The organism is Streptomyces sp. NPDC104307 (genome assembly GCF_055584045.1).
On record NZ_JBVJMU010000015.1, the window covers coordinates 111,385 to 166,740 of the forward strand.

The following is a 55,356-nucleotide window of genomic DNA, read 5'->3' on the forward strand; positions in this document are numbered from 1 at the left end:
ACGGCGGGCGTTGAGCGCCTGCGGCTGACACCTGTCCGGGGCGGGGGCGTGGAATGCTCCGGCCCCGGTCGCCGTGGTGCGTCCTGCGGCGCTCGGCGTCCTCGTCGCGGTCGAGGAGCAGAACCGCGACGTCGTCGGTGAGTTCGCCGCCGTTCAGCTCGCGGACGCGGGTGACGGCGGCCTCCAGCAGGGCCTCACCGGTCAGGCCCTCCGCCAGCTGACGGTTGATCATCGAGACCATCCCGTCCTGCCCGAGGCGCTGGGTGCCGGTGCCGATCCGGCCCTCGATCAGACCGTCCGTGTACATCATCAGGCTCCAGGAGCCGCCCAGTTCCACCTGCCGGCGCGGCCACCGGGCGCGTGGCAGCAGACCGAGTGCCGGGCCGCCGTCCTGGTACGGAAGCAGATGCGCCGCCCGGCCCTGGCGGGCGATCAGCGGCGCGGGGTGGCCGGCCAGGCAGAGGCCCGCCCGGCGGCCGTCGGGGGCGATGTCCACCGTGCAGAGCGTCGCGAAGATCTCCTCGCTCTCCCGTTCGTGCTCCAGCACCTGCTGGAGCGTGGAGAGCAGCTCGTCGCCGCAGAGACCGGCCAGGGTCAGCGCCCGCCACGCGATGCGCAGCTCCACGCCGAGCGCCGCCTCGTCCGGGCCGTGCCCGCAGACGTCGCCGATCATCACGTGGACCGTGCCGTCGGGCGTGCGGACGGTGTCGTAGAAGTCCCCGCCGAGCAGCGCACGGCTGCGGCCGGGGCGGTAGCGGGCGGCGAAGTGCAGATCGGAGCCGTCGAGCAGCGGGGTGGGGAGCAGGCCGCGCTCCAGGCGGGCGTTCTCCTGGGCCCGCAGCCGGGACTCGGTGAGCTGGTGCTGCGCGACGTCGGCGCGCTTGCGCTCGACGGCGTAGCGGATGGCGCGGCTGAGGAGCCTGCCGTCGAGCTCGTCGCGGAAGAGGTAGTCCTGCGCCCCCACCCGTACCGCCTCTGCGGCCAGCTCGGCGTCCTCCTGGGCGGTGAGCGCGATGACGGCGTGCCGGGGCGCGATCCGCAGCACGTGCTTGAGGGTGGCCAGGTTGTCCGCCTCCTCGCCCTGGGCGGTGCGCGCCTCGCTGCCGGCCGGCAGGGCCAGGTCCAGCAGGATGCAGTCCACGTCGTCGGTGAGGAGCCGGCCCGCCTCCGTGAGGTTGCGGGCGCTGCGGATACGGACCCGGGTGCCGGCCGTTGCGGGCAGTTCCGGGACGGTGAGCGTGCCCGCCGGGTCGTCCTCGATCACCAGGAGGGTGAGGGCGGCGCCATAGCTGGTCTCCGCAGCGGGAACGGAACGCTGCTGCGGTACTGGTACGGGCATCGAATCGGGTTTCCTTCCCTCCCCCCGAGGGCGCGGCGGAGCGACGATCGACGACCCGCCAGACGGGGACGATAGCGGTACGGGATGTGGGAACGGAATGGCGCCCGAAGCGTGTCGGCCCTTCCGGGAACGGCCTTAAGCCGCGGAAGGCCGCAGATCCGGCGGGCTGCGGCGGGGGCACGGCGGTTTCCGGCGCATGACAAAGGTCACGTGGAGCGGGGGGCGCCGGGTGGCGCGGGTCACGACTGCGGGGCGGCAGCCGGATCCGCGCCCGGCGGCGGCGACGAAATCCGTTCCGCTTCGGGGTTCCGGGGGCTTCCGGAGGGCCTTAAGAGTGCCTTGAGGCTCTCTTAAGGTTGCCAGGCTGCCGACTCGCGTACGGGCAGGGAGCCGGTACGTACCCAGGTCAGACAGGTCAGACTGTGGGGAGCCCGGCCGGTGCCGTTCGCGGCCCGGCCCGCGGCTGTTACTTGTCCGGCCCGTGCCGTTCGCGGCCCGGCCCGCGGCCGTTACTTGTCCGGCCGTACGACTCCGAGGATCTCCATCGACCCCGCCCCCGTGATCGTGACGTCGCGGCCGGGGCGCGGGGCGTGCACGATCGCGCCGTCGCCTATGTACATCCCGACGTGCGTGGCGTCGCTGAAGTAGATGACCAGGTCGCCGGGGCGCATGTCCTTGACGGCGATGTGCGGCAACTGCCGCCACTGCTCCTGCGAGGTGCGCGGGATCGGGTGACCGGCCGCCGCCCACGCCTGCGACGTCAGCCCCGAGCAGTCGTACGACGCGGGGCCCACGGCGCCCCACTTGTACGGCTTGCCGATCTGTGAGGTCGCGAAGGCCACCGCCTTCTTGCCGCTCGCGCTCGCTCCCCGGTTGATCTCCTTCAGCGCGCCGGAACTCAGCCAGGCCGTCTGCGACTTGTACTCCGCCTGCTGTTCGAGCTGGAGGAGCCGGGCCCGCTCCTTCTTCTCCAGCTGGGATTCCAGCTTCTTGGCCGCCGCGATCTGCTCGTTGATCTTCTTCTTGGCCTTGGCCTGCTTGACGCGATTGGCTTCGAGCTTGGTCCAGTTGGTGCTCGCGTCCTGGGTGTACGTCTCCAGGTCCTCCTGGGTCCTGTTCAGTTCACCGAGAACGCCCTTGGCGGCCTGCTGGCCCTGGTGGGCCCGGCTGATCCCGTCGAGGAAGAGCTGCGGGTCGCCGCTGAGCATCAGCTGGGCGCCGGGCGGCAGTCCGGCGTTGCGGTACTGCTCGCGCGCCTGGGCGCCGGCTCTGCTCTTGAGCTCGGCGATCTTCGCCTGGCCCTCGACTATGGCCTGCGCCAGCTTGACGATCTCGCCCGACTGCTTCTTGGACCGTTCCTCCGCGAGGTTGTACGCGTCCGTCGCCGCCCCCGCCTGGCGGTAGAGGGCGTCGATCTTCGCCCGCACCTCTTCGAGGCTCTTCTTGCCAGAGGTCCCGGAGGTCCCGGAGGTCCCGGAGGTCCCGGAGGTCCCGGGGTCCTCGGCGTTCCCGGACTTCGGCGGCTGTTCCGGCGCGGGGGGCGTGGGCGCGGCGAAGGCCTGGACCGGTGCGGCCAGTACGGCCAGCGCGCAGACCAGTGTGATCGCCGCGGCGGCACTGTGGCGTCGGTTCACGAGCTCCCCCTCCGGACAGATCCGCACGGATCTGATTTACCGTCAGTAACTTATGGCACCGACGAGATCGTGCCATGCCGTACCGAAAAGCAACAGAGGCTCACACATCTCCGGCCCATTCCGGTCCGGTTGTCCCCGGCCCGGTCCGGTCGCCGGTGCCGCAGCCGTGCTCCCCCTACCGCTCCCCTATCTGGGACGAACGGTGTCCGGCCGATGTTCCCGGTGGACGGGGAGTTCCCCCGATCCGGGCGGGACCCGCTACCGCCGGGGCTACTGTTCGGGCCTCAGTGCCGCCCAGCCCACCGTGACTTCGCCCTGCCGCCACCGTCGTACCCCGTCCGTCAGCGGCCAGTCCCCTGACAGTGCCCGCACCGCCGTGATCCAGCGCTGCCGCGCGCCCAGTGAGGCGTACGGTGCCGCCCCGGCCCAGGCCCGGTCGAAGTCGCGCAGGAACGCGTGGACGGGCTCGCCCGGCACATTGCGGTGGATGAGCGCCTTGGGCAGCCGTTCCGCGAGGTCGGAGGGCCGGTCGAGGGAGCCGAGCCGGGTCGCGAACGTCACCGTGCGCGGGCCCTCCGGACCGAGCGCCACCCACACGTGCCGGCGCCCGATCTCGTCGCAGGTGCCCTCCACCAGCAGCCCGCCCGGCGCGAGCCGCGCGCACAGCCGCTCCCAGACCGCGGCGACCTCGCCCTCGTCGTACTGGCGCAGCACGTTCGCCGCCCGGATCAGCGCCGGCCGCTCGGGCAGCGGGATCTCGAAGCCGCCGTGCCGGAAGGTGAGGCCCTCGCGCTCGTACGGCTTCGCCGCGGCCACCCGTTCCGGGGAGATCTCGATGCCGACCACCGCGGTGCGCGGTTCGGCGCCGCGCAGCCGCTCCAGCAGCTCGACCGCGGTCCAGGGCGCGGCGCCGTACCCCAGGTCGACCGCGACGGGGGTATCGGCGCGGCGCAGGGCGGGGCCGTGGGTGGCGGCGATCCAGCGGTCCATGCGGCGCAGCCGGTTCGGGTTGGTGGTCCCGCGGGTCGCGGTGCCGATGGGGCGCATGACACAGAGCGTAACGAGCGGCGTGGAGCGGATGGCCCAGTGGAGTCGCGGCGACGCGCCGGACACGTAGCGTAATGATTTGGCAAAGCGGAAATGAAAGGAGGGATTCCACTGTTCCAGCCCTTCGAAGGGACCGTGTGTCCCTTCGGTGCCATGCCTTGAACGAGGTACCAGTGCCCTGAACGAGGAGGACCGGACGACGTGAGCCAGTACGTCTCTCGGCTCGGCAGCAGCCGCGTCGCACCGCGTCTCAGGTTCCCCGCGGGTCTCTCCGGCTCCTTCCCGGGCGGCCACCGCAAGCCCCGCCGGATCGCGATGCTCTCCGTGCACACCTCCCCGCTGCACCAGCCGGGGACGGGTGACGCGGGCGGCATGAACGTCTACATCGTGGAGCTGGCGGAGCGCCTCGCCGCGATCAACATCGAGGTCGAGATCTTCACCCGCTCCACCACCGGCGCGCTGCCGCCCTCGGTCGAGCTGTCGCCCGGTGTGCTGGTCCGCCACGTCGACGCGGGGCCCTACGAGGGCCTGGCCAAGGAGGAGCTGCCCGCCCAGCTCTGCGCCTTCACGCACGGTGTGATGCAGGCGTGGGCCGGTCAGCGCCCCGGCTACTACGACCTGGTGCACTCCCACTACTGGCTCTCCGGCCATGTCGGCTGGCTCGCCGCCCAGCGCTGGGGCGTCCCGCTCGTCCACGCCATGCACACCATGGCGAAGGTCAAGAACGCGTCGCTCGCAGAGGGCGACACCCCCGAGCCCGCCGCCCGGGTCATCGGTGAGACGCAGATCGTCAGCGCGGCCGACCGGCTGATCGCGAACACCGCGGAGGAGGCGGACCAGCTCGTCCGCTTCTACGAGGCCGCCCCAGAGGCGGTCGCCGTCGTGCACCCCGGCGTGAACCTGGATCGCTTCCGCCCGGCCGACGGGCGGGCCGCGGCACGGGCCCGTCTTGGGCTGCCGCAGGACGCCCTGGTCCCGCTCTTCGCGGGCCGCATCCAGCCACTGAAGGCCCCGGACGTGCTGCTGCGCGCGATCGCGGTCCTGCTCGACCGCGACCCCTCGCTGCGCTCGCGCATCGTCGTACCGGTCGTCGGCGGCCCCAGCGGCAGCGGGCTCGCCAAGCCGGAGGGGCTCCAGAAGCTCGCGGCCCGGCTCGGCATCGCGGACGTCGTACGGTTCCAGCCGCCGGTCGGGCAGGACCAGCTCGCCGACTGGTTCCGGGCCGCGTCCGTGCTGGTCATGCCCTCGTACAGCGAGTCCTTCGGCCTGGTCGCCATCGAGGCCCAGGCAGCCGGCACCCCGGTGGTCGCGGCGGCCGTGGGCGGGCTGCCGGTGGCGGTACGGGACGGGGTGAGCGGCTTCCTGATCCCCGGCCACGACCCGGCGGCCTACGCGGAGGCGCTGGCGCGCTTCGCGGACGCGCCGGAGCTGGTCACCCGGATGGGCTCCGCGGCAGCGGAGCACGCCCAGCGGTTCGGCTGGGACACGGCTGCGGCGGCGACGGCGGACGTGTACACGGAGGCGATGCAGGACCACCGCCGACGGGTGCGCTCGCGCTACGTGTGAGGCGCGGGCGCCCCTGAGAGGCGCACGCGTTCGAACCGCTCATCCGATCCGACGTACGCTCGGACCATGGCTGATGCACCCGAGGAAGCAGCGGCGGCGACGAACCAGGCCGGGCAGGCCGGGCAGGCCGGGCAGGTGGCGCAGGTCATCGAGGCGACGCTCGACGACGCCGGGCTCGACTGGGAGAGTCCGGCCCCCGGCAGCTACGTCGTCCAGCTGCCCGGCACCCGCAAGCTCTCCACCACCTGCTCGCTGCTCGTCGGCAAGCACTCGCTGTCCCTCAACGCCTTCGTCATCCGGCACCCCGACGAGAACGAACCGGCGGTCCACCGCTGGCTGCTGGAGCGCAACCTCCGCCTGTTCGGCGTGAGTTACGCCGTCGACTCGCTCGGGGACGTCTACCTCGTCGGCAAGCTGCCGCTCTCGGTGGTCACGGCAGAGGAGCTGGACCGGCTGCTGGGCGTGGTCCTGGAGGCCGCCGACGGCGCCTTCAACCCCCTCCTGGAACTCGGTTTCGCGAGCGCGATCCGCAAGGAGTACGAATGGCGGGTGTCGCGCGGAGAGTCCACCCGGAACCTGGACGCGTTCACACATCTGACTCAGCGCCCCAGCAGCTGACGCGCGCCAACTGAGCCAAGTCACGCCTCAATTCCCCGACGCACGACTCTTTCGCCGCGCCGGGGCCTCGTGGCATGCTCACCGCCGACGCAGACATGAACGTCGTTCACATCCATGAAAGGCGGATCGGGCTCATGGCGACCAGGGCGAACACGGGGAACATCAGCAGGCGGGGACTGCTCGGCAGCGCGGTGGCCGTCGCGGCGGCAGCGGCCACCGGCGCGGCCGGCAGCGGAACGGCGTTCGCGGCGCCAAGCGACGGCACCGCAACCGGCACCGCAACCGGCACCGCCGCCCGCACCGCGACCCGTGCGGGCGGCGGCAGACCGCAGAACACCCCGCTCTGGCGGGAGTTCGCACGGGCGCCCCTCACCCACCCGCAGATCCCGTTCATCGGCCGGTCCGGCTACCGGGGCGGCTCTGACCTGCCCCGCCGCTCCGGGCACGGCTTCACCGCCAACGTCCTGCACTACGGCGCCAGGCCCGACAACTCCACCGACGCCGCCCCCGCGATCAACCGTGCCATCGCCGCTGCCGGGAGGCGCGGCGGTGGCACGGTACTCATCCCCGAAGGCACCTACCGCATCGACGACATCATCCGCATCGGCCACAGCGACGTCGTCGTGCGCGGCGCGGGCAGCGGCCGTACCAAGCTGTACGCGACCCGCAGCCTCACCGAGCTGATCGGTGTCTACGGCAGCCGGTACGGCGGCGACAAGTCCAGCTGGTCCTGGGCGGGCGGTCTCATCTGGCTCTGCCCAGAAAGCCGTTGGACGTCCCTGACCGACGCGATCAAGGCGAAGGACTGGCCCTTCGAGGGCTGGACCGGCAACAAGCGCGACGAGTGGCGCACCCTGACCACCGTCGCCCCCGCCCGCCTCGGCGACCGTACGATCACCGTCGACGACACCCGGAAGCTGAAGCGCGGCGCACTCGTCCTGCTCCGCCTCGCCGACGACTCCGCGCACACCCTCCTGGAGCACATGGCGGGCGGCGGGCCCGGCCCGGAGGCGTACTACTGGGACGACAAGACGAAGCTGACCTCGTACGTCCCCTACGAATGGCCCGTCCGCGTCACCGCCGTGCACGGCCGCAGGGTCACCCTGGAACGCCCCCTCCCGCTCGACATCCGCCCCGAGTGGGACCCCCGCCTGACCACCCTCGCCACCCCGCTCACCGGCTCCGGCGTCGAGGGGCTGACGCTCGAAGCGGTCGAGACCCCGCAGTCGCAGCACCTGCTCGACAAGGGCTACAACGGCGTCGCGTTCCAGTGCGCGTACGACTGCTGGGCCGACGACATCACCGTCCGCCACGTCGACAACGGCTTCGGCCTCATCGGCGCCTCCGCCTGCACCCTGCGGCGTACGAGGGTCGCGGGGCGCGGCTCGCACCACCCGTACTACTGCCGCGAGGGCTCGCACGACAACCTGATCGAGGACTTCACCATCGAGCAGCGCACCGTTCCGGCGCCCGCCGGGACCCAGCTGCACGGCATCAACGTCGAGGGCCTGTCCAGCTACAACGTCTGGTCGCGCGGTGTGATGGAGATGGGCACGTTCGATTCGCACCGGGGGATGCCGTTCGCGAACGTCCGCACCGACATCACGGTGAACAACAACGGGCAGCACGGCGGCGACGCGAGCGCCGGACCGCTGTTCGGCGCCCGCTTCACGCACTGGAACATCAGGGTGACCAACGGCCGGGCCGGTCTGATGCGCATCGACGGCCTCGCCCCCTACAGCGCGAGCGTCGGGATCAGCGAGGTGACGGAGTTCGGCCAGATCGACGTCCCCGACTTCACCGGTGACCTGCACACCCTCCTGGAGGCGTACGGCACCCCGGAAGCTGTCCGCCCGCAGAACCTGCACGACGCCCAACGGGCCCTGGGCCGCTGACGGAAGGGGTCGGCGCCGGAGCGGCCTACCGGTCAGCCCCGCAGCGCCGACTCCACCTCACCCAGGGCCGCTTCCAGCCGGGGCGCCACTTCCCGCCACGTCCAGGCCAGCCGCTCCCCGTCCGCCTTCCGGGGCACCGTCTCCACCAGCATGATCAGGTAGAGGTACGAGCGGTAGAGCGCGAGGCGCAGCCGCAGCGAACCGTCGAACCGCACCGGCCCGCCCGGCGCCGACTCCCCGTACCCGGACAGGAGTTCCTTGTCCTCCTCGATGTTCCCGAAGAGGGCGAGCGAGACGAAGTCGGCGGCCGGATCGCCCCAGAACATCCGCTCCCCGTCGATGATCCCGCCGATCCGCCGCGCCCCCGGCTCCCCTGACACCAGGATGTTGCCCTGCCACAGGTCGAAGTGGACCAGGGCGGGACGCGTGACGTCGTCCAGTACGTACGAGGCGGCGGCGAGCACCCTGCGGATGTCCGGGACCGTACGCGGCAGCCTCGCCGCGTAGGTCAGCGCGTCGTCCAGCACGGCGTCGGTCATCGTGGTGAACGCCTGCCGCCACGTCGGCGCCAACGGGGCGAGCGCGGCCGACGGGTAGCCGAATCCGCCGGGCGCCGGGGCGGTGTGCAGCCTGCCGACGAACCGCCCGAGCTCCGCGCGCAACCGCTGCTCCTCGCCGTCGGCCATCGCCCCGGTGAGCTCGTGCCAGGGCTGCCCGGGGCACGCGGTCATGATCACGTACGCGCCCCCGGGGGCGGTGGCGTCGAGCCCGCCGCGGACGACGCGGGGGACCGGGGTCTCCTCGGGGAGGGCGGCCGCCGCGTTGTAGAAGGTGACCTCGTTGACCAGCAGGTCGCGCTCGTAACCGAGGTGCGCCCCGGCCTTCACGGGCGGCGGCGTCTTCACCACCCACTCCCGGCCGTCGGTGAGCCGGACCCGGGTGACGGTGTTGTAGGTGCCGCCGGTGAGCGGTTCGCACGAGGCGATCAGCTCCGGCGGCACCCCCGCGGAACCAAGTACGGCGGAAAGGGCGGAATCGATCGGCATCAGCGGACCCCCTTCGGGTGGTCACCCGGGTACGTGTCGCGGCCGGCCGGGGCGAAGACCCAGCTCAGAGCGTGCTCGGGGTGATCACGACGTAGTCACGATCAGGGGCCATGCCCGGCCTGACGGATTGCCAAACCACAGCGGACTCATAGAGTTGGCGCACCCCCACGATCTCCCCACGGCCGCGCCGAACCCGGCGACGGCTGCCTTCGTGCGGGCGAAACGACTTGATACAGAAGGATGGGCCATGCGACCCACTGCCATACGCCGTACCGCTGTTGCCGCCACCGTGATGTCCCTGGCCCTGCTCACTGCGGCCTGCGGTTCGGACGCGACGGACAAGGACGGCGGCGACAAGGACAAGGCGGACGGAGCCTCCTCGGCCAAGCCCGCCGCCGCGAAGGCGCTGACCGCCGCCGAGCTGGAGAAGGTCTCGCTCGCCCAGGGCGACGTCAAGGGCCACAAGGTCTCCAAGGCCGGCCCCCAGGACGCCGTTTCCGCCGATGACGTCAACGTGGACAAGGCCGCCTGCGAAGTCTTCGGCGACGCCCTGATGGGCGCCAAGTCCGGTTCCCCCGCCGCGTCCACCCAGCGCAAGGTGATCAGCGAGCCGAAGAAGGGCGCCGACCAGGACAGTGACGACCTCGACGAGGCGTTCAAGGCGGCCTTCGACATCACGACGACGCTCACCACGCTCTCCACCTACGAGGGCAAGGGCGCGGAGGAGTCCCTGGCCAACCTGCGGACGGCGGCGACCGGGTGCGCGTCCGGCTTCACGCTGACGGCGGGCGGGACCAAGCAGAAGATCGTCAAGCTCGCGGAGGAGCAGCTCAAGGGCGGCGAGGACGCCGTCGGCTGGACGGTGACCATCGAGTCGGAGGGTGAGAGCACGACGATGAAGCTCGTGCAGGTCCGGCAGGGCGCCACGGTGGCCTCGTTCACCGCGCTCAACCTGGGCGCGGCCGCCTCCGGCGACGGCTTCGAGATGCCGACCGCCGTGATCGACGCCCAGGTCGCCAAGCTGGCCTGACAGCCGGTCAGAGCCGGTTCCGGCGCCCGACCGTCCTCGGTCAGGGCAGCGGGACGAGCCACCTCTGGTCGGGGCAGCGGGACGAGCCGCACCACGGTCGGGGCAGCGGGACGAGCCGTCCACGGTCAGGGCAGCGGGACGAGCCGCACCACGGTGACGGTCAGCACCGAACCGGAGACGTAATAGAGCACGATCGCCCCGGCGACGGTGGCCTCCCGGCGATCGTGCTCCTCCTTGACGGCGGACGACCCGTGCCCGTACGGCTCGCGCCCCAGGGAACGTGCCATCTGGTCCCGGAAGGTCTCGCCGTCCCGCATCTTGGCCAGGGTGTCATCGGCAGGTGGCGCATAGGAGATCCGGAAGCTCAAGCGACGTTCCGCCTCTCGGCCTCGTCCCGCGCCAGCCGGTCCAGAATCCGCTCGGCCTCCGGATCGGGCACGGCCTCCAGCATCCAGTGCCGCATCACGGCCTGGATCTCATGCACCCCGGCCCCGTTGATGGCACCGTCGAACTCCTCGCGTCTCGCCTCGGGCAGGGCGGCGCGGATGGCCGGAATGCTGTTGGGCACCTCGACCTCGGCACCCCCGACAAAGGTCTTCAGGGGCTCACCCATAGCCGCTCTCCCGATCTCCCCGCATGCGCCACAGGGTACGACGAGGGGTACGAGGCGTCACCTCCGCCTCCGCCCGCTCCACCAGCGCGACTTGGGGACGGGCGGCCCTATCGGCGGCCCTCGCGGCGGCCGGCGGCCCGGCGTACGAAAGAGCTCCCACCGCGCGGACGAGCCGCGGATGGGAGCCTCTTCGGTACGGGAGCCGCTTCGGCTCCGCCGGTTACTTCTTCTTGCCCTGGTTCTTCACGGCCTCGATGGCGGCCTTCGCCGCGTCCGGGTCGAGGTACGTGCCGCCCGGCTTCAAGGGGCGGAAGTCCGCGTCCAGTTCGTAGGCGAGCGGGATGCCGGTCGGGATGTTCAGGCCCGCGATGTCGGCGTCGGAGACGCCGTCGAGGTGCTTGACCAGGGCGCGGAGGCTGTTGCCGTGCGCGGCGACCAGGACCGTGCGGCCGGCCAGGAGGTCCGGGACGATGCCGTCGTACCAGTACGGGAGCATGCGGACGACGACGTCCTTGAGGCACTCGGTGCGCGGGCGCAGCTCCGGCGGGATCGTCGCGTAGCGGGGGTCGCCGCTCTGCGAGTACTCGGCGCCGTCCGCGAGCTCCGGGGGCGGGGTGTCGTAGGAGCGGCGCCAGAGCATGAACTGCTCCTCGCCGAACTCGGCGAGGGTCTGGGCCTTGTCCTTGCCCTGGAGGGCGCCGTAGTGGCGCTCGTTCAGCCGCCAGGAGCGGTGCACGGGGATCCAGTGGCGGTCTGCGGCCTCCAGCGAGAGCTGGGCGGTGCGGATCGCGCGCTTCTGGAGCGAGGTGTGCACGACGTCGGGAAGCAGGCCGGCCTCCGTCAGCAGCTCACCGCCGCGGACCGCCTCCTTCTCGCCCTTCTGGGTCAGGTTGACGTCCACCCAACCGGTGAACTGATTTGTCGCGTTCCATTCACTCTCGCCGTGGCGGAGGAGGATCAGCTTGTACGGTGCGTCGGCCATGCGTCCGAGCGTAATCGAACCCGCGCGGGCCGCGCGCGCCCGGCCACGGAGCGGACAGCCGGACGGACGGGGGACGGACGAGGGGAGCCGGGGCGGCTTCGATTGACGGCAGGCGTCAATTCAGTAGCAGGGCGCGATCCGGGGTTCGTAGTGTTCGGCTCGGTGGCGGCCCGGGGACTGACGGGTCTCCTGCCGCCGTCGAGCCGAATCCTTACGTCCTTGGGGGAGCCCGCATGTCTGTCGCCGCGCTCAGGCGGGCCACCCGCGACACCGTCTCAGGGCTCCCCAGGGAGTTCTGGTGGCTGTGGACCAGCACCCTGGTCAACCGGCTCGGGGCGTTCGTCGCCACGTTCATGGCCCTGTACCTGACCCTGGACCGGGGCTACTCGGCCTCGTACGCCGGGCTGGTCGCCGCCCTGCACGGGCTCGGCGGGGTCGTCTCCTCGCTCGGGGCCGGGGTGATGGCCGACCGGTTCGGGCGGCGGCCCACGATGCTGGTCGCGCAGGTCTCGACGGCCGTCTCGGTGGCCGTGCTCGGCTTCATGGTCCATCCGGTGGCCATCGCCGGTGTCGCCTTCTTCGTCGGGATGTCGAGTAACGCCTCGCGGCCCGCCGTTCAGGCGATGATCGCCGACATCGTCCCGGCGAAGGACCGGGTCCGGGCCTTCTCGCTCAACTACTGGGCGATCAACCTGGGCTTCGCGGTCTCCTCGGCCGGCGCCGGGTTCATCGCGGAGTACAGCTACCTCGCCGGCTTCGTCGGTGAGGCCCTGATGACCCTGTTCTGTGCCGTCGTCGTTTTCATGAAGGTGCCGGAGTCCCGCCCGGAGAAGGCCGCCGCGCGCCCCGGGACCGGTGGCGCACCTGGCGGCCGGGACACCGACGACGTGCGGCTCGGCACCGTGCTGCGCGACGGGCGGTTCATGGGGGTCGTCGGGCTGTCCTTCGTCATCGCCCTGATCTTCCAGCAGGGGTACGTGGGCCTGCCGGTGGCCATGGGGACGGACGGGTTCAGCAGCTCCGACTTCGGTACCGCCGTCGCCGTCAACGGCGTGCTCATCGTGGTGCTCCAGATCCCCGTCACCCGGTTCATCCAGGGCCGCGACCCGCGCCGGCTGCTCATCGTGTCTTCGCTGCTGGCGGGGTACGGATTCGGGCTGACCGCTTTCGCCGGGTCGGTCGCCGTGTACGCGCTGACGATCTGCGTGTGGACGGTCGCCGAGATCGTCAACGCGCCCGTGCAGAACGGACTGGTCGTCCAGCTCTCCCCGGCCCACGGGCGGGGCCGCTACCAGGGCATGTACACGCTCTCCTGGGCCGCCGCCGCGCTGGTCGCCCCGCTGCTGTCCGGGCTGGTCATCGACCATTTCGGGGCCGGGTGGCTCTGGGGGATGTGCGCGGTACTGGGCACGGCCGCGGCCCTCGGGTACCGGCTGCTGATGCGGAACCTGCCGCAGGCGGGCGTGACGGTCGTGACCGTGGAGAGCGGGCAGGGCAGCACCGCTCCCGGGCTGATCGCTCCCGAGCTCATTGCTTCCGAGCCTGCCGCTCCCGGGCTCATCGCTTCCGAGCTCATCGCTCCCGAGCCCGCCGCTCCCGAGCCCACCGCCGAGCGGGCCCTCTGACCCGGACGGCCGAACAGCGGTGGGCGCCCCGCTCCGGGGCGCCCACCGCTGTTCCGCGTCCGTCAGCCCGAGCAGCCGCCGCACTGGCACGGCGCTCCGGACTGGCATCCGCACCCGCAGCCCGAGCCGCATCCGCAGGCACCGAGGACGGCCCCCTGAGCGACGTCGGCGGATGTCTCCTGCTGGGGTTCGGTCGTGGGGGAATCGGCCATGGTTCCTCCTCAAGGCGTACGACAGGGCCGTACGCCCGCACGGGGCCCACGACCGGGGCGTACGGACAAGTCGTGCCGCCCCACCCCATTGCATGCCCACCCGGGCAGGCGCATCAACGGCGCACACGCGCAGGAACGCATGTGCGAGAAAACGCGCCGTCGTACGCCCGTCGCTTCCCGCTACGCGCCCTCGACCGGCGCCGCCTGCTGGATCTCGTCCGCGTGCTCACCCGTCACCAGGTAGACCACGCGCTTGGCGACGGACACGGCATGGTCCGCGAACCGCTCGTAGTAGCGGCCCAGCAGCGTCACGTCGACGGCCGTCTCGATGCCGTGCTTCCAGCGGTCGTCCATCAGGTGCTGGAACAGCGTGCGGTGCAGCAGGTCCATCTCGTCGTCGTCCTGCTCCAGCTGGAGCGCCAGGTCGACGTCCTTGGTGATGATCACCTCGGCGGCCTTGGCCATCAGGCGCTGCGCCAGCTGCCCCATCTCCAGGATGGTGGCGTGCAGGTCGTGCGGCACCGCCGACTGCGGGAAGCGCAGCCGGGCCAGCTTGGCGACGTGCTGGGCGAGGTCGCCCGAGCGCTCCAGGTCCGCGCTCATCCGGAGCGAGGTCACCACGATCCGCAGGTCCGTGGCCACCGGCTGCTGGCGGGCCAGCAGCGCGATGGCCCTGGCCTCCAGGTCGTGCTGGAGGTCGTCGACCTTCTGGTCCGCGGCGATCACCGTCTCCGCGAGCTTGAGATCGGCATCGAGCATGGACGTCGTCGCCCGGCCGATCGCCGACCCGACGAGCCTGGCCATCTCGACCAGCCCCTCGCCGATCGAGTCGAGTTCCTCGTGGTACGCGTCACGCATGGGAAGTCCCTCTCCAGTCCTGAACCGAGGTCGGGGCCTGCTCTGAACCCCACGCTGCCACCGTGACGGCCGTACGCGTCGGGATCCGACCGGCCAAGTGAACCGGTGCTTGCTCCTCGGTGAACTCTGGGCGACGAGTGTTCGAGTAGGCACTCGGATGGCTGGGAGAGTGTCCGCCGGGCCGCATAACCTGGACACATGGACGTGAACGCGGCGGTCGCCGCAGCTGCAGCGATCGCCGGGCTGTGTACCGGTGTGATCGCGATGCTGGCGTTCCGCTGGAGCGAGCGCGACCAGAAGAAGCCGACGCGTACCTCCATGCGGCCCGACAGCAATACCCCCCTGCCCCCCGGGGTCGACACGGTCCTGTCCGTGCTGAGCTCCTCCGCCGTCGTGCTCGACGAGAGCGACAGCGTGGTCAAGGCCAGCTCCGCCGCGTACGCGCTGGGGCTGGTCAGGGGCGGACGGCTGGCCGTCGAACCGATGCTGAACATGGCCAGGGACACCCGCCGCGACGGCGAGATACGCCAGGTCGAACTGGACCTCCCCAGGCGGGGCACCGGCCGGGGCGAGGCCCTCGCGGTCTCCGCCCGGGTCGCCCCGCTCGGCTCCCGGCTGGTGCTGCTGCTGGTCGAGGACCTCACGGAGGCCCGCCGCATCGAGGCGGTCCGGCGCGACTTCGTCGCCAACGTCAGCCACGAGCTCAAGACCCCGACCGGAGCGCTCTCGCTGCTCTCCGAGGCCGTCATGGACGCCTCCGACGACCCGGAGGCGGTGGAGCGGTTCGCGGGCCGGATGCAGATAGAGGCGACCCGGCTCACCAACCTCGTACAGGAGCTCATCGACCTCTCCCGGGTGCAGAACGACGACCCGCTGGAGGACGCCGAACCGGTCCGGGTGGACGAACTGGTGGCGGAGGCCATCGACCGCTGCCGGCAGCAGGCCGGCTCCAAGCAGATCACCATGGCCGCCGGCGGCACCGCCGAGCTCCGCATCTGGGGCAACCGGGGCCAGCTCGCCGCCGCTCTCGGCAACCTCGTCGAGAACGCCGTCAACTACAGCCCCGCCCGCACCCGCGTCGGCATCGCCGTCCGCCGGGTGGCCATGTCCGGCGGGGACGAGATCGAGATAGCCGTGACCGACCAGGGCTTCGGCATCTCGGAGAAGGACCGCGAGCGGGTCTTCGAACGCTTCTACCGCGTCGACCCGGCCCGCTCACGGGCCACCGGTGGCACCGGCCTCGGCCTGGCCATCGTCAAGCACGTGGCCGCCTCGCACGGCGGGGAGGTCACCGTCTGGAGCTCGGAGGGACAGGGCTCCACCTTCACCCTGCGGCTGCCCGAAGCGGGCGCCGTCAGGGAACGGGACCGCACATCAGGCGGACCGCTCATCGTCAACGGCGACGAGGGGCCCCACCCGGCCGCCGCCCCCGACACTCTTGATTCATTTCCTGCCCCGGAGGCTCTTCCGTGACCCGAGTGCTTGTCGTCGAGGATGAGGAATCCTTCAGCGACGTCCTGTCCTACATGCTCCGTAAGGAAGGCTTCGAGGTCGCCATCGCGGCCACGGGTCCCGACGGCCTGGACGAGTTCGAGCGCAACGGCGCCGACCTCGTGCTGCTCGACCTGATGCTGCCCGGACTGCCCGGCACCGAGGTCTGCCGGCAGCTGCGCAGCAAGTCCAACGTCCCCGTGATCATGGTCACGGCCAAGGACAGCGAGATCGACAAGGTCGTCGGCCTGGAGATAGGAGCCGACGACTATGTGACCAAGCCCTTCTCCTCGCGTGAGCTCGTCGCCCGCATCCGCGCGGTGCTGCGCCGTCGCGGGGAGCCGGAGGAGGTCACTCCGGCCGCGCTGGAGGCCGGTCCGGTCCGGATGGACGTGGACCGGCACGTCGTCACCGTCTCCGGCGGCAAGGTCGACCTCCCGCTCAAGGAGTTCGACCTGCTGGAGATGCTGCTGCGCAACGCCGGGCGGGTGCTGACCCGGATGCAGCTGATCGACCGGGTCTGGGGCGCCGACTACGTGGGCGACACCAAGACGCTCGACGTCCACGTCAAGCGGCTGCGCGCCAAGATCGAGCCCGACCCGGGCGCGCCGAGGTTCCTGGTGACGGTGCGCGGCCTCGGGTACAAGTTCGAGCCGTAAACCGGCCTGCTGCCTGCTGCCCGCTGAGGGCCGGAGAGCGGTACATACGGCTGAGGCGCCTCCCGGAATGGGAGGCGCCTCAGCCGGATGGCCGTACAGCCGTATGCGCGCTCGCGCGCTGGCGTGTGCCCGCGTGTGCCCGCGTGTGCCCGCGTGTCAGGTGTTCGGCTGGGCCGAGTCGGACGCCGCGTCGGTCGGGGTGATCGTGTCCTCCGAGGAGGCGGCCCCGGAGGGGGTGCCCGAAGGGGTGCCGGACGCGGTGGAGCCCGGAGTGTCCCCCGTGGCGGAGCCGGAGGGCGACGCGTCGGACGAGGGGGACGTTGAGGCGTTCGCGTTCGGCAGTTCCGGCAGCGCGCTCGGGCCGAAGCCCTTGAAGTAGCTGGTGGCCGGGACGACGGTGGCGCCCAGCGGGATGTCGCCGGACTCGCTGAACTTGAAGACCAGGTTCTGGACGTTGCCGTTCTGCGTGGCCTCGCTGCCGTTCTCGATCACGGCGGCCGCGTTGTCCTTGCCGCCGATCACCACCCGGCCGCCGGCCGGTACGACGACCGGTCCCGTGCCCTTGGCGGCGTGCAGCTGTACGGAGGCGCTGGTGCCGGTCAGCGCGATGGCGTTGAGCGTCTCCGGCTTCGTGCCGTTGTTGAACAGCGTGGCGATCACGACAGCCGGGCCCTTGGCGCCGCGCTTCGGCTGGGTGACGACATTGGCGTTCTGGATCTTGATGGTGCCGACCGAGGTCGCGGCGTTGTCAGGCCTGACTTCGAGCGTCTGCGCGTTCTTGCCCGCACCACATGCGGAGAGCGCGGCGATCGAGAACGCGATGGCGGTGGCGGCGAGAGCGCCGTGTCGAAGGCTGCGGCTCACGGCGGGGGCAACTCCTTGAACGAGCGGACTTACGGACGGGGTCGGGCGAGTCGTGTCGAAGTCGCCCCAAGCGGTGTGACAGCGGTCAGGTTACCGAGCCGCCGTCCCCGCCCCGCACCCGACCCGCCCCCCGGACGCCCCGGGGATCGCGGGCAGGCCCGGGGCGATGATTCGCAAGCCGTCCACATAACGCGCTTGATCAATTCCGCCGGACGTTCGTCCGGCGCTTCCCGCGTGAGTTCCACCGGCCTTGACGTGCACCGGCGCATTCATTGCGGATATTCCACGCGACAACGGCGCGACAACCACGCGACATCCGGCGACGGCAGAACGTTGATCAATTTCATTGGGCGTCGGCACTTACCGCCGTACGGGTGATCGATCCTCGAACGGAGTACGGAAAGTTCACCATCCTGAACCCGGCAAAACGGGACGTTAGGTCCCTTCCGAGCAAGTTCCGACGGGTGTAACGTCCGCGTTTCTCCTCCCCCGTACAGCGCCTCCGACCTGCGAATACCCTCCCCGATGTGTCTTCCGCAGCACGTACGTGTTGCAGTTGTCAAGCCCCGAGATATGCCCTGACCTGCGAAAACGCCATTCAGGAGAAGCAGTTCTCGTGTTACTCTTGATAGCCACGGAAGGGGTACCTGTCACATGACGTTCAAGGTTGGCGACACCGTGGTCTATCCCCATCACGGGGCCGCGCTGATCGAGGCTATCGAAACTCGCCAGATCAAAGGCGTGGACAAGACCTACTTGGTGCTCAAGGTCGCTCAGGGCGACTTGACGGTGCGTGTACCGGCGGACAATGCGGAGTTCGTGGGTGTGCGTGACGTAGTCGGTCAGGAAGGGCTGGACCGGGTCTTCGAGGTGCTTCGCGCGCCGTATGCCGAAGAGCCGACGAACTGGTCCCGACGCTACAAGGCAAATCTCGAAAAGCTCGCCTCCGGCGATGTCATCAAGGTCGCGGAAGTGGTCCGTGACCTGTGGCGTCGTGAGCGTGAGCGCGGACTCTCCGCAGGTGAGAAGCGCATGCTCGCCAAGGCTCGCCAGATCCTGGTGAGTGAGCTCGCTCTCGCGGAGAACACCAACGAGGACAAGGCCGAGGCTCTGCTCGACGAGGTCCTCGCGTCCTGAAGTGCTCGTGTCTGACGTCCGAACCGGATCGCACCGGCGCGGGACGTCAGAGACGTGAATATTGTGCCGCGGTGCCCGCTGACCAGCCGTTCGAACGGCCTGTCGTCGGGCACTGCGGCATGTCCGGGCATGGTTTCCGGGCGCGCCCGACTGCGGATCCCGGACGCGCGGATTCCGGTCACATTCCGGATTCCGGGCACTGGGACATCAAGGGGCGAGGCCCAGGTGTCCCGGATGTTGTTCTCGATGCGCCGACGCGTTGGCCTCGTCGACGATCCCCCGGTACTTTGCTCGCGATCTTGTGAAGTCGACGTGTCAGGCCGATCCCGAGCGGCCGGTGCGGTCCTCGTCTCGTCCGGGGTCACGGAAAGGGTCCCGGTCGAGTCATGGCGTAGCACCTGGCTCGATTGAGCCCATACCCACGTCGGCCGTGGAGACAAACATGCCGATGCTTCGGAGTGCAACCGATGTCTGATCAATCACTTCCCCGCCGCACCGCCGCCGTGATTCCAGCGGCCGGCCGCGGTGTACGGCTCGGCCCCGGCGCCCCCAAGGCGCTCCGCGCGCTGGGCGGAACGCCGATGCTCGTCCACGCGGTACGGGCCATGGCGGCCTCCCGTCAGGTCTCCCTGGTCGTGGTCGTCGCACCGCCGGACGGCGCCCCCGAGGTCCGGAACCTGCTCGACGAGCACGCACTGCCCGAGCGCACCGAATTCCTCGTCGTGCCCGGTGGTGAGACCCGGCAGGAGTCGGTGAAGCTCGGCCTGGACGCGCTGCCCGCCGATGTCTCCGCCGTCCTCGTGCACGACGCCGCCCGCCCGCTGGTGCCCGTCGACACGGTCGACGCGGTGGTCGAGGCGGTACGGGCCGGAGCGCTCGCCGTCGTCCCGGCGCTGCCGCTGGCGGACACCGTCAAGGAGGTCGAGCCGGGCGCGCCGGGGGAGCCGGAACCGGTGCTCTCCACCCCGGTGCGGTCCAGGCTGCGGGCGGTGCAGACGCCGCAGGGCTTCGACCGCGACACGCTGGTGCGGGCCCATGAGCGGGTCGCCGTCAGCGGCGAGGGCGCGACCGACGACGCGGGACTGGTCGAGCAGCTCGGGGCGCCCGTCGTGGTCGTACCCGGACACGAGGAGGCGTTCAAGGTGACCCGGCCGTTGGATCTGGTCCTGGCCGAAGCGGTTCTGGCACGCAGGAGGGCGAACGATGGCTTCTGAGGAGCAGCGGGTTTCCGGGGAGCGGACGGTTTCCGAGATCTCCGGAGGTTCCGGGGAGCGGACGGTTTCCGAGATCTCCGGAGGTTCCGGGGAGCGGACGGTTTCCGAGGTCTCCGGGGGTCCCGGGGCGCGTAACGCGCCCGTGATCCCGCTCGTCGGGATCGGGACCGACATCCATGCCTTCGAGGAGGGACGCGAGCTGTGGTGCGCGGGTCTCCTGTGGGAGGGGGAGGGCCCCGGGCTCGCCGGGCACTCCGACGCGGACGTCGTCGCGCACGCCGCGTGCAACGCGCTGTTCTCGGCCGCCGGTCTCGGCGACCTCGGGCAGCACTTCGGCACGGGCCGCCCCGAGTGGTCCGGCGCTGCGGGGGTCACGCTGCTGACCGAGGCGGCCCGGATCGTGCGGTCCGAGGGGTTCGAGATCGGCAACGTCGCCGTCCAGGTCGTCGGCGTACGGCCGAAGATCGGCAAGCGGCGCGACGAGGCGCAGCGCGTGCTGTCCGCCGCCGTGGGCGCGCCGGTCTCGCTCTCCGCCGCCACCTCCGACGGGCTCGGCTTCACCGGCCGCGCGGAGGGCATTGCCGGAATCGCCACCGCGCTGGTCTACCGACCGGTCTGACCTGCCAGGGAGCCGGTCGTGCGGGCCCGGCGGACTGCCGGGCCCGCAGCCTTGTTGCACATCAGTCGCACGTACTCTGGTACGGCAATGAGGTGACGCGAGGGACGGGAGAGGCTCGGGATGAGTACGACGACAGTGGCCGAGGTACGGGCCGATGCCGACGGATACGTCCTGCGAACCGCCACCCCCCGGGATGTCGACGGGGCGCGGGCCGTGATGCTCGACACCGTCTACCGCGACCTGAGGTCCGGCTACGTACCCCGCTGGCACGCCGACATCATCGACCCCGAGTCCAGCTATCTGCGGCCGGAGCGCTGCACCCTGCTGGTGGTCGAGCGCGACGGCGAGATCGTCGCGACGGGCGCCGTGCGCGACCGAGGACCGCAGGCGCCGCCCAATCCGCAGTGGGTCGCGGACCGCTTCCCGTCCGGCACCACCGCCCAGCTGTGCCGGATCTACGTGCGGCCGGAGCACCGCAGGCACGGGCTGGCGCGGCGGCTGGTGCACGAGCTCCGCGACTTCGTCGCGCGGGCCGGCGGGTACGAGGCGGTCTACCTGCACACCGACCCGGCCGTGCCGGGCGCCGAGCCGTTCTGGCGGTCGCTCGCGCACGAGGTGTGCGACGAGCGCACGCTGCCCGGCCGGGGCCAGAGCGTCGTCCACTTCGAGCTGCCGAGGCCCGCCGCCGACTGAACGGCGGCGGCCCTCGGTCGTGCCGTTTCGCACCATTTTAAATGACAATCGTTTTCATATAAGGTCGTTGCCATGCCCCCGTCCCGACTCCGTCGCGCCGCGCTGCCGCTGACCGCGGCCGCCCTTCTCGTCCCGCTCGCCACCGCCTGTTCCGGCGGCGCGAACGACACCGGGAGCGCGTCGGGCGGCGGGCAACGCCTCCGGGTCGTCATGGCCTTCCCGCCCGCCCAGGCGATGTCCCCCTACGGCGACGACGCCGTCACCCTCAGCCGCCTCGCGGTCGTCGAAGGCCTCACCGCCCTCGACCGGGAAGGCGCCGCGATCCCCGCGCTCGCCGCCTCCTGGAAGCGCGAGAGCCCGAAGGCGTGGACCTTCACGCTGCGTGAGGCGGCCTTCCAGGACGGCGCGAAGGTCGACGCGGCCGCCGTCGCCCGCTCCCTGAACGCCGCTCAGAAGGCCTCGCCCAAGCCCCGCGTCCTGTCAGACACCGGCATCACCGCGACGGCCGAGGGCGCCGGCACCGTACGGGTCGTCACCACAGCGGCCGACCCGCTGCTGCCCCAGCGCCTGGCCAACCCCTCCCTCACCATCCTGTCCGCCGCCGCCTACCGCGACGGCAAGGTGAACCCCGCCGGGCACGCCACCGGGCCCTTCACCCTCGCCTCGGGCAAGGGCGCCGTCAGCGCCACCCTGGAGCGCAACGAGCACTACTGGGGCGGCAAGGCGAAGGCCCCCGGTGCCGACGTGACCTTCGTGGCCGACGGCACCGCCCGCGCCAACGCCCTGCGCACCAAGGCCGTCGACGTCGCCGAGTACGTACCGATCTCGCAGGCCTCCCTCCTCGGCGACGGGCTCGTCCACGAGTTCCCCTCCGCCCGCACCAACGGCCTCTCCCTCAACACCGAACACGGCGTCTTCAGCGATCCCGCGATGCGTGCCGCCGCCCGCGAGGCGATCGACTCCCAGGCCCTCGTCAAGGCCGTCTACGAAGGCCGCGCCGACAGCGCGCAGGGCCTCCTCGGACCCGGCGTGCCGTGGGCCGCCGCCGCCCGCCAGGACCCGGCGGACCGGGTGAAGGCCGCAGCCAAGGCGCAGGTCGGGAAGGCGGGACAGATCGTCCTCGCCACGTACACCAACCGGCCCGAGCTGCCCGAGGTCGCCACCGTCGTCCAACAGCAGCTCCAGAAGCGCGGCTTCTCCGTCAAGCAGGTCGTCCGCGACTACGCCCAGCTGGAGGCCGACGCCCTCGCCGGGAAGTACGACGCCTTCATCCAGGCCCGCAACACCCTCCTGGACACCGCCGACCCCGTCTCCTACCTCGCCTCCGACTTCACCTGCGAAGGCAGCTTCAACATCTCGCAGCTCTGCGACAAGCGCGTCGACACCGACGTGGACAAGGCCGCCGCACTTGCCGGAACCGACGCCCGCCACCGCGCCGCGATGACCGCGGAGGCCGACATCCTCTCCACCGACGCACTCGTCCCGCTGCTCCACGAACGCTTCGTGCAGGGGTACGACGACAGCCGCGTCCACGGAGTCGCGCTCGACCCGATGGAACGCACCCTCATCACCGCGGACACCCGCGTCGGATGACCGGATGAAGTACCTCGCCGGACGGCTCACCGCACTCCTCGCGGTCCTCGCCGTCATCGGCCTGCTGCCCCGGCTGACCCGCACGGACCCGGCCCTGACGATCCTTCGCGCCCGGTACGCCGACCGGCCGCCGACCCCCGAGACCCTCGACGCCATCCGGGCCGGGACCGGCCTCGACGGCGGCCCCCTCCACATCCTCGGCGGCTGGCTCGGCGGACTCCTCCACGGCGACCTCGGCACCTCCTGGGTCTCCGGGCAGCCCGTCGCCCCCGACACGATGTCCGCCCTGGGCGTCTCGCTCACCCTGATGGGCTGCTCCCTCGCCGTCGCCCTGGTCCTCGCCGCGGCCCTCGCCGCCGGGACCCTGCGGCGCGGGGCGGCCCGCCGCACCGTCACCGTCCGCGCGGGTGTCGGCGCGGCCGTCCTCGCCGCCTTCCCTGAATTCCTGATCGCCGCCGTCCTCGCCGCCGTCGTTGCGGTCCGGCTCGGCTGGCTCCCCGCGCTCGGCTGGGGGAGCCCCGCGCAGACGGTGCTGCCCGCCCTCGCCATGGGCATCCCGGCGGGCGCGCTGCTCGGCCGGCTGCTGGACGACGCGCTGCCCGCCGCGTTCGCCGAACCCTGGGCACGCGCCGCCACCGCCGCCGGACTGCCCGCGCGCCGCATCGCCCGGCACGCCCTGCGCCGCACCCTGCCCGGACTGCTGCCCCAGCTCGGCCTGATCGTCGTCGGGCTCACCGGCGGGGCCGTCGCCGTCGAGACCCTCTACGCCATCCCCGGCCTCGGCGGCAGCGCCCTGGCCGCCGCCCTCGCCCAGGACCTCCCCGTCCTCCAGGCCTGCGTACTGATGCTGCTGCTCCTCGGCGTCGCTGCCGGACTCGCCGCCCGCCTCGCCTCCCGCACCCTGCTCGGCCCAGCCCTGCACGACGGCGCGCTGCCCGCGCTCGTCCCGCCGGCCGCCCGCGCACGCCGGTCACTGATCACCGGCGCACTCCTCCTCACCGCGCTCTTCGCCGCCGTCACCGTCGCCGGGCTGCTGCGCGACCCGCTCCACATCGACGCCGCCGCCCGCCTCGCCGGACCGTCCACCGCCCACCCCTTCGGGACCGACTCCCTCGGCCGCGACATCCTCGCCCGGCTCGGACACGGCGCCGCCCGCACCGTCCTCACCGCCGTCGCGGTGTCCGCGGCCACCCTGCTCCTCGGCCTCGCCCTCGGAGCCGTACGCGCCGGAGCGCTCACCGAGACCGCCAACGCGCTGCCCGCGATCCTCACCGGGCTCGTCGTCGCGGGCCTCGCCGGACCCGGCCCCTGGAGCGCCGCCGCAGCCGTCGCCGCCGTCGCCTGGGCACCGCTCGCCGCGCACACCAGCGCCCTGTACGCGCAGGAACGCGCTGCCCCGCACATCGCCGCCGCCCGCGCACTCGGCGCCGGACGCGCCCACCTGCTGCGCCGCCACGTCCTGCCCGGCGTGCTGCCGCCCGTCATCCGCCACGCCGTCCTGCGCGTCCCCGCCATCGCGCTGGCCCTCGCCTCGCTCGGCTTCCTCGGCCTCGGCACCGCGCCCCCGTCGCCCGAATGGGGCCGGATGCTCTCCGAGAACCTCCCCTACGCCGAACGCGCCCCCTGGGCCGTACTCGCCCCCGCCGCCGCCCTCGCGGCCCTCGGCGCGACCGCCGTCCTCGCAGCCGCCGCCGTCCGCGGCGTGCGCCACCGCAAGGGCGCCGCGTGAGCGCCCCCGCGCCCGCGGCCACCGCCCCGGACCGCTACCTCCGCCTCCTCACCACCACCCAGTTCGCGTTCAACATCGGCTTCTACGCGGTCCTGCCCTACCTCGCCACCCACCTCGGCACCGGACTCGGCATGGCCGGCTGGCTCGTCGGCCTGGTCCTCGGGCTGCGCACCTTCAGCCAGCAAGGCCTCTTCGTCATCGGCGGCGCCCTCACCGACCGCTACGGACCCCGCCCCGTCGTCCTCGCCGGATGCGCCCTGCGCATCGCCGGATTCGGCTGGCTCGCCTTCGCCGGATCCACCGCGACCGTCATCGGCGCCGTTCTGCTGACCGGGCTGGCCGCCGCGCTGTTCTCACCCGCCGTCGAGTCGGAGACCGCCCGCGAGGCCGTCCGCCACGAGCGGGCGACCGGCACCCCGCGCGCCCAGGTGCTCGCCCGGTTCTCCGCCGCCGGACAGGCCGGCGCCTTCCTCGGACCGCTCCTCGGCTCGGCCCTCCTGCTCCTGGGCGGCGGGTTCCGGGAAGCCGCCCTCGCCGGGGTCGCCGTCTTCGTCGCGGTCCTCGCCGGGCACGCCCGGCTGATGCCGCGCCGCGCGCCCGTCGCCCGTACGGACCGGAACCGGGGCTCCGCGCGCGAGGTGTTCGGCAACCGGCCGTTCCTGCTGCTCTGCCTCGCGTACAGCAGCTACCTCGTCGCGTACAACCAGCTCTACCTCTCGCTCCCCGCGGAGGTGCGGCGCGCCACCGGATCGCAGACCGCCCTCGGCGCGCTGTTCGCGCTCTCCTCGCTGCTCGTCGTCTGCGCACAGCTGCCGGTGACCCGCTGGGCAGCCCGCCGCCTCGCACCCCGTACCGCTCTCGTCGCCGGGCTCGTCACCGTCGCCGCCGGGTTCGCCGCCGTGCCATCGGCCCCGGGCGGGCCCGCCGGACTGCTGCCCGCAGCCGCGTTCGTCGTCCTGCTCACCCTCGGACAGATGCTCCTGGTGCCGGCCGCCCGGGGCCTCGTACCGGATCTCGTCGACGACCGGCACCTCGGACTCGCCACCGGAGCGCTGTCCTCCGTCTCCGGCGTCGCCGTACTCGCGGGCAGCGCCGCCACCGGGGCGCTGCTCGGCGCCCCCGCGCCCGTCCGGTGGGCGGTGCTCGCCGCGGTCCCGCTGGCGGGCGCCGCCCTCGCGCTGACCCTTCCGGCGGTCGCGGAGGGGGAGGGGAAGGGGGCCGGGCAGCCGGTACCGGGCCGGGGGCCGAGGCAGGTCAGGTCCGGGCCGTAACAAGTGTCATCGCAATCCTCCGAGAGGTCGCGGGGCACTGGTGCGCGCCGACTACCCTTGAGGCGTGACTATTCGCCTGTATGACACCAGCGCCCGGCAGATCCGTGACTTCGTCCCGCTCACAGCGGGCTGTGTCTCGATCTACCTCTGTGGCGCCACTGTCCAGGCCGCCCCGCACATCGGGCACATCAGGTCCGGGCTGAACTTCGACATCATGCGCCGCTGGTTCGAGCACCGCGGCTACGACGTGACGTTCGTCCGGAACGTCACCGACATCGACGACAAGATCATCACGAAGTCGGCCGAGCAGGGCCGCCCGTGGTGGGCCATCGGTTACGAGAACGAGCGCGCGTTCAACGCCGGTTACGACGCGCTCGGCTGCCTGCCGCCCACCTACGAGCCGCGCGCCACCGGCCACATCCCCGAGATGATCGAGATGATGCGTGGCCTCATCGAGCGCGGTCACGCCTACGCCGCCGACGGCAACGTCTACTTCGACGTGCGCTCGTTCCCCGGCTACCTGTCCCTCTCCAACCAGGACCTGGACGATCTGCGCCAGCCCTCGGGCGAGGGCGAGACCGGCAAGCGCGACCCGCGCGACTTCGCCATGTGGAAGGCGTCCAAGCCCGGCGAGCCCAGCTGGGAGACCCCGTGGGGCCGAGGCCGTCCCGGCTGGCACCTGGAGTGCTCCGCGATGGCGCACAAGTACCTCGGCGCCGCCTTCGACATCCACGGCGGCGGCATCGACCTGATCTTCCCGCACCACGAGAACGAGATCGCCCAGGCCAGGGGGATCGGTGACGCGTTCGCCAACTACTGGGTGCACAACGGCTGGGTCACCATGTCCGGCGAGAAGATGTCGAAGTCGCTCGGCAACTCCGTACTCGTCAGCGAGATGGTCAAGACCTGGCGCCCCATCGTGCTGCGCTACTACCTCGGCACCCCGCACTACCGGTCGATGATCGAGTACAGCGAGGACGCCCTGCGCGAGGCCGAGTCCGCGTTCGCCCGCATCGAGGGCTTCGTCCAGCGCGTCACGGAGAAGGCCGGCGAGACCGTCGAGCCCGCCGCCGAGGTGCCGCCCGCCTTCGCCGAGGCGATGGACGACGACCTGGGCGTCCCGCAGGCCCTCGCGATCGTCCACACCACGGTCCGCCAGGGCAACAGCGCGCTCGCCGCCGACGACAAGGAGGCCGCCGTCTCCCGTCTCGCGGAGGTCCGTGCGATGCTCGGGGTACTCGGTCTCGACCCGCTCGACGACCACTGGGGCGGCGAGAGCGACCGGGGCGACGATCTGCACGGCGTCGTCGACACCCTCGTACGGCTCGTCCTCGACCAGCGTCAGTCGGCGCGCGAGCGCAAGGACTGGACGTCGGCCGACGCCATCCGCGACCAGCTCAACCAGTCAGGGCTCGTCATCGAGGACAGCCCGGCCGGACCACGGTGGACACTCGGCCCGCGCCAGTAGTCCTCCCGAGTGCCGCCCGGCCCGCCGGGCGGCACACTCTCACTTATACGCACGCACGTCTGAAGCAACGAAACAGGTAGGTCATGGCCGGGAACAGCCAGCGCAGGAACCGCCGCACGTCCAACAAGAAGGGCGCTACGGCCGGCAGCGGTGGTCAGCGACGCCGTGGCCTCGAAGGCAAGGGACCCACGCCGCCCGCCGAGGACCGCAAGAAGCACAAGAAGAACCGCATCGCCACCGCCAGGGCCAAGCAGGCCGCCAACCGCCGCCCCGCCCCCCGGCGCGGCGGCGTCAAGGGCACCTCCGAGATGGTCGTCGGCCGCAACCCGGTCTTCGAGGCGCTGCGCGACGGCGTTCCCGCCACCACCCTGTACGTCCAGCAGTACATCGACAACGACGAGCGGGTCCGCGAGGCCCTCCAGCTCGCCGGCGAGCGCGGCAACATCAACCTGATGGAGGCCCCGCGCCCCGAGCTCGACCGGATGACGAACGGCCTGAACCACCAGGGCCTCGTTCTCCAGGTCCCGCCGTACGAGTACGCGGACCCGCAGGACCTCACCGCCGCCGCGTACGACAACGGCGAGGACCCGCTGATCGTCGCCCTCGACGGCGTCACCGACCCGCGCAACCTCGGCGCGATCGTCCGTTCCGTCTCCGCGTTCGGCGGCCACGGCGTGGTCGTGCCCGAGCGCCGCGCGGCCGGAATGACCGCCGGAGCCTGGAAGTCCTCCGCCGGCACCGCCGCCCGCACCCCGGTCTCCCGCGTCACCAACCTGACCCGGGCGCTTGAGGCGTACAAGAAGGAAGGCATCGCGATCGTCGGCCTGGCCGCCGACGGCGAGCACACCGTCGAGGACCTGGAGGCGCTCGGCGGCCCCGTCGTCGTTGTCATCGGCAGCGAGGGCAAGGGCCTCGGCCGGCTCGTCGGCGAGACCTGCGACTACCGGGTCCGCATCTCGATGCCCGGCGGCGCCGAGTCCCTGAACGCGGGCGTCGCGGCCGGCATCGTGATGTACGAGGTCGCGCGCCGCCGCGCCTGATCCTCCGCGCCCGGCCCGGTCCCGCGTGGGCGGGGCCTGCGTGTGCGTGGCCTGCATGGGCGGGGCCCGCGTGTGCGTGGCCTGCGTGTGCGTGGCCTGCTCGTGCACCACTCGCACGGGCGGCGGCCGACGGGGGACACGCCCCGCCGTCCGCCGTCTTCGCGCGGCCGTGCGCGGGGGCGCACCGGAGCGCGCGTACGCCCCGCTGTGCCCCGCCACCACCGGTTGACGGGCCTCGGACACTTCGACGCCGTCAAGGCAGTGTCCTAAACACACATCACTCGGTTAGATGAGTGTGGACACCAGAACGCCTCGGTTCGACGAGCAACCCGCCCTGAGCATGACCAAGGTGGACTGCGACCCCGCGCAGGTCATCGTCAACCACGCCAGCTTCCGGGTACAGCTCGCACCCGGCCAGCGCGCACGGCTGCGCGGTGTGACCCCCGCCGCCGCGCCCAGGATCCCCGCCATGAGCGGCTCCGGAGCGGGGCGCGGCCGACGCGCCCCCGTCGTGTGGAGCGGCAGGTCCGCCCCCGGCGATCCCGGCGCCACCGGACTGCTCCAGGCCGTACGGAACTCCACCGCGGGCCGGCCGGGCGTCACGGGCCGCCCCGACACCGCGTACGACCCCTACGAGCCGTACGCCTCGTACGAACCAGCCGGTACCCAGGTCATCCCGCGCCTCGAAGAGACCCAGCCCACCCCGCTGATCGGCGGTCCCCGGAGCGGCGGGCCGCTGCTGCCGCCGATGCGGAAGGCCGTCGGCGCGTTCGACCCGGTCGAGACCGGTCCGGGGCCGTACGCCGCGGACAACTACCTGACGGACGACTACCGGACCGACAACTACCGGGCCGACGTGTTCGGCCCGGACGGGCCCCGCCGGGACCGGGACGGCGGGGCCTTCGACGATCCCGACGATCTCGAAGACGTCACCGACGACCGGGACCGCGACCGGAGCGGCGACTCCGTCCGGCACGCGTACTACCCCGGCCGCCGGATGAACCTCGGGGTCGTCCTGCTGCCCATGCGGGTCTTCCTCGGCTTCATCTCGATCTACGCCGGCATGGGCAAACTCTGCGACCCCGTCTACTTCGACGGCGGCGACCGGGGCTCCATGGTCAAGTGGCTGACCTCGCTGCACCCCTGGGCCCTCGCCGAGCCGCTGCGCGAATTCGCGCTCTCCCACCCCGTCGGCGCCGGACTCAGCATCGCCTTCCTCCAGGTCGTCGTCGGAGTCCTCACCGTCCTCGGCCTCTGGCAGCGCGTCGCCGCCTCGGTCGGCGCCCTGCTCTCCGCCGCCCTCCTGGTCACCGTCAGCTGGCGCACCGTCCCGGTCTACGACGCGCCGGACATCATCTACCTCGCCGCCTGGAGCCCGCTGATCATCGCGGGCGCCCCCGTCTACTCCGTCGACGGACGACTGGCCGGGGAAGCCTGGCGCAGGCTCGGCCCCCGCTCCGAGATCTGGGACCTCCGCCGCCGCGTACTGCGCCGGGGCGCAGCCGTCGCCACGGTGGTCGTCGGCCTCACCCTGCTCATCGGCTCCGTCCTCGGCGGGGCGGTCCGCTCGACCGGGGTCGTCACCGTTCCGGGGCCCAACGGAGTCCCGACCAACCAGCTCCCCGGCTCCCCGCTCCCCGAGGAGTCCCGCAGCGGCGCCAAGGCCTCGCAGAGCCCGGCCGGCCGCGAGCCCGCCCCGACCCGGAGCACCGCCCCCCGGACCCCGTCCGCGAAGACCTCCGCGCCCGCCACGGGCACGGTCCGGGAGTCGGGCCAGGCAACGGCGGGCACGGGCCGGCCCAGCCAGACCCAGGGCACCGGCCAGCAGCCCCCGCAGCAGACCACCCCGCAGCAGCCCCCGAGCACCAGCGCGGGCCCCAGCTCGGCGGGCCCGACCGGCGGCGCCGGCGGCACCAGCGCGGGCGGCCCGGACCAGGCCCCCGGCGCGGACGGCGCCCCGGACGCCTCGTCCGGCGGAGGCGAAGGGGGCAAGAACCCCCTCGGCGGCCTCCTCGGCTGAGCCGAGGCCTTCCCGTACAGCCCGGAACACATCGAGGGGCGGGCACCGGAAACGATCCGGTGCCCGCCCCTCGCCGTGTCGCGGCCGCCAGCGCTACGACTGGCCGTCCAGCTCCTTGGCCGCCTCCGTGAGGTCCTTGGCGGTGTCGATGGCCCGCCAGTACGCCCCGTGCGGCAACGGGTAGCCGGCCAGCCGGCGTTCCCGGGCGAGCCGGGGAAACGTCGTCCGCTCATGGTCACCACGGTCCGGCAGCATCGCCGTGAACGCGGGGGAGAACACGTACACACCCGCGTTGATCAGATACGGCGAGGGCGGCGACTCGATGAAGTCGGTGATGTGCCCGAACGCGTCCGTCTCCACCGCACCCCACGGAATCCGGGGGCGGGCCAGCGCCAGCGTCGCGGTCGCATCGCGCTCCGCGTGGAACGCGGCCATCTCGCGCAACGAGAAGCGCGTCCAGATGTCGCCGTTGGTCGCATACCAGGGCTGCTCAGGATCGGGCAGCCGGGCCGCCGCGTACTTCAGCCCGCCGCCCCGCCCCAGCGGTTCGCGCTCCACGACCGTCGTGACGCGCAGCGGCAGCACCGCCGTGTCCAGCCACTCCTGCAACACCTCGGCCAGGTGCCCGCAGGACACCACGGCTTCGGTCACGCCCTCTGCGGCCAGCCAGGAAAGCTGATGGCCGATGATCGGAGTCCCGGTACCAGGGATCTCGACCATCGGCTTGGGGCGGTCATCGGTGTACGGGCGCAGCCGTGACCCCTGGCCACCCGCCAGGATCACGGCCTGCGTCGGAAACGTATGCATGCCAGGCACGATATGCCGTGCCCGCACGGGACCGGTCAGCTGAACTGCGCGACACCGGAGGCGAAGGAGGTGTCGCAGACGGGACGCGAGAAGCGGTGCGCCCGGGTCGGGCCGTACTGCTCGACCGCTGCCCTGCCCAGCGCCTTGGCGATCGACATGCAGTGCCTCGCGAGCGACGGGCGCCCCTCGACGGCACGCTGGAGATCCGTCAACGCGACGGCGGGGTCCTTCTCCTGGAGTTCCAGGAGGAGCTTGTCGCGCAGGATGTCCTGAGTGCTGCGCGGCTTGGCGCGCTTGGAGACGGTCTGCGCCGAGGCGGTGAGCATCTGGGAGTCGGAGTTGTGAGATGCCCACGGCACGGCGGTGACCGCCAGGGTCCCGGACAGGACCATGACGACAGGCAGTACGAGAGCGAGGGTTCGGCCGATGCGGCGCGCGGTGTGGGTCACGCAGTGAGCGTAGCGGGCAGTGATGAATTGGCGACATTACGTCACTCGCGCGAGGGATGGTTCGAGAGTGCTTTTCGAATCCGGTGTTGACGAACCGGAGCGAAATGACCGTTGTGCCGGGGAATTTGAGGTGGGCCGGCCCAAACCCCCGAAATGCGCGTCGGCCCCGCACGGAGTCCGTGCGGGGCCGACGCCGTACGGCGGGCGGTGCGAAATCAGTCGGTGAGGCGCTCACCGGTCGAGGTCGCGAAGACGTGCAGCTCGTCCGGGCGCGGCACGACGTGCAGCTTGGTGCCCTTCTCCGGGACGGCGCGGCCGCCGACGCGGACGACGAGGTCCTTGTGCTCGCCGGCAACCTCGGCGGCACCGTAGACGAAGCCGTCGGCGCCGAGCTCCTCGACGACGTTGACCGAGACGGCCAGGCCGGCCGGGGCGTCGGCGGAGTCCTTGGTGAGGGACTTCGCGGCGGCGCCGCCGTGCTCGACGATGTCGAAGTGCTCGGGGCGGATGCCGACCGTGACGGTGGTGTCGCCGCGGTCGGCGGCGGCGGTGAGCGCCTCGCGGGAGACCGGGACGACGCTGTTGCCGAACTTCACGCCACCGTCGGTGATCGGGACCTCGACCAGGTTCATCGCGGGGGAGCCGATGAAGCCGGCCACGAAGAGGTTCGCCGGCTTGTCGTACATGTTGCGCGGCGAGTCGACCTGCTGGAGCAGACCGTCCTTGAGGACCGCGACGCGGTCGCCCATGGTGAGGGCCTCGACCTGGTCGTGGGTGACGTACACGGTCGTGATGCCCAGGCGGCGCTGGAGCGAGGCGATCTGCGTACGGGTGGAGACACGGAGCTTGGCGTCGAGGTTCGACAGCGGCTCGTCCATGAGGAAGACCTGCGGCTCACGGACGATGGCGCGGCCCATCGCGACACGCTGACGCTGACCACCGGAGAGCGCCTTCGGCTTGCGGTCGAGGTAGTCGGTGAGGTCCAGCATCTTGGCGGCCTCTTCGACCTTCGCCCGGATCTCGGTCTTGTTGATACCGGCGATCTTGAGCGCGAAGCCCATGTTGTCCGCGACGGACATGTGCGGGTAGAGCGCGTAGTTCTGGAACACCATCGCGATGTCCCGGTCCTTCGGCGGCAGGTGCGTGACGTCGCGGTCACCGATGCGGATGGCGCCGCCGTTGACGTCCTCAAGACCCGCGAGCATGCGCAGGGAGGTCGACTTGCCACAACCGGAGGGACCGACGAGGACGAGGAACTCGCCGTCCTCGATGTCGATCTCAAGCTGGTCGACCGCGGGCTTCGTGGAGCCGGGGTAGACGCGGGACGCCTTGTCGAACGTGACACTGGCCATGCTGATGCTTCTCCTTCACCGGCAGGAACGTGCCGGACGATCCGTTGTAAGGGAGTGGTCTGGTCCACTTGAGTGAACCTTCAGCGACGCTACCTGGCCATTTCGAATCTGTCAGTAGTTCTTGGGCCGCGAATATCTCCCGGCCAGAGCCCCGCACTTTTGACCGCATGCCACCAGTGGCACTTCCTGCTTCGGCACCCCCGCCGTACCGACGCACCCCTGAAGGGCGCCCCTGGCCGGTCTTACTCGGGCTCCACAGGCTTGACGACCGACGGCCCGTCGGTCCGTACCGCAGTCCTTCACCTGTCTCACGCGGCCGGCAGCACGCCTGCCGGCTCTGATGCCTTGATCACTGACGGCGGGACCCGCCCCGGCGGGAGCGCGGAGGCCACCAGCCGGTACAGCCGCATGCCCTCAGCACGGAGGTTCCGTGCTGCATTCACGTCCCGGTCGTGTGCCGCACCGCACTCCGCGCACGTCCACTCCCGCACGGACACGTCGAGTGAGGGCCCCTTCGCGTGGCAGTCGGAACACCGCCGCGTCGACGGAAAGAATCGGTCCACGATCACCAGTGTCCGCCCGTACCAGGCGCACTTGTACCGCAGCTGACGGAGCAGTTCGCCCCACGCCGCGTCGATGATCGACCGACTCAGCTGGGCCTTCCGGCGACGGCCATGTCCGACGGCTGGACGCAGCAGATTCATGATGGCCAGGTCTTCCACCGCGAGCACTTGGTTCTCGCGCACGAGGCGGGTGGTCAGCTGGTCCAGCATGTCTCTGCGTGTATCGCCGATCAGGGCGTACAGCCGGGCGATACGCTCCCGGGCCTTTCCTCGGTTCTTCGATCCCTTCATCTTGCGGTGCAGCCCTCGCTGCAGCCGCGCCAGCTCCTTTTCATACTTCTTCAGCAGCCGTGGATGATCCACCTTCGTTCCGTCGTCCAGCGTCACCAGCGCCGCGAGGCCCAGGTCGATCCCAACGGCTTTCGGCGCACGTCCGCCCGGTACGAACACGACGGGCAGGGGCTCGATCCGCTCCTCCACCAGCACCGCGAGGAAATACCTGCCTGCCCGGTCCCGCGTCACCGACAGCTTCACCGGCGCCGCTCCGACAGGCAACGGCCGCGACCATCGCACGTTCAGCGGCGCCGTCTGCTTCGCCAGCGTGACCAGCCCCGTGCCGGGGCGCTCCGGGTCCTCGACCCACCGGAAGCCGGTCCGCACGTAAGTCGCCGAATCTTGTGACCGGTGCTTCCTCTTCCGCTGCGGACGCTTTGCCAACTGCTTGAAGAATCGGGTGAACGCTCCGTCCAGGTGTCGCAACGACTGCTGAAGCACGGTCGATGACACTTCACGCAGCCAGGACGTCTCCGACGCCTGCCGCCACCCCGTCAAGGCCCGACACGACTCGGCGAACCCCACCGAAACGCGATGCCGATCCCAGGCGTCCGCCCGCAGCGCCAGCCCCTCGTTGTAGACCCAGCGGCAGGCCCCGAAGGTCTTCTCCAGCTGCTCGGCCTGTGCGGGAGTCGGGTAGAAGCGGTACCGGTAAACGCGTTGCTGCGTGCCGGTCTCCTTGGCTCGGCTCTTCATAGCGGTCGCCGCCCGACCTTGATGCTTCTTGCGGTCAGCGATGCCCAGGGCCTCGCGCTTGATGCGCTTGGCCTCGTCACCCGTCACTTGTATCGGCTGGTCAGCCGTGGCCGTCATGGCACTCCCCCTACTGTCCGATCTCCGGATCAGCACGTCAGTGTTCTTAACGCACGGGTGCTCGGGTGGTTATGGGGTGGGCGGAACTTCCTGGATCGGCGGGTGGGGCGCTGTGTAGAGTGAGGGCTCGCGCGCGTGCTCGTTCCATCGCGTGCGATGCCGCCTTAGCTCAGTTGGCTAGAGCAATTGATTTGTAATCAATAGGTCGTCGGTTCGAATCCGACAGGCGGCTCAACTCCCAGGTTGGCGCCGAGCTGACCTGGGCTTTTTCTTATGTCGAACCGGCCTGGGCCTTGGGCAGGAAGCTCGGATCCTGCCGGAGATCCGAAGGTTCGCGATAGTGAACCTCGGCCGTCTCCATGGCTCGCGCGACGTGGACGTTCTCCGGTCGGTCGTCCACGAAGGGGCACCGCTCCGGTGTGGCGCCCACTCGCGCGGCCGCGATGTCGTAGATCTCCCGGCCCGGCTCGGCGGCGCCCACGCGGGTGCTGCTGACAACGTGGTGAGCCAGCAGTGGCCATCGGTCCAGGTGTCGCCGTCGCCGGCGTCCGCCGCTGCGGGCAGACCGCCGCGGGCGAACTCGGGCCACGCCGGTTATGCCCTGCGGTGTCACGGCCAGTTCCATAGACCCGCTCGGTCCTCAAACTCACTCGCTCGGTGCAGCCGCCCTGGCCCGCTTCTGCTGTCGACGTCGGCGTCGGCGTCGGCGAAGAGGAGCGTGGGCTCGGCCAAAATGTCCCTGGCGGCCTCGCTCTTGTAGACACGGGGAGGGATCGGGCGTCATGTCAAGCGTGGCCGCAAGACTCTGATCAGCGGAAACAGAATCCACGGCACCGTCCGGCACCACCCGGGATAATCTCGCAGGCCCCTTGTAATGCGTAGGTCATCGGTTCGAATCAGATAGGGGGCTCTGAGAAACCCCAGGTCACATAGCCCGTGACCTGGGGTTTCTGCTGTTCCGGGGCTGGACTGCTTGATGGCCGAGGCGCGGCGGCAGGGCCTGCGTGAGCGGTGCGTGAGCGGAGCCGCTCAGGGGCCCTTACTTCATGGTGTCGATGCGAGCGGCCATCCGCTCGCCCGCGGCGGCGTCCGCGCTCGCCGTCCGCGTCGGCAACTCCGCGTCGATGGCTGTGACCGCGTCGTCGACCTGCGCGTGCTGTGCGTCCATCCGGTCCATCAGCTCCGGGTTGAGCGTCGCCCGCTCACGCAGCAGCGGAAAGAGCAGCTCGTCCTCACCGGTGTGGTGCGTGTGGAGGAAGGTCAGCATCTCCCGGGCGTGCGCACCGATGACCTTGGATCGCCCACGGTCGCCGGCCGCGGCGCGGAACAACCGGGGAAGTTGACCGAACTCGCGCCTCAGGACACGGTGGATCAGCACCATCTCGTGTGTGTCGACACCGGGCCCGGAAGCACTCACCGTGACTCCCCGACGGTCGCGGCGTTCCGGATGGCTTCACGTGCCGTGATCGCCGGTCGGCCGAGGAGCCTGACCAGGTCGTCGCTGTCGGTGAACAGCTCGGGTCCGTCGCCGCTCCGCCTGCCGCCGCTGACGGGCCGGCGCCACCGTGCACTCTCCCTGCGGTCGCCCCTGCCTACGGGGCCAGCCTGAAGGTCCGGCACACATCCGGGTCCCCGAGTCTGGCGAAGAGCACGGTGTGTCCGTCCTCCTTGCCTACGAGGAGCTCGGTGACGGTCGCGCCCCGGGCGCCCGGGTCGGGGCCGCTGAAGGCGAGTCCGACCTTGCCGTCCTCTCCCGGCCGGTTCAGCAGCTTCCAGATCCCACTGCCGTCGAACGTGGGGACATCCTCTGTCAGGATCTCGGGGCCGTCCTCCTTGGGCCAGCTCTCCACGGAGAACGTGACCGACGTGCCGCCGACGGCGGTGAGGTCGAGGCGTGCCCCGTGGGGGCCGGAGTAGCTCCCGTACAGATCGGCCTGGCTGACCTCCGCCGACGGCGCCGGTCCGCACCCGGCCGCGTCGCTGATGCTGGAACATCCGGCCAGCAGCGAGCCGGTCACGGCTGCGAGGGTCAGAGCCAGGGTGAGGGACGGGCCGGCCGGCCTCGCCCGGCGGCCTGTGCGTGGGGGCTGTGCGTGGGGGTTCACTGGTGTGCGGCTGACGGTCGGGCGGCAGCCTGATGGCGCTCGCGGTGGCGGGCCACCGCGTCGTTGTTGGCGCAGCGCACCGAGCAGTAGGTGCGGCGTCCGTTGCGGGAGGTGTCGACGAATGCCAGGCGGCAGTCGCGGCGGGCGCAGCGGCCCAGTCGGTCGGCGTCGGCGGAGCACACGACGTAGGCGAGCCCGGCTGCGGTGATGGCCCGGATGTGGGTGGCGGCGTCGGCGCCGGTGGCGCTGTAGTGCAGGTGGGGGCGGCCATCGTGCAGGGAGATCCTGGGGCTGCTGGAGGCTTCGGCGAGCAGGGTGTTGACCGTCTGGCACCGCTCTTCGAGGTCCTGCCGCCCGAAGCACGCGGCCAGGCGCCGGCTCCATGTCCAGATCGTCTCGGCCTGCGTGGCGGTGAGCGTGCGGTGCACCACGCCGTGTGCGGCGAGGAGTGGTTCCAGGTACTCGGGTGGCTGTGGTGCGGTCAGGTTGACCAGATCTGCGGCCAGCCGGGCGGCCTCGCCGCCGTAATGGTCGAAGTGCATGGGGTCATTACATCACTGGGCAGCTTCGGGGCGGTATCGGGGCGGTAGAGGTGCTGGATGCCGTTCGATGTAATGGTTGAAGTGGTTTAGGGCGTGACGTCATGTTGGGGGCATGACTTCCGCATCCACGGCCCCGTCGTCGGGCGACCGCTGCCCCGTCTGCCATGAGCCGACTGCGGCGGAGACGCGGTGGTGGACGCTGAGGTCCCGCCACCGCACATCCGAGGGCGAGGTCGAGTACTGCGTCGGTGGCTGCGGCTGTCTCGTCGTCCTGGTCGACGGTGAGATGGTCAAGTGCCTGCGAGGCGTGGTCCGGGCGGACGGACCGGGGCTGTGAGCGCGCTTCGGAGCTGAGGGGGCTACGAATCCGAGCGCAGGCCCAGCGCGCTGTGCTGCGCCGCGGCTGCGGGGAGATCGTTTCCTCCTGGCGTCGCGGCGTGCAATTCCCGGAAGCGGGCGTGGAGTTCGGTGGCGGGCTCGCCAAGGATGATCGCGCTGATGATCAGTTCCATCATCAGGCAGTCGTACGCGTCGCCCGTCCTCCGGTACCGCTCCGGATCCGTCTCCACCGCGGCGGAGACGATCCTCCTGCCCCCGCCGGCCACGGGAGCGAACGACACCTCGTAGATGCCGCGACCGGTCCAGCTCCGGTGCAGGAAGAGGACATCGCCCTCGACGAAGGCGTTCCACTTCTGGTCCATGTCCTGGGCTCGGTATCCGTGCCGGATCCGTTCCCAGTCCTCTTCGGTCCAGACGCGGTCCGGCAACGTGGACACCGGACCTGCCGTGCTGATCGGTTGGAGACGGCGGCGGAACGACTCGCGGGTGGTCGGGGCATCGTCAGACATGGCGTGATCCTAGAGCTGTGCCACGCGCAGGCGACAGCGGTACGGGCTCCACCAGGGCCGGGATACCCGCCGCCGGGGTGCGGTCGTGGGTGTGTGAGGGTGGCTCCGGCCGAGTCACTTACGTACATGGGGGGTTGTCGTGAGCCAGGTGCTCTATGGCGAGCGGTCCTGGAATCCGCTCGCACAGACCGTGGAGTTGACCGAGGAAGGGCTGCGCAGGGGCGGCCGGACCACGCCGATGGGTGAGCTGAACCTCGGCGCCATGGCGGAGGCGTACGGGCGCGGGGTCTGGCTCGGTGGTGGTGGGGCCGAGCGGGCGCTCGACCGGATTCCGGAGGGGACCGGGGTCGTCCCGCTGACCCGCGTCACCGGCACCACGATCCCGGTGAGGGCGCGTCGGGCCGCCGAGTTCGCCCGCGCGCTCGGCGAGTTGGCGGTACGGCTGTGCGGCGGGCCCGAGCAGGTGGCCGCGCTGTCGGCACGGGCGGAGGCGGAGGGCGTTCCGCTGTGGATCGCGCGGAGGTTCGCGGACGGGCCCGCCGGGCCGGTCGCCGTCGCCGTGGACCGGCGGCTGGTGCGCGTCGACGTGTGGGGGCCGCACGCCCCCGCCGTCCGCATCCGCGCGCCCCACGGGTTCCAGGGCGAGGTGCCCGAGCCGTCCCAGGGCCTCCTCCTGACCGTCGGCGACGCCACGGCGGAGCTCGTACTGAAGAAGAAGCTGCGCAAGTCCAAGAGCGTGGTCGAGGTGCGGCTCGCCGGGGTGCACTGGGTGCTGCGCCGGGAGAACGCGACGAGCTCGTGGCTGCTGCGCGGTGATCAGCGTGTCGCCCTGCTGACGCGGCCCCCGCGCCGGCCGGCCCGCACGCCGGACACGGTTCTGCGGCCACTGTCCCCGGTGCGCCACGAGAGCGCGGACCCGCTCGACGCGGTCATGGCGCATCTCTTCGCCGCCGCCTTCGGGATAGGCGACACGACCGGGACCGCGCGGTTCCGGTCGGAGCGGCAGTCGGGGAGCGGCGGTGAGCCGATCGCCACCGACGGTTCCTGGGACCGCCCCTGGTTCAGCAACCTCGGCAACGGCGGTGACGACAACGAGCCCGGCGGCGGCGACGGCTGGGGCGCGGACGGCGGCGACGGCGGGGACTCCGGTGGCGGCGACGGTGGCGGTGGTGACGGCGGGGGCGGCGACGGTGGCGGGGGCGACTGACGGTGGCGGGGGCGCTGAGGGGGCGGTGACGGTGGCGGGTGGCCGAGGGTTGTCCCGTAGTCCCTGGTGGTTCAGCGCGCGGCGCCGGGTGGTGCGCGGCCTCGTCGGGAGACGAGGCCGCCTGACACCGCTATGACTGGAGGCGCTTGCCGACCAGCTTCTCGTAGCGCGCGCGGCGCTCCTTCGCGTCGTCACCCGCTGCGGCGAGGTCCGATTCCCACTCCCGCTTGATTCTTTCCAGGTAGCGCTCCCAGCCGCCGCTCGAATCCTCGGCCATGTCCCGCAGGTCCACGTAGCGTTCGTTCTTGCTGAGGCCGCCGGAGCCGATTTTGTCCCCCTTGTGGCCGTGCAGGATGGACTCCGGGTTCGAGGTGGCCTCGGTGGAACGGAAGTCGTGTTCGTAGCCGACCGGGCTGTCGGCGTGCGGCGCGATGGTCTCGACGCCGATCTGGAGGGAGCCGTCCTTCTCCATGGTCGGGCGGTGGTAGACCAGCAGGACGTGGCCGTACGAGCCGTTCGGCAGGACCATCGCGCCGTTCCAGTCCTTGGAGCCGAGTCCGCCGCCGGAGATGTCCTGGCCCCACAGCTTCGGCCGGGCGGCACCGACGGCGAGCTTGTTCGTGAGGGACGCCGCGACGCCTCCCTTCTCCTTGAACTTGCCTTGCTTTTCGCCCTTGTTGGGGCCGATGTCGGTGCGGTGGGTGGCGAAGCCCCGTTCGGACACGTGCTCCGCGGTCTCCCCCTTGGCGGCGTCCTTGGTCGCGCCCAGGAAGTGCGGCAGCCAGTAGGCGGGATCGTCCTTCGCGCTCAGCGCGGGGATACGCACGTTGACGCGGCCGCCATGGGACAGCGCACGGATGACGTCCTGCGCGTGGTCCTTCACGTGCTTGTCCTGCTTCGCGTCGTAGAGCTGAAGCCCATGGCGCAGGATGAGCAGGATCTTGGTGAGCATTTCGCGGCCCTGAGCGTCCTTCCCGGCGTAGTCGGGCGCCTTCTTCCCGTCCTTGCCCACCGGAGTGCCCTCCGCCGGGACGGAACCGCCGTGCAGGCGCCCGGGGGCTATGCCCGCCGGGTGGAGCGTGTCGACGGCGGTGTCGCGGATCTGCTGGTTGCGCTCCTCTTCCAGCTCCTCCCGCTTCTCCCGCTTCTTCGGGTCGGTGCCGGGTGTCTTGGTGAGCATGAATCTGCCGAGCGTGTAGGCCGGGTTCGTCGGTGGGCGGACGTGCGGGTCGCGAGGCTTGTTGATGGCCAGCGTCGCGATGAGTACGCGCTTGCCGGGGTCCAGTTTCAACCAGTCGTCGAACCGCCCCTCGGCATAAGCCTCGGCCTCTTGGTAGGTGCCGATTCCCACGTCCTTCAGCCACTTCGCATTGACCGCGGACAACTGCATGATGTCCTTCAGATCGTCGTCGCTGAACGTCTCACCCTGCATCACCCGGCGCTCCAGGGTCTTCCGCAGCCGGGCGGGCCCCTTGACCATCCACTGCTCGGGCCACCAGGTGCCGGGCGCGAAGATGTTCGCCTTGGAATCCGTCTGGGTCGTGTGCTGCTCGATCGACTGACTGAGCCGGGCGATGATCTCCTTGCCCTTCGGGTCCTTTTCCTGTGCCGGTGTGGCGGTCTCGACGGCCGGCTGCTCGGTGGGGCCCGTGCGCTGGACCGTGGTGGCCCCGTGCCCGCGGCGCATCATCTCCAGCACCACCTGGTTGCCGCTGCTGGCCTGTACGCCCATCAAGCCGAGGGGCGCGGTCGCGCGTACGGTCTTCTCCTGGCCGGCCGGCGCGGTGGGGCGATTCCTGTCATGGGATTTCATCGACGCCCCTCAGCCGAGACCGGTGCCCCGGAACCGGGACCAGTGCAGTGCGTTGCGTTGTACTGCCACGCTAGGGCGTCGCGTGCTTCGGCCGGCCGCCCCTCGGAGTGGTCTGCCCGGAGGGGCAGCGCGGCTGCCCCTCCGGGCCGTTGGACGTTCGGGCAGCCGAACCGGTCCCGGCCCGTCTCAGCCCCGGCCCGCCAGCCGGTCCGCGATCTTCGCGATCGGGTCGGTGCCGGCGCGGGGCGAGGTGAGTTCGCGGCGGTCGGCGGCGCGGTAGGCGGCGTACATGCTCTGGACGCCGAGCCAGCGCAGGGGTTCCGGTTCCCAGCGGCGGACCTTGTGGTTGGCCCAGGGCAGGGCGGTCAGTTCGGTGGGGCCGCCCTGCCCGGAGTCCTGCTGGATCAGGTCGCGCAGGGTGCGGGCGGCGAGGTTGGTGGTGGCGACGCCGGAGCCGACGTAGCCGCCCGCCCAGCCCAGGCCGGTGGAGCGGTCCAGGGTGACGGTGGCGCACCAGTCGCGGGGGACGCCGAGGACGCCGGACCAGGCGTGTGCGATGCGGGTGCCCGCGGTGGTGGGGAAGAGGCGGACGAGCAGGTCGCGCAGGGCCTCGATGGTGGCGGGCTGGGTACGGCCGTCGTTGTCGGTGGCCGAGCCGTAGCGGTACGGGACGCCCCGGCCGCCCAGAGCGATGCGGTCGTCGGCGGTGCGCTGGGCGTACATGTAGGCGTGGGCCATGTCGCCGAGGGTTTCGCGGCCGTTCCAGCCGATGGTCTCCCAGAGGGATTCGGGCAGCGGCTCGGTGACGATCATGGAGGAGTTCATCGGGAGCCAGGTGCGCTTCTCGCCCTTGAGACCCGCCGTGAAGCCCTCGGTGCAGCGCAGGATGTACGGGGCGCGGACCGTGCCGTAGGGGGTGACGGCGTGTTTGGGCTTGATCTCGGTGACGGGGGTCGACTCGTGGATCGTGACGCCGAGGGCCTCCACGACGTCCGCGAGGCCCTTGACGAGTTTGGCGGGATGCAGGCGGGCGCCGTGCGGGGTCCAGGTGGAGCCGATGGCTCCGTTGACCCGGACGCGCTCTGCGGTCTCGCGGGCGCCGTGCAGGGTGCGGTCGGTCTCGCCGAAGGCGATCTCCACGGAGTGGAAGTCCTTCAGGCGGGCGAGCTGCGCCGGGGTGCAGGCCACTTCGAGGACGCCGCCCCGGTGGATGTCCGCGTCGATCTTCTCCTCGTCCGCGACCCGGATGACCTCGGAGACGGTGTCGTTCATCGACCTCTGGAGCCGGACGGCCGCCTCGTGGCCGTGCAGCTTCGCGTAGCGGTCGCGGCCGGCGACGCCGTTGTAGAGCCAGCCGCCGTTGCGGCCGGAGGCGCCGTAGCCGCAGAACTTGGCTTCCAGGACGGTGATGTTGAGGAAGGGGACGGCCTTCTTGAGGTAGTACGCCGTCCAGAGGCCGGTGTATCCGCCGCCGATGATGCAGATGTCGGCGGTGGCGTCGCCGGGCAGGGGTTCGCGGGGGAGGGGGGTGCCCTGGTCCGCGTACCAGAAGGATATGCCGCCGTTGGCTGTACTGACGGTGCTCATGTTGCCCCTGCTGTCCGTGTGGCGACGCCGACTGTGCGGCGCGGTGTGGTGTGGAGTGCGCGGTGTTCTGCGTGGCTGGACGTTACTGGGCGGGGGGCGGTTTCGTCTCGTGGTGGCGGCGGGTCAGCGGATAGCAGGCGAGGCCGATGAGCGCCGCGGTGAAGTGGCCGACGTCGGTGAAGGTGGCGCCGGTGACGAGCGGGACGCCGTAGATGACGAGTACGGCGAAGAGGTACACGTACCGCCAGGGGCGCGGGATGTAGTAGGTGAGTACGGTGACGACGCCGGCGAGCGCGTAACTGACCCCGACGTCCAGGGTGTTCGCGGCGGTCTCGGGCGCGTGGCCGTGCCGGATGGCCCAGGCCAGGACGCCTTCGCTGACGAGGGTGGCGAGGATGTGCGCGGCGGCGACGACGGTGAGCCAGCGCAGCGTGCCGAGGCGGCGTTCTGCGGGGGCGTGGAAGACGGTGTAGAGCACGGCGTAGGGGATCCATTCGCCGCCGTCGATCCAGAACGCGCTGCTGATCAGGACGCGTACGGGGTTCTGGGACAGCTCATGGATGTTGGTGGAGCGCTGGCGGAGGAAGTCCTCCTCGAAGGCCGGTGACATCTGGTGGACGATGACGGTGGTGACGAAGAGGGCCAGCAGCCAGACGTAGGTGCCGGGGGCGCTGCGGATCCATGAGCCGGCGCCGCGGAGCCACGTGACGGGTGCGGGACGGGGCCGCGAGGGCGGGGCGGGGCGGCTCAGGGGCATAGTCGATTGACGCACGCTCCTACGATCGGGGGCGTGATTGACATTCCGGATGCGCTGATCGCCACACAGTCCAAGTACAACGGTGCGGCCGGGCGGGCGTTTCTCGCCGCGTTGCCGGGGATGGCCGCGGAGTTCCTGGAGCGGTGGGGGCTGCGCCGGGACGGCGAGGCGTTGTACGGGGTGTGCGCGCTGGTGCTGCCGGTGGTGCGGGTGGCGGACGGGCGCCCGGCGGCGCTGAAGTTGCAGGCGGTGGACGCGGAGACTGCGGGGGAGCCCCTCGCGCTGCGGGTGTGGGGTGCGGCCTCTGCGGGTGTGACGTCGGCGGGTGCGGCCTCTGCGGGGGCGGCGTCGGCGGGTGCGGCCTCTGCGGGGGCGGCGTCGGCGTGTGCGGCCTCTGCGGGTGCGGCGTCTGCGGGGGCGGCGTCGGCGTGTGCGGTGGAGCTGCTGGACCACGACCCGGCGACGGGGACGATGCTGCTGGAGCGGCTGGACGGACTCCGTTCCCTGTCCGGGATGGCGGATGTACGGGAGGCGGTGCGCATCATCGCGGAGCTGCTGGCCGGGCTGACGGCGGTGCGGGCTCCGGCGGGGAGCGGTCTGCGGGGACTGGCCGAGGTGTCGGCGCGGATGCTGGCGGCGGCGCCGGGGGCGGTGGGTCTGCTGGCGGACGAGGAGGAACGGCGGCTGCTGGCGGACTGCGCGGCGGCGGTGCGGGAGGTGGCGGGGGAGCAGGGGGACCGGTTGCTGCACTGGGACCTGCACTTCGGCAACGTGCTGGCCGGGCGGGACACGGGGGCGGGGGAAGAGACGCGGTGGGTGGCGATCGATCCGAAGCCGCTGGCCGGTGATCCGGGGTTCGAGCTGTTTCCGGCGCTGGTCAACCGGTTCGACGCGGACGCGGTGGAGTGGCGGTTCGATCTGCTGACGGAGGTGCTCGGTCTGGACCGGGCGCGGGCCCGTGCGTGGACGCTGGGACGGGTGCTGCAGAACGCGTGCTGGGGCGCGGAGGACGGTGCGCGGCGGCTGGATCCGGAGCAGGCCGAGATCGCGCGGCGGCTGCTGGGCCGGTAGCGGCGGGCGGCGCGGTACTGCTCCCGGCGCGGTGCCGCTTACGGCGCGGTGCGGCTTACGGCGCGGTACTGCTTACGCAGCGGTACTGCTTACGCTGCCCCCATGATTCGTACCGCTACCGCTGCCGATGTCCCCGCCATTCACGCGATGGTCCGTGAGCTGGCCGACTACGAGAAGGCGCTGCACGAGGCGAACGCCACGGAGGAGCAGTTGCGCGAGGCGCTGTTCGGTGAGCGGCCCGCGGCGTTTGCGCACATCGCGCAGGACGACGAGGACGGTGAGGTGGTCGGCTTCGCGCTGTGGTTCCTGAACTTCTCCACCTGGCGCGGTGTGCACGGCATCTACCTGGAGGACCTCTACGTGCGCCCGGAGCGACGGGGCGGCGGACACGGCAAGGCGCTGCTGGGTGAGCTGGCGCGGATCTGCGTGGAGCGCGGCTACGAGCGGCTGGAGTGGTCGGTTCTCAACTGGAACGCTCCGTCCATCGCGTTCTACGAGTCGCTGGGCGCGCGGCCCCAGGACGAGTGGACGGTGTACCGGCTGACGGACGGGGCGCTGGCGGAGCTGGGCGGGCGGTAGCGCCTCTCGTCCGGGCCGGGTTCACGGGCGGGGTTCGCGGGGTGGGACTCCGGGGCCTGTCGTTCGGATCAGGGGACGAGGACGACCTTGCCGGTGGTCCCGCGCGTTTCCAGGGCGCGGTGGGCGGCGGCCGCCTCTGCGAGCGGGTAGCGCTGGACGGCGGGGCGCAGCCGGCCGGCCGCGGCCTCGGCGAGGGCGCGGGTCTCCAGGGCGCGCAGGCCGCCGCCGCGCTCGATCATGGCGGGGCCGAGGACGCTCTGCGAGGTGATGGCGCGGGCGACGAGTTCGTCCTCGGTGAAGGTGAGTGGCCGGCCGTCGTGGAGGCCCTGGCCGGACCACCCGTAGACGACGTGCTGTCCGCCCTTGCCGAGGAGGTCGACGGCGGCGCGTGCGGTGGTACCGCCGACGGAGTCGTAGACGACGGTGGCGCGGCGGCCGAGGGCGTCGAGGTGGGTGCGGACCTGGCGGGGCCAGTCGGGGAGCGTGTAGTCGACGGCGAGGTCGGCGCCGTTGGCGCGGACGAGGCCGGTCTTGGCGAGTCCTCCGGCGAGGCCGATGACGGTGGCTCCGGCGTTCTTGGCGTACTGGACGAGCAGGGTGCCGATGCCGCCGGCCGCGGCGGTGACCAGGACGATCGACTCCGGACCCAGCGGGGTGAATCCGAGGATGCCGAGGGTGGTGCGGCCGGTGCCGATCATCGCGACGGCTTCGGCGTCGTCGAGGCCGTCGGGTACGGGGTGGAGCTTGTCGGCCTCGGTGACGGTGAGCTCGGCGTAGCCGCCGGGGACGTTGCCGATGTGGGCGACGACGTGCCGGCCGAGCCAGCCGGGCTCTGTGCCCTCCCCGAGCGATTCGACGGTGCCGGTGATTTCGCGGCCGGGGACGGTGGGCAGCGTGGTGGGGGCGGGGTAAGGGCCGGTCATGCCCTGGCGCAGGGCGGTGTCGAGCAGGTGTACGCCGGCGGCGCGGACGGCGATCCGGACCTGGCCGGGCCCGGGGACGGGGTCCTCGACGCGCTCGTGGACGAGGTTCTCGGCGGGGCCGAAGGCGTGGAGGCGGACGGCGTGCATGGTGGGCTCCCCGGGGTGTCGGGTGTCGGGTGTTGGTATCGACGCCGGTGCCGGTGTCGGTGAGCCCACTCTTCGGCCTCAAGCGCGCTTGAGGTCAAGCGGTGTCCGGGAGGTATAGGTGGAGGTCGAGGTGGTGGTGGCGGTGGAGGCCGTGGTGCGGTGCTCGGTGGCGCGGAGGGCGAGGAGAGCCGCTTCGATGCCGCTGTTGAAGGAGACCTCACTGAGCAGTCCGGGCGCGGCGACCTGGTCGCCCGCGAGGTAGATGCCGTTGCCCCGGTCGATGGCGGGGCGGTCGCGCCAGGTGGTGCCGGGGTGGTCGACGGCTCCGGTGCGACCGGTGGCGAGGGCGTCGCGCCGCCACACGGTGCGCTCGCGCCAGCCCGGGTACCCGAGGTCGAGGAGTTCTTCGGCGCGGGCGGTTCCGGTGGACCGGGACTCGCCGGGTGCGAGGGGGAACTGCCCCTGGAGGAGCTGCTCGCCGACGGGGGCGAGGGTACGGTCCTGCGCGGTGAACCGCTCGATCCAGCCCGGGGCGTCGAGGTCGGACACGGCGAACGCGTCGCCGCGGCGGGTGCGCAGGGCGAGATCGATGAGGGCGGTGCGGCCGGAGGGCCAGGTGAGGCTGGGGTCGTCGAGGAGGGCGCGGGCGGCGTCGAGGGAGGTGGCGACGACGACCGGGCCGGTGCGGGCGAGGGCGTCGAGGGCGGCGGTGTCGATACGGGTCGCCGTCTCGATGCGGACGCTGAGGTTCCAGGCGTGGGACGCCATCCGGTCGATGATCTGCGCCCAGCCGCCGATCGGGTAGCGGGCTTCCGGCGGCAGTGCGCCGGCCCGGTGCAGCCGTTCCTGGACGAACGCGGCGGAGAGGCTGCCGGGGTCGTGGTGGAAGAGCGCGACGGCGGCGTAGTGGGCGGCGATGCGGGCGCCCTCCTCGCCGATCTGCGCGGTGGCCCAGGTACGGAAGTCGAGGTAGGCCGGGACCCGTACGGCGCTCCGGCGGCTGAGCCGGAGGAGGGCGAGGGGCGGGGTGCGGCGCAGGGTGGAGCGGTGGCGGAAGCGGAGCCGGGAGGCTTCGAGGGGAGGGACAGCGGTGGTGGGCCCGAGGAGGTCGCGCCGGTCGAGCCAGGTCCAGTGGGGGCCGCGACGGTAGAGGGCGTGCGGGCCCTCGTTGGTGCGGTACGGGCCCTCCTCCGCGGTCCTGGCGCGTCCGCCGAGGGTGTGGTGCGCCTCATGGACGGTCACCAGGGCGCCGGACTCGGCTGCGGTGATGGCTGCGGTGAATCCGGCGAGACCCCCGCCGATGATGTGGATGCGCTGCATGGTCGTCCCCGTCTCCTTCGCCTCTGTCTTCGTCTTCGCTGGAGGTGCCTTCGCGTACATGACGGGCGGCGGGGGTCCGGGTGTGACATCGGCGGGCGGGGCGTTGTCAGTGGGGTGCGTCACGATGGGGGCATGGTGCGCAGCAGCGGTAGTGGTCAGGGGAGCGGCAGGGGCCGGGGCGGCAAGGACGGGGTCGCGGCGGCGCGGCGCCCGGAGGTGCGGCTGCCGCCGCTGGAACCGTACGGCGGCGAGGGCCTTGAGCCGGACGGGGATTACGACGGGGTGCGCTTCGAGTCCGTGGACCTGGCGGACGAGTCGGGTCCGGGCGCCCGGTTCATGGACTGTGCGCTGGAGGGCTGCGCGCTGGACCGTACGGAGCTGGTCAGGGCCCGCTTCATCGATTCGGTGCTGACGGGCGTACGGGGGGTGGGCACGGATCTCGCCGGGGCGTCGCTGCGTGACGTGGAGCTGGTGGACGCGCGCCTGGGCGGGGTGCAGATGCACGGCGCGGTGCTGGAACGGGTGCTGGTGCGGGGCGGGAAGATCGACTACCTGAATCTGCGGAAGGCCCGGCTGAAGGACGTGGTCTTCGAGGGCTGTGTGCTGTCCGAGCCGGATTTCGGGGGCGCGCAGCTGGACCGGGTGGAGTTCCGGGACTGTGTGCTGAAGCGGGCCGATTTCAGTGCGGTACGGATGGAGTCGGTGGATCTGCGGACGGTCGCGGAGCTGGACATCGCGCGCGGGGTGGAGCGGCTGGCGGGTGCGGTGATCAGTCCGTCCCAGCTGATGGAGCTGGCCCCGGCGTTCGCGGCGCAGATCGGGGTGCGGGTGGAGGCGTGAACACGCGCTGAGGAGGGGGCCCGGTCAGAGGCGGGGGAAGCGGGCCTGGAGGTCCCAGACCACCGGGTTGTCGGCGAGGCCCTCGTGCATGTCGGCCAGGTCCGCGATCAGGTCGTGCAGGAAGTCGCGGGCCTCGCGGCGCAGCAGCGCGTGGTTGAAGGTGAGCGGGGCTTCCTCTGCGGGCATCCAGTCGGCCTCGACGTCGACCCAGCCGAATCGGCGCTCGAAGAGCATCCGGTCGGACGACTCGGTGAAGTCGAGCTCCGCGAACTGGCGGCGGTGCGAGCGGTTGCCCCGGGGGTCCTGGTCGAGCTGCTCGACGATGTCGCACAGGGCCCAGGCGAAGTCGAGCACCGGCACCCATCCCCAGCCTGTGGATACCTCGCGGTCCTCCTTGGTGTCCGCGAGGTAGACGTCTCCGGAGAACAGATCGTGCCGCAGCGCGTGGACGTCCGCTCGGCGGTAGTCGGTCTGCGGGGGATCGGGGAAGCGCCGGGAGAGGGAGTAGCCGATATCGAGCACGGTTCGATGGTGTCATGCCCGGCGTGTCGCTCGCGCCGCGGCGGGATCGGGGCCCTGGCCGGGGCCGTTACCAGGACCGGGGCCGGGGCGGCGCAGCCACGCGGCCCACGGCGTTGATCAAACGGGCGCCTGGCCTCCCCGGACGCCCCGCACGCCCGGCACGAACAACGTGCCCGTGTGCCGGGTTCCGGGGGGCGGTGCGATGGCGGAGGCGGACACGTCCCAGGCGGCACTACGGCTGTCGGGCGCGTCGCGTCCGTTCTTGTCCTCGTTCTCCTTCGCGGGCGGCCGACCGGCTGGGTGTGCGCCGCGCTGCTCCTTCTTCGCAGCTCACGCTCGGGGCTCAAGCGTCGAGTTCCGAGCGCTCTTTCAGTGGAATGGGTGGCGGGATTGAATGCCCACCCACCCTCCCTGCCTTGAGGGTTGACTTTTCGCGATCGACTTGCCACGGACGGTAGTCGCGCTCTAGCGTCAGCAGAACCAAGTCGGCCCCCATCGGTGCAGAAACACCTAACAGGGGCCTGACCACTTCGATCGTTAGGCCCGATCTGATGGCTGCCGGCCAGCTTAGTGCTGCCCCTGTTCCCACGCTTGATCACCCGATGGCCAATCCCGGGTACGGCAAGCGTTCCGCGCCCGGCCAACGTGCCCGTAGCGCCTCGGACTTCGCTCACCTCCTGCCCCGTGACGGCGCCGTCGCCGCGTACATCGACGGCCTGTGCGACGGTGCCGACATCTCCGTGAAGACCCTCGCCAAAGTGCTTCCGTACGGCCAGTGCGCGCTGCGGACGACGTTGAACCGGCTCCAGGAGGCGGGTCACCTGCGCCGGGGCAGCGAATGCGTTGCGACCGAAGAAGCCCTGCTCTGGGTCACCCGGACGTTCTTCTCCCGCACCTCACGCGGGGATGAGTGGTGGGACGCTTTCATCCGGGGCGACGCACCGCCGCAACCAGCCCAACGGCCCACCCGTTCGCGCTCGTTCATCCTGCTCGCCGCCCTCGGACGCCACACCCCCACGCTCACGCTCTCCCAGGCGGACTGCGCCGCACTCGAACCGCAGGTCAGCGAATGGTTCGCACGCGGCGCCACCGAGCCTGAAGTCCTCCACGCCCTGACCGACGGCCTGCCCTCACCCATCCACCACCCCGCAGCCCTCCTCCGTCGACGCCTCCTCGACAAACTCCCACCCGTACGCGAAGCCTCCTCCACCCCCCGAGTCGTCCTGCGCACCCTCGAATGTCGCGAGTGCCGTGCCCCCGGCAGTGCGCAAGCCATGCCCGGCGGACTGTGCGGAAACTGCCGGGGCAACCCGGAACCCGCCCCCACCGGCCCCGCAGACGCCGTCCCCGACCACGGCGTACGCGCCAGGATGAGCGCCGTACGCGCCGGACTCGTACCCCGCGCCGAGCGCGGACGCGGGTGACGCCGTCGCACGTCTGTGCCGTTCCGTCGATCTCGGACATCATCGACACGGCAGCGCACGGCAGGGAGAACGGCTACGGCCGACGAGGCGAGGAGACGCATGGAACCCTCGGCGCAACGTGAACTCTTCACAGGTCCCGGTGCCGATGTCGAGGACCCGGGGGCACTGCTGCCCGCGTACCTCGACTGGTTCCGCGACACGCTGCGACGCAAATGCGACGGACTGCCGCAGGAGTTCCTGAGAGCCCCTGTGGCTCCCCTGGGATGGTCGCCGCTGGGTCTCGTGCAGCACCTCGGCTGGGTGGAGCGACGCTGGATGCGGTGGGGGTTCGCCGCAGAGGACGTCCCGCCCTACCCGCAGGGCGGGGAGCAGGCCGAGTGGCACGTGCCCGAGGAGTTGGCAGTCGCAGAGGTGTGGGCACGTTTCGAGCGGGAGGCGGCGGCGAGCCGCGCCCTGTCCGCCGGTGTGGGCCTGCATACCCCGGCCAGGACCGGCGGACGCTTCCCCGAGGGCGGGCAACCCCCCGTGCTGGGGCGCATCCTCTTCCACTTGTTTCAGGAGTACGCCCGTCACATCGGCCACCTCGACGTGGCGCGGGAACTCATCGACGGCGAAACGGGGGAGTAGCCGCAGGCACCTGGCGGGAGGACGACGTCGGGGGGTGAGGCGGGTGGCCAGGGCGACGGCCTCCTCGCCGCTGCCTGCCTCGCCCGCCACCTCGATGCCGGGGGCAGCTGACAAGAAGGGGTGACGCTGTCCGGAACTACGCGGACGTGGTGCGGGTGAAGCCGAGGGAGGCGAGTCCTTCGGATTGGCACAGCCGATCCGAGGGACCGTCGGCTTCGGTCTGGAGGAGCTGATAGGCGGCGCCGTGGGACTCGCCCCAGCGCATCGCTGCCCGCCACAGGACGCGACCCAGTCCCCGGCCCCGAGTCTCGGGCAGGACAGCGAAGTACTGGGGCATGAGCTGGGGGCGTCCGATGGCATCGGGGAGCACTTCCATCGGGCCGATCGCACCCACGATGCGGCCGTCGACGGCAGCGGAGAGCACCGGGCCGCACCGGCCGGTCTGCATCCGGGCGTGGAGGAAGGTCAGGCCATCGGCGGCCATGGTTTGGGCGAAGGGAGCGAAGGTCTCCTGCACGGAGGCGGGCCAGTCGGTGACGGGCCGGACCGGGCCGTCGGGGTCGGGGCAGGGGCCGGTGGTGAAGTCCTTCAACTGGATGCGGGTGCCGTGCGGGTGTGCGGTATCGGGACCGAGGGGGCGTACGACCCAGGCGTTGACGACGTCGTGCGTGGCGGCGAGCTTCGCGGCCAGCTCGGCGGCCTCCTCCACGACGCTGTCGCAGAGCCCGTAGGCGAAGACCTTCACCGTGCCGCGCCCGCGCCGGGTGAGGGTGGGGACGAGGGTGCACTCGGGCCGATGGACCACGACTTCGCGGAGGGCTTTCTCGTCCTTCTCGCCGCTCCAGCGCCGGTCTTTGTCGTAGGGCAGGAAGTTTCCGGTGTCGGCTGCCCGCAGAACGTCCTCGAAGATGCCGACGGTAAGGGCGTCGGGGTGGACGGGACCGAGGGTCGGCACGATCGGTGCGGTCAGTTGGGGCCGGAGCCAGTCCCAGCGGAAGAACATGCGCAGCACCCTAGCGGTGGGACGGGCAGGGCTCAGGCCCGACGCGAGTACGCCGGGGCCTGAGCGGAGTTGACGGTGGTGTCGGTCAGTGGGGGTTGTCGTCACCCGCGTCGCAGGAGCACTCCGCGCTCTCCACGATCACGTCGAGGTCCTGTACGGCGGTGATCGACGCGGTTGCGACGGGCGGGGCCGCGCGGCGGGCCGAGGCCGGCGGACCGGGAAGGATGGTCACCGGTACGGGTGGGGTCATGAGGCGTTCTCCTTGTCTCCGTGCTGGCAGTAGCTGTGCAGCGGCGCCTTGGCCTCCTGGTAGTGCTTGGCCAGGGGGCGGCAGACCCGGCAGGTGCCGGACAGGGCGCAGCCCTCGCACCCACCGGTGCGAAGCATGAGGCGATCGGCAATGGCGCCGAGCCGGGTGAGGCCATCGATGCCTTCGGCCATCAGATCGATCTGGTCGTCGCGGCCGACCTTGCAGATCGAGACCTTGGCGTGCGGATCGGCATGGAAGAACGTGTGTCCCGCGTTGCAGCCGGCGAACGGCTTGCGCTGCCGCAGGTGCGCGGCGGACTGGGCGAGCAGCGGCTCTCCTCCGCCGTAGATCGTGGGCGTCATGTTCGTGTACGCGTGGTTCTCGACGTTCCACGCGTCGGCCAAGGCGGCCATCTCGTCGGCCTCGGAGGCGCTGTCCTCGGTCACCACGACGTTGATCCGCAGCGGCAGCCCCGCTCCACGGGCGGCGTCCACGCCGCGCCGGAACGCCTTCCACGCCCCGCGTCGCTGAGTGAGCGTGTCGAAGGACTCCTCACTCGCCCCGTACATGCTGACGACCAGCCGGTAGGGCGGGCAGTCCCGGAAGAGCTTGAGGAGGTCGGGCCGCCAGAGCAGCGAGCCGTTGGTGGAGATGGTGAGCATCATCCCGGTCTGCCAGGCGTACCGGTAGGCACCCTGGAAATGGGGGTCCATGGTGGGCTCGCCGCCGGTGATCTGGAGCCAGAGGACACCGGCCTCGCGCATGATGTCGAGCAGTCGCACCTTGTCGTCCCAGCCGAGGCCGGAGAAGGGGCGCTCGCCGAGGTAGCAGTGCTTGCAGCCGAAGTTACAGCCGAGGTTGATCTCCCAGGAGGCGCGGCAATAGCCGTACGAGGACGGCTCGCGTACCAGCACGGTGCCCTGCGCGGTCCGGCCGTCCAGGTCGAGGCCCCACATGTCGGCGGCGGTCTGCACCGCCCAGGTGGGAAGCGACCCACCGCCGATGGCGGCCTGGCGCAGGCTCTCGAAGTGGTTGGCGGAGATGCGGGCACCGGCCCGTGCTCCAGGCTTGAGAAGAAGGTGTCCGTCGAGGAACGGGGAGGCGATCAGAGCGTGGGCCATCGGTGGCCCTCCTTCCGGATCACGGAGCGGGACAGTGCATGGTGCTCCTGGCGGCCGGTGCGGCAGTGGATCTCGCCCAGCCCGTCGCAGGTGCCGCAGGTTTTGCCGGACGAGTTGGCGCCGCTGCCGCCGCAGTCCCCGCACTGTTCGTCGCGAGGCGAGCGAGGGCGCTGCGTCTTGTGCGGACTCGCGATCAGCCGGTGCACGAGACCTCGTCCAGGGCGTCTTCCCAGGTGTGCTGTTCGGCGTGCCCGGCGAACAGACAGCAGCCCTCACCGTCAGGACCCGGGGCGACTGCCGCGCAGTCCGGCAGCACGACGAGTTGCGCCTCGTCCGTCCCGTGCCAGCGGAGCCACAGCGCGGTCCCGTACGCGCAGGCGTCGGTGAGGAGACCGAAGTGCTCACTCTCGTCGTGCGCGGACAGTTGGCACTGCACCGCCCTGTCGACGTACGGGGCGGCCGACATCTCCCGCGCTTCCCGTGCCAGGCCGAGGGGCACCCGACGCCAGTGCGCGCACCGCATCATGACCCCATCCGGAAGGATGCGACGGCATTCCGTTCTTGCTGCGAGCACCGGGAGCAGACGCACGACGGGAAGCGCCCCGGGTCCTCCGGGGCTACCGGGTCTTCGCCCACGAGTACCTCCGCGAGAGGCCCCCACGTCTGGCCGGAGTCGCGGGAGACCCGCAACGTCATCCGTACGTCGTCCTGTCCGTTCGCCATGGTCAGGAGCATCGCGGTCCGCAGGCCCGGCCAGAAAGGCCAAGCGGGTTACCCAACCTGGGTAACATCACCCTCGGTTGGCCAAGAGCAGTGATCCGTAACCCTCACGTCGGAGCGTGCCCGATGCCCGAGCCACGCTCGAAGGAACTCCCGGTCAGCCTGCTCACGGACCCAGTGATGATCGAGGCATGCCAGGTCAGGGACTGCGGCCGCATCTTTCAGCTGGTCAAGGCACGAGCAGGTATCTATCCGTCGATGATCGCGCGCCGCTGCGACCTGACCCCGAGCCGCGTGGGCGAGGTGATCGCCGGGCGACGGCAGTTGCTGCACATGGACGTGATCGAACGGATCTCTGACGGGCTGCGCATCCCCGGACACATGCTCGGACTTGCCCGACGCTCCTGGGAGACACCGCCCAGCCTGACGGCCATGCCCCGCGAACCGGCCAAGGCGGCGACCTCAGCCGTCGAACCGCTTGTCGCCGGACTACCGGGGGCGGACGATGATGCCCGATCCTCAGCCGCCGATACGGAGCTCTCTGCCAAGCTCGCTCGTCACGCAGCGGAGACCAACGTCAACACGCTCGTACTGGATCAGTTCGATGCTGATGTTGAACGACTTGCCCGGGACTTCGTCAGCCGGCCCCTGCCTTTTCTGATCCCGGAGATTCGCACAGCTCAGGGTGGCGTGTTCCAGTTGCTGGAGGGTCGGCAGCGCCCCAGTCAGACCCGTCACCTGTATGTGGTCGCGGGGTGGCTATCCGGTCTTGCGGCCCATGTGTCGCTTGACCTGGGGGATCGCTCCGCCGCAGCTACGCATGTCCGCACTGTGGTGCAGTGCGCGGAGATCTCGGAGCATTCACCGTTACGGGCATGGGCGCGGTCGTTCCAGTCACTGGCCGCCTACTGGGCGGGGGACTACCGGAAGGCAGGAGACCTTGCGCAGGCCGGGCAGAACGAGGGCCGAGGCCCCGGTACGGGAACGATCAAGGCTCGGCTGCTGAGCTTGGAGGCACGAGCCCGCGCAGCCGCAGGGGACAACCGCAGCGCGCTGCGGGTACTTGCACTGGCCCATGAGGCGCGGGGCGCTGCGGGACCCGACGAGCTGCCCGGGGTCTTCTCGTTTCCCGAGGCCAAGCAGTGGGCCTACGCCGGGACAACTCTGTTGGCCGGCGGGGGCGATGAGCAGATCCGGCACGCTATAAGCGCGTCCAATCGCGCCGTGGAGCTGTACCAGTCCGGGCCGGAAGGCGACCGCTCCCCCGGCGATCTACAGGCCGCCCATCTGGACCTGGCCACGGCCTACCTTGCCAGCGGTGAAGTCGAGGGAGCTGGTGTGAAGCTCTCGGAGGTGTTCACCGCCGAGGG

The 55,356-nt window shown here is 71.3% G+C and carries 54 protein-coding genes and 1 tRNA gene (3 of these 55 running past the window's edge); 27 read left to right on the forward strand and 28 right to left on the reverse strand.

Annotated features, from left to right (window positions below; genetic code table 11):
• A protein-coding gene (locus ACZ601_RS29870; RefSeq protein WP_123527654.1) for a DUF2516 family protein crosses the window boundary here: on the forward strand, positions 1-14 show its end. 322 nt of this gene lie to the left of the window's left edge; only the last 14 of its 336 coding nucleotides appear in the window; the start codon falls outside the window, past its left edge; it ends in the stop codon at positions 12-14.
• On the opposite strand, the gene ACZ601_RS29875 is transcribed toward ACZ601_RS29870, so the two are convergent.
• From ACZ601_RS29875 to ACZ601_RS29885, 3 genes are all read right to left on the reverse strand, one after another.
• A protein-coding gene (locus tag ACZ601_RS29875) for a PP2C family protein-serine/threonine phosphatase (protein ID WP_469543810.1) crosses the window boundary here: on the reverse strand, positions 1-1,339 show its 5' portion. 5 nt of this gene lie to the left of the window's left edge; only the first 1,339 of its 1,344 coding nucleotides appear in the window; the start codon lies at positions 1,337-1,339; its stop codon lies beyond the left edge, outside the window. The two genes, ACZ601_RS29870 and ACZ601_RS29875, sit on opposite strands and share 19 nt — an antisense overlap.
• A gap of 509 nt (positions 1,340-1,848) precedes the next feature.
• Complete coding sequence (locus tag ACZ601_RS29880; protein WP_469543813.1) at positions 1,849-2,973, reverse strand: C40 family peptidase; 1,125 nt, start codon at positions 2,971-2,973, stop codon at positions 1,849-1,851.
• 270 nt (positions 2,974-3,243) lie between these two features.
• Positions 3,244-4,020, reverse strand: coding sequence for a class I SAM-dependent methyltransferase (locus ACZ601_RS29885; protein ID WP_469543816.1), 777 nt, complete (start codon positions 4,018-4,020; stop codon positions 3,244-3,246).
• Positions 4,021-4,221: 201 nt separating this feature from the next.
• On the opposite strand from ACZ601_RS29885, the gene mshA reads away from it, so the two are divergent.
• From mshA to ACZ601_RS29900, 3 genes are all read left to right on the forward strand, one after another.
• Positions 4,222-5,586, forward strand: a complete 1,365-nt coding sequence (gene mshA, locus ACZ601_RS29890) for a D-inositol-3-phosphate glycosyltransferase (RefSeq protein WP_469543819.1) — start codon at positions 4,222-4,224, stop codon at positions 5,584-5,586.
• A gap of 66 nt (positions 5,587-5,652) precedes the next feature.
• The gene (locus tag ACZ601_RS29895; protein ID WP_469543821.1) at positions 5,653-6,204 is read left to right on the forward strand and encodes a type III secretion system chaperone family protein; all 552 of its coding nucleotides are present in this window, start codon (positions 5,653-5,655) and stop codon (positions 6,202-6,204) included.
• 134 nt (positions 6,205-6,338) lie between these two features.
• On the forward strand, positions 6,339-8,099 hold the full coding sequence (locus tag ACZ601_RS29900; protein WP_469543823.1) for a glycosyl hydrolase family 28-related protein: 1,761 nt from the start codon (positions 6,339-6,341) through the stop codon (positions 8,097-8,099).
• Between the two features lie 32 nt (positions 8,100-8,131).
• Here the strand turns inward: ACZ601_RS29900 and ACZ601_RS29905 are convergent, their stop codons facing one another.
• Positions 8,132-9,145, reverse strand: coding sequence for a phosphotransferase family protein (locus ACZ601_RS29905; protein WP_469543826.1), 1,014 nt, complete (start codon positions 9,143-9,145; stop codon positions 8,132-8,134).
• Positions 9,146-9,392: 247 nt separating this feature from the next.
• Between ACZ601_RS29905 and ACZ601_RS29910 the strand changes: the two genes are divergently transcribed.
• Positions 9,393-10,175, forward strand: a complete 783-nt coding sequence (locus ACZ601_RS29910; protein WP_469543829.1) for a hypothetical protein — start codon at positions 9,393-9,395, stop codon at positions 10,173-10,175.
• A gap of 125 nt (positions 10,176-10,300) precedes the next feature.
• Here ACZ601_RS29910 and ACZ601_RS29915 read toward each other — a convergent pair whose 3' ends face one another.
• The 3 genes from ACZ601_RS29915 to ACZ601_RS29925 all read right to left on the reverse strand — a co-directional run bounded on the left by ACZ601_RS29915 (position 10,301) and on the right by ACZ601_RS29925 (position 11,770).
• Positions 10,301-10,543, reverse strand: coding sequence for a hypothetical protein (locus ACZ601_RS29915; RefSeq protein WP_073733033.1), 243 nt, complete (start codon positions 10,541-10,543; stop codon positions 10,301-10,303).
• Positions 10,540-10,788, reverse strand: coding sequence for a hypothetical protein (locus ACZ601_RS29920; protein WP_073733032.1), 249 nt, complete (start codon positions 10,786-10,788; stop codon positions 10,540-10,542). Before ACZ601_RS29920 ends, ACZ601_RS29915 begins: the two co-directional genes overlap by 4 nt.
• A gap of 220 nt (positions 10,789-11,008) precedes the next feature.
• Positions 11,009-11,770, reverse strand: a complete 762-nt coding sequence (locus ACZ601_RS29925) for a phosphoglyceromutase (RefSeq protein WP_024489692.1) — start codon at positions 11,768-11,770, stop codon at positions 11,009-11,011.
• Between the two features lie 233 nt (positions 11,771-12,003).
• On the opposite strand from ACZ601_RS29925, the gene ACZ601_RS29930 reads away from it, so the two are divergent.
• On the forward strand, positions 12,004-13,395 hold the full coding sequence (locus ACZ601_RS29930; RefSeq protein WP_469543834.1) for an MDR family MFS transporter: 1,392 nt from the start codon (positions 12,004-12,006) through the stop codon (positions 13,393-13,395).
• Positions 13,396-13,787: 392 nt separating this feature from the next.
• On the opposite strand, the gene phoU is transcribed toward ACZ601_RS29930, so the two are convergent.
• Positions 13,788-14,465, reverse strand: coding sequence for a phosphate signaling complex protein PhoU (gene phoU / locus ACZ601_RS29935; protein WP_311304103.1), 678 nt, complete (start codon positions 14,463-14,465; stop codon positions 13,788-13,790).
• Positions 14,466-14,663: 198 nt separating this feature from the next.
• Here phoU and phoR point away from each other — a divergent pair, with 198 nt between their 5' ends.
• Positions 14,664-15,938: a two-component system sensor histidine kinase PhoR gene (gene phoR, locus ACZ601_RS29940; RefSeq protein ID WP_440575482.1), complete on the forward strand. Its 1,275-nt coding sequence runs from the start codon at positions 14,664-14,666 to the stop codon at positions 15,936-15,938.
• A gap of 5 nt (positions 15,939-15,943) precedes the next feature.
• Complete coding sequence (phoP, locus tag ACZ601_RS29945; RefSeq protein WP_469544019.1) at positions 15,944-16,615, forward strand: two-component system response regulator PhoP; 672 nt, start codon at positions 15,944-15,946, stop codon at positions 16,613-16,615.
• A 156-nt stretch (positions 16,616-16,771) separates the two neighbouring features.
• Here phoP and ACZ601_RS29950 read toward each other — a convergent pair whose 3' ends face one another.
• Complete coding sequence (locus tag ACZ601_RS29950; RefSeq protein WP_469543838.1) at positions 16,772-17,479, reverse strand: DUF461 domain-containing protein; 708 nt, start codon at positions 17,477-17,479, stop codon at positions 16,772-16,774.
• A 654-nt stretch (positions 17,480-18,133) separates the two neighbouring features.
• Between ACZ601_RS29950 and ACZ601_RS29955 the strand changes: the two genes are divergently transcribed.
• The 10 genes from ACZ601_RS29955 to ACZ601_RS30000 all read left to right on the forward strand — a co-directional run bounded on the left by ACZ601_RS29955 (position 18,134) and on the right by ACZ601_RS30000 (position 30,263).
• Positions 18,134-18,616, forward strand: coding sequence for a CarD family transcriptional regulator (locus ACZ601_RS29955; RefSeq protein WP_006380568.1), 483 nt, complete (start codon positions 18,134-18,136; stop codon positions 18,614-18,616).
• Between the two features lie 467 nt (positions 18,617-19,083).
• The gene (gene ispD / locus ACZ601_RS29960; protein WP_469543842.1) at positions 19,084-19,830 is read left to right on the forward strand and encodes a 2-C-methyl-D-erythritol 4-phosphate cytidylyltransferase; all 747 of its coding nucleotides are present in this window, start codon (positions 19,084-19,086) and stop codon (positions 19,828-19,830) included.
• Positions 19,820-20,449 (forward strand): 2-C-methyl-D-erythritol 2,4-cyclodiphosphate synthase, encoded by a 630-nt coding sequence (ispF, locus tag ACZ601_RS29965; protein ID WP_469543845.1) that lies wholly within the window; start codon positions 19,820-19,822, stop codon positions 20,447-20,449. The genes ispD and ispF overlap by 11 nt, the downstream gene beginning before the upstream one ends.
• 120 nt (positions 20,450-20,569) lie before the next feature.
• Entirely contained in the window at positions 20,570-21,142 is a 573-nt protein-coding gene (locus ACZ601_RS29970) for a GNAT family N-acetyltransferase (RefSeq protein WP_469543848.1), read from the forward strand.
• Positions 21,143-21,214: 72 nt separating this feature from the next.
• A complete protein-coding gene (locus ACZ601_RS29975; protein ID WP_469543851.1) occupies positions 21,215-22,735 on the forward strand; it encodes an ABC transporter substrate-binding protein in 1,521 nt (506 codons plus the stop codon).
• A 4-nt stretch (positions 22,736-22,739) separates the two neighbouring features.
• The gene (locus ACZ601_RS29980; protein ID WP_469543854.1) at positions 22,740-24,464 is read left to right on the forward strand and encodes an ABC transporter permease subunit; all 1,725 of its coding nucleotides are present in this window, start codon (positions 22,740-22,742) and stop codon (positions 24,462-24,464) included.
• A complete protein-coding gene (locus ACZ601_RS29985) occupies positions 24,461-25,735 on the forward strand; it encodes an MFS transporter (protein WP_469543856.1) in 1,275 nt (424 codons plus the stop codon). Before ACZ601_RS29980 ends, ACZ601_RS29985 begins: the two co-directional genes overlap by 4 nt.
• Positions 25,736-25,799: 64 nt before the next feature.
• Positions 25,800-27,203: a cysteine--tRNA ligase gene (cysS, locus tag ACZ601_RS29990; RefSeq protein ID WP_469543859.1), complete on the forward strand. Its 1,404-nt coding sequence runs from the start codon at positions 25,800-25,802 to the stop codon at positions 27,201-27,203.
• A gap of 83 nt (positions 27,204-27,286) precedes the next feature.
• Positions 27,287-28,243, forward strand: a complete 957-nt coding sequence (gene rlmB / locus ACZ601_RS29995; RefSeq protein ID WP_469543862.1) for a 23S rRNA (guanosine(2251)-2'-O)-methyltransferase RlmB — start codon at positions 27,287-27,289, stop codon at positions 28,241-28,243.
• A gap of 289 nt (positions 28,244-28,532) precedes the next feature.
• Positions 28,533-30,263 carry a DoxX family membrane protein gene (locus ACZ601_RS30000; RefSeq protein ID WP_469543868.1) on the forward strand — a complete coding sequence of 577 codons (1,731 nt, stop codon included), beginning with the start codon at positions 28,533-28,535 and terminating at the stop codon, positions 30,261-30,263.
• A 93-nt stretch (positions 30,264-30,356) separates the two neighbouring features.
• Here ACZ601_RS30000 and ACZ601_RS30005 read toward each other — a convergent pair whose 3' ends face one another.
• The 4 genes from ACZ601_RS30005 to ACZ601_RS30020 all read right to left on the reverse strand — a co-directional run bounded on the left by ACZ601_RS30005 (position 30,357) and on the right by ACZ601_RS30020 (position 34,580).
• A complete protein-coding gene (locus ACZ601_RS30005) occupies positions 30,357-31,070 on the reverse strand; it encodes a nucleotidyltransferase family protein (protein WP_469543870.1) in 714 nt (237 codons plus the stop codon).
• 35 nt (positions 31,071-31,105) lie between these two features.
• Positions 31,106-31,519: a hypothetical protein gene (locus ACZ601_RS30010; RefSeq protein ID WP_073733016.1), complete on the reverse strand. Its 414-nt coding sequence runs from the start codon at positions 31,517-31,519 to the stop codon at positions 31,106-31,108.
• A gap of 215 nt (positions 31,520-31,734) precedes the next feature.
• Positions 31,735-32,871, reverse strand: a complete 1,137-nt coding sequence (locus ACZ601_RS30015) for an ABC transporter ATP-binding protein (protein ID WP_440578286.1) — start codon at positions 32,869-32,871, stop codon at positions 31,735-31,737.
• A 308-nt stretch (positions 32,872-33,179) separates the two neighbouring features.
• Positions 33,180-34,580 carry an RNA-guided endonuclease InsQ/TnpB family protein gene (locus tag ACZ601_RS30020; RefSeq protein WP_469543875.1) on the reverse strand — a complete coding sequence of 467 codons (1,401 nt, stop codon included), beginning with the start codon at positions 34,578-34,580 and terminating at the stop codon, positions 33,180-33,182.
• 158 nt (positions 34,581-34,738) lie between these two features.
• Between ACZ601_RS30020 and ACZ601_RS30025 the strand changes: the two genes are divergently transcribed.
• A tRNA-Thr gene (locus tag ACZ601_RS30025) sits at positions 34,739-34,812 on the forward strand.
• A gap of 39 nt (positions 34,813-34,851) precedes the next feature.
• Here the strand turns inward: ACZ601_RS30025 and ACZ601_RS30030 are convergent.
• The 4 genes from ACZ601_RS30030 to ACZ601_RS30045 all read right to left on the reverse strand — a co-directional run bounded on the left by ACZ601_RS30030 (position 34,852) and on the right by ACZ601_RS30045 (position 37,227).
• Positions 34,852-35,061 (reverse strand): hypothetical protein, encoded by a 210-nt coding sequence (locus ACZ601_RS30030; protein ID WP_469543878.1) that lies wholly within the window; start codon positions 35,059-35,061, stop codon positions 34,852-34,854.
• 558 nt (positions 35,062-35,619) lie between these two features.
• Positions 35,620-35,997 (reverse strand): hemerythrin domain-containing protein, encoded by a 378-nt coding sequence (locus tag ACZ601_RS30035; protein WP_469543881.1) that lies wholly within the window; start codon positions 35,995-35,997, stop codon positions 35,620-35,622.
• Between the two features lie 175 nt (positions 35,998-36,172).
• A complete protein-coding gene (locus ACZ601_RS30040; RefSeq protein WP_469543883.1) occupies positions 36,173-36,598 on the reverse strand; it encodes a hypothetical protein in 426 nt (141 codons plus the stop codon).
• An 83-nt stretch (positions 36,599-36,681) separates the two neighbouring features.
• Positions 36,682-37,227: a CGNR zinc finger domain-containing protein gene (locus tag ACZ601_RS30045; RefSeq protein ID WP_469543886.1), complete on the reverse strand. Its 546-nt coding sequence runs from the start codon at positions 37,225-37,227 to the stop codon at positions 36,682-36,684.
• Positions 37,228-37,339: 112 nt separating this feature from the next.
• On the opposite strand from ACZ601_RS30045, the gene ACZ601_RS30050 reads away from it, so the two are divergent.
• The gene (locus ACZ601_RS30050) at positions 37,340-37,564 is read left to right on the forward strand and encodes a hypothetical protein (protein WP_469543889.1); all 225 of its coding nucleotides are present in this window, start codon (positions 37,340-37,342) and stop codon (positions 37,562-37,564) included.
• A gap of 22 nt (positions 37,565-37,586) precedes the next feature.
• Here ACZ601_RS30050 and ACZ601_RS30055 read toward each other — a convergent pair whose 3' ends face one another.
• A complete protein-coding gene (locus ACZ601_RS30055) occupies positions 37,587-38,075 on the reverse strand; it encodes a hypothetical protein (RefSeq protein ID WP_469543891.1) in 489 nt (162 codons plus the stop codon).
• Positions 38,076-38,214: 139 nt separating this feature from the next.
• Here ACZ601_RS30055 and ACZ601_RS30060 point away from each other — a divergent pair, with 139 nt between their 5' ends.
• On the forward strand, positions 38,215-39,282 hold the full coding sequence (locus ACZ601_RS30060; RefSeq protein WP_469543893.1) for a hypothetical protein: 1,068 nt from the start codon (positions 38,215-38,217) through the stop codon (positions 39,280-39,282).
• A gap of 130 nt (positions 39,283-39,412) precedes the next feature.
• Here ACZ601_RS30060 and ACZ601_RS30065 read toward each other — a convergent pair whose 3' ends face one another.
• The 3 genes from ACZ601_RS30065 to ACZ601_RS30075 all read right to left on the reverse strand — a co-directional run bounded on the left by ACZ601_RS30065 (position 39,413) and on the right by ACZ601_RS30075 (position 43,439).
• Complete coding sequence (locus ACZ601_RS30065; RefSeq protein ID WP_469543896.1) at positions 39,413-41,095, reverse strand: PE-PGRS family protein; 1,683 nt, start codon at positions 41,093-41,095, stop codon at positions 39,413-39,415.
• Positions 41,096-41,281: 186 nt separating this feature from the next.
• Positions 41,282-42,682: an NAD(P)/FAD-dependent oxidoreductase gene (locus ACZ601_RS30070; protein ID WP_469543899.1), complete on the reverse strand. Its 1,401-nt coding sequence runs from the start codon at positions 42,680-42,682 to the stop codon at positions 41,282-41,284.
• Between the two features lie 82 nt (positions 42,683-42,764).
• Complete coding sequence (locus tag ACZ601_RS30075; RefSeq protein WP_469544022.1) at positions 42,765-43,439, reverse strand: rhomboid-like protein; 675 nt, start codon at positions 43,437-43,439, stop codon at positions 42,765-42,767.
• A 33-nt stretch (positions 43,440-43,472) separates the two neighbouring features.
• Here ACZ601_RS30075 and ACZ601_RS30080 point away from each other — a divergent pair, with 33 nt between their 5' ends.
• Together ACZ601_RS30080 and ACZ601_RS30085 are read left to right on the forward strand one after the other, a co-directional pair.
• The gene (locus ACZ601_RS30080; RefSeq protein WP_469543901.1) at positions 43,473-44,510 is read left to right on the forward strand and encodes an aminoglycoside phosphotransferase family protein; all 1,038 of its coding nucleotides are present in this window, start codon (positions 43,473-43,475) and stop codon (positions 44,508-44,510) included.
• A gap of 102 nt (positions 44,511-44,612) precedes the next feature.
• A complete protein-coding gene (locus tag ACZ601_RS30085) occupies positions 44,613-45,089 on the forward strand; it encodes a GNAT family N-acetyltransferase (protein ID WP_469543904.1) in 477 nt (158 codons plus the stop codon).
• A gap of 68 nt (positions 45,090-45,157) precedes the next feature.
• Here the strand turns inward: ACZ601_RS30085 and ACZ601_RS30090 are convergent, their stop codons facing one another.
• Together ACZ601_RS30090 and ACZ601_RS30095 are read right to left on the reverse strand one after the other, a co-directional pair.
• Positions 45,158-46,159 (reverse strand): zinc-binding dehydrogenase, encoded by a 1,002-nt coding sequence (locus tag ACZ601_RS30090; RefSeq protein ID WP_469543907.1) that lies wholly within the window; start codon positions 46,157-46,159, stop codon positions 45,158-45,160.
• Positions 46,160-46,237: 78 nt separating this feature from the next.
• Positions 46,238-47,479 carry an NAD(P)-binding protein gene (locus tag ACZ601_RS30095; protein WP_469544029.1) on the reverse strand — a complete coding sequence of 414 codons (1,242 nt, stop codon included), beginning with the start codon at positions 47,477-47,479 and terminating at the stop codon, positions 46,238-46,240.
• A 132-nt stretch (positions 47,480-47,611) separates the two neighbouring features.
• On the opposite strand from ACZ601_RS30095, the gene ACZ601_RS30100 reads away from it, so the two are divergent.
• On the forward strand, positions 47,612-48,319 hold the full coding sequence (locus tag ACZ601_RS30100; protein ID WP_469543910.1) for a pentapeptide repeat-containing protein: 708 nt from the start codon (positions 47,612-47,614) through the stop codon (positions 48,317-48,319).
• Between the two features lie 24 nt (positions 48,320-48,343).
• Here ACZ601_RS30100 and ACZ601_RS30105 read toward each other — a convergent pair whose 3' ends face one another.
• A complete protein-coding gene (locus ACZ601_RS30105) occupies positions 48,344-48,841 on the reverse strand; it encodes a hypothetical protein (RefSeq protein ID WP_440579161.1) in 498 nt (165 codons plus the stop codon).
• 602 nt (positions 48,842-49,443) lie between these two features.
• Between ACZ601_RS30105 and ACZ601_RS30110 the strand changes: the two genes are divergently transcribed.
• Both ACZ601_RS30110 and ACZ601_RS30115 read left to right on the forward strand, forming a co-directional pair.
• Positions 49,444-50,265: a hypothetical protein gene (locus tag ACZ601_RS30110; protein WP_469543912.1), complete on the forward strand. Its 822-nt coding sequence runs from the start codon at positions 49,444-49,446 to the stop codon at positions 50,263-50,265.
• A 99-nt stretch (positions 50,266-50,364) separates the two neighbouring features.
• Positions 50,365-50,892 (forward strand): DinB family protein, encoded by a 528-nt coding sequence (locus ACZ601_RS30115; protein ID WP_469543915.1) that lies wholly within the window; start codon positions 50,365-50,367, stop codon positions 50,890-50,892.
• Positions 50,893-51,028: 136 nt separating this feature from the next.
• On the opposite strand, the gene ACZ601_RS30120 is transcribed toward ACZ601_RS30115, so the two are convergent.
• From ACZ601_RS30120 to ACZ601_RS30135, 4 genes are all read right to left on the reverse strand, one after another.
• Positions 51,029-51,895 carry a GNAT family N-acetyltransferase gene (locus tag ACZ601_RS30120; RefSeq protein ID WP_469543918.1) on the reverse strand — a complete coding sequence of 289 codons (867 nt, stop codon included), beginning with the start codon at positions 51,893-51,895 and terminating at the stop codon, positions 51,029-51,031.
• Between the two features lie 85 nt (positions 51,896-51,980).
• Positions 51,981-52,145, reverse strand: a complete 165-nt coding sequence (locus tag ACZ601_RS30125; protein ID WP_162952559.1) for a hypothetical protein — start codon at positions 52,143-52,145, stop codon at positions 51,981-51,983.
• The gene (locus ACZ601_RS30130) at positions 52,142-53,266 is read right to left on the reverse strand and encodes a radical SAM protein (RefSeq protein ID WP_469543921.1); all 1,125 of its coding nucleotides are present in this window, start codon (positions 53,264-53,266) and stop codon (positions 52,142-52,144) included. The genes ACZ601_RS30125 and ACZ601_RS30130 overlap by 4 nt, the downstream gene beginning before the upstream one ends.
• A gap of 193 nt (positions 53,267-53,459) precedes the next feature.
• The gene (locus ACZ601_RS30135) at positions 53,460-53,732 is read right to left on the reverse strand and encodes a hypothetical protein (protein ID WP_469543923.1); all 273 of its coding nucleotides are present in this window, start codon (positions 53,730-53,732) and stop codon (positions 53,460-53,462) included.
• Between the two features lie 380 nt (positions 53,733-54,112).
• Between ACZ601_RS30135 and ACZ601_RS30140 the strand changes: the two genes are divergently transcribed.
• Positions 54,113-55,356, forward strand: the 5' portion of a protein-coding gene (locus tag ACZ601_RS30140) for a hypothetical protein (RefSeq protein WP_469543926.1). It continues 394 nt past the right edge of the window; only the first 1,244 of its 1,638 coding nucleotides appear in the window; the start codon lies at positions 54,113-54,115; its stop codon lies off the right edge, out of view.

Excerpts from the sequence above, each read along its gene's own strand:
- ACZ601_RS29885 (WP_469543816.1), bottom strand. The coding sequence starts at position 4,020 with ATGCGCCCCATCGGCACCGCGACCCGCGGGACCACCAACCCGAACCGG.
- ACZ601_RS29895 (WP_469543821.1), top strand. The coding sequence starts at position 5,653 with ATGGCTGATGCACCCGAGGAAGCAGCGGCGGCGACGAACCAGGCCGGG.
- ACZ601_RS29900 (WP_469543823.1), top strand. The coding sequence starts at position 6,339 with ATGGCGACCAGGGCGAACACGGGGAACATCAGCAGGCGGGGACTGCTC.
- ACZ601_RS29905 (WP_469543826.1), bottom strand. The coding sequence starts at position 9,145 with ATGCCGATCGATTCCGCCCTTTCCGCCGTACTTGGTTCCGCGGGGGTG.
- ACZ601_RS29910 (WP_469543829.1), top strand. The coding sequence starts at position 9,393 with ATGCGACCCACTGCCATACGCCGTACCGCTGTTGCCGCCACCGTGATG.
- ACZ601_RS29920 (WP_073733032.1), bottom strand. The coding sequence starts at position 10,788 with ATGGGTGAGCCCCTGAAGACCTTTGTCGGGGGTGCCGAGGTCGAGGTG.
- ACZ601_RS29925 (WP_024489692.1), bottom strand. The coding sequence starts at position 11,770 with ATGGCCGACGCACCGTACAAGCTGATCCTCCTCCGCCACGGCGAGAGT.
- ACZ601_RS29930 (WP_469543834.1), top strand. The coding sequence starts at position 12,004 with ATGTCTGTCGCCGCGCTCAGGCGGGCCACCCGCGACACCGTCTCAGGG.
- phoU (WP_311304103.1), bottom strand. The coding sequence starts at position 14,465 with ATGCGTGACGCGTACCACGAGGAACTCGACTCGATCGGCGAGGGGCTG.
- phoR (WP_440575482.1), top strand. The coding sequence starts at position 14,664 with ATGGACGTGAACGCGGCGGTCGCCGCAGCTGCAGCGATCGCCGGGCTG.
- ACZ601_RS29955 (WP_006380568.1), top strand. The coding sequence starts at position 18,134 with ATGACGTTCAAGGTTGGCGACACCGTGGTCTATCCCCATCACGGGGCC.
- ispD (WP_469543842.1), top strand. The coding sequence starts at position 19,084 with ATGTCTGATCAATCACTTCCCCGCCGCACCGCCGCCGTGATTCCAGCG.
- ispF (WP_469543845.1), top strand. The coding sequence starts at position 19,820 with ATGGCTTCTGAGGAGCAGCGGGTTTCCGGGGAGCGGACGGTTTCCGAG.
- ACZ601_RS29970 (WP_469543848.1), top strand. The coding sequence starts at position 20,570 with ATGAGTACGACGACAGTGGCCGAGGTACGGGCCGATGCCGACGGATAC.
- ACZ601_RS29975 (WP_469543851.1), top strand. The coding sequence starts at position 21,215 with ATGCCCCCGTCCCGACTCCGTCGCGCCGCGCTGCCGCTGACCGCGGCC.
- ACZ601_RS29980 (WP_469543854.1), top strand. The coding sequence starts at position 22,740 with ATGAAGTACCTCGCCGGACGGCTCACCGCACTCCTCGCGGTCCTCGCC.
- rlmB (WP_469543862.1), top strand. The coding sequence starts at position 27,287 with ATGGCCGGGAACAGCCAGCGCAGGAACCGCCGCACGTCCAACAAGAAG.
- ACZ601_RS30000 (WP_469543868.1), top strand. The coding sequence starts at position 28,533 with ATGAGTGTGGACACCAGAACGCCTCGGTTCGACGAGCAACCCGCCCTG.
- ACZ601_RS30005 (WP_469543870.1), bottom strand. The coding sequence starts at position 31,070 with ATGCATACGTTTCCGACGCAGGCCGTGATCCTGGCGGGTGGCCAGGGG.
- ACZ601_RS30015 (WP_440578286.1), bottom strand. The coding sequence starts at position 32,871 with ATGGCCAGTGTCACGTTCGACAAGGCGTCCCGCGTCTACCCCGGCTCC.
- ACZ601_RS30020 (WP_469543875.1), bottom strand. The coding sequence starts at position 34,580 with ATGACGGCCACGGCTGACCAGCCGATACAAGTGACGGGTGACGAGGCC.
- ACZ601_RS30045 (WP_469543886.1), bottom strand. The coding sequence starts at position 37,227 with ATGCACTTCGACCATTACGGCGGCGAGGCCGCCCGGCTGGCCGCAGAT.
- ACZ601_RS30050 (WP_469543889.1), top strand. The coding sequence starts at position 37,340 with ATGACTTCCGCATCCACGGCCCCGTCGTCGGGCGACCGCTGCCCCGTC.
- ACZ601_RS30055 (WP_469543891.1), bottom strand. The coding sequence starts at position 38,075 with ATGTCTGACGATGCCCCGACCACCCGCGAGTCGTTCCGCCGCCGTCTC.
- ACZ601_RS30065 (WP_469543896.1), bottom strand. The coding sequence starts at position 41,095 with ATGAAATCCCATGACAGGAATCGCCCCACCGCGCCGGCCGGCCAGGAG.
- ACZ601_RS30070 (WP_469543899.1), bottom strand. The coding sequence starts at position 42,682 with ATGAGCACCGTCAGTACAGCCAACGGCGGCATATCCTTCTGGTACGCG.
- ACZ601_RS30075 (WP_469544022.1), bottom strand. The coding sequence starts at position 43,439 with ATGCCCCTGAGCCGCCCCGCCCCGCCCTCGCGGCCCCGTCCCGCACCC.
- ACZ601_RS30085 (WP_469543904.1), top strand. The coding sequence starts at position 44,613 with ATGATTCGTACCGCTACCGCTGCCGATGTCCCCGCCATTCACGCGATG.
- ACZ601_RS30090 (WP_469543907.1), bottom strand. The coding sequence starts at position 46,159 with ATGCACGCCGTCCGCCTCCACGCCTTCGGCCCCGCCGAGAACCTCGTC.
- ACZ601_RS30095 (WP_469544029.1), bottom strand. The coding sequence starts at position 47,479 with ATGCAGCGCATCCACATCATCGGCGGGGGTCTCGCCGGATTCACCGCA.
- ACZ601_RS30100 (WP_469543910.1), top strand. The coding sequence starts at position 47,612 with ATGGTGCGCAGCAGCGGTAGTGGTCAGGGGAGCGGCAGGGGCCGGGGC.
- ACZ601_RS30110 (WP_469543912.1), top strand. The coding sequence starts at position 49,444 with ATGGCCAATCCCGGGTACGGCAAGCGTTCCGCGCCCGGCCAACGTGCC.
- ACZ601_RS30115 (WP_469543915.1), top strand. The coding sequence starts at position 50,365 with ATGGAACCCTCGGCGCAACGTGAACTCTTCACAGGTCCCGGTGCCGAT.
- ACZ601_RS30120 (WP_469543918.1), bottom strand. The coding sequence starts at position 51,895 with ATGTTCTTCCGCTGGGACTGGCTCCGGCCCCAACTGACCGCACCGATC.
- ACZ601_RS30125 (WP_162952559.1), bottom strand. The coding sequence starts at position 52,145 with ATGACCCCACCCGTACCGGTGACCATCCTTCCCGGTCCGCCGGCCTCG.
- ACZ601_RS30130 (WP_469543921.1), bottom strand. The coding sequence starts at position 53,266 with ATGGCCCACGCTCTGATCGCCTCCCCGTTCCTCGACGGACACCTTCTT.
- ACZ601_RS30135 (WP_469543923.1), bottom strand. The coding sequence starts at position 53,732 with ATGTCGGCCGCCCCGTACGTCGACAGGGCGGTGCAGTGCCAACTGTCC.